50 protein-coding genes, 1 tRNA gene and 1 riboswitch (2 of these 52 only partly in view) are annotated in these 57,671 nt (G+C 49.2%); of the genes, 15 read left to right on the forward strand and 36 right to left on the reverse strand.

What is annotated here, in order from left to right; translation table 11 throughout:
- The 7 genes from ACFQ0N_RS08385 to ACFQ0N_RS08415 form a co-directional block, all read right to left on the reverse strand.
- A protein-coding gene (locus ACFQ0N_RS08385) for an ABC transporter permease (RefSeq protein WP_379324794.1) crosses the window boundary here: on the reverse strand, window positions 1-414 show its start. The gene continues 489 nt to the left of window position 1, outside the view; 414 of the gene's 903 nt are visible here — the first part of the coding sequence; its start codon is at window positions 412-414; the stop codon falls past the left edge of the window.
- Between the two features lie 217 nt (window positions 415-631).
- Window positions 632-2,902 carry a helix-turn-helix domain-containing protein gene (locus ACFQ0N_RS08390; RefSeq protein WP_379324796.1) on the reverse strand — a complete coding sequence of 757 codons (2,271 nt, stop codon included), beginning with the start codon at window positions 2,900-2,902 and terminating at the stop codon, window positions 632-634.
- 603 nt (window positions 2,903-3,505) lie between these two features.
- The gene (locus tag ACFQ0N_RS08395; RefSeq protein ID WP_379324798.1) at window positions 3,506-3,694 is read right to left on the reverse strand and encodes a hypothetical protein; all 189 of its coding nucleotides are present in this window, start codon (window positions 3,692-3,694) and stop codon (window positions 3,506-3,508) included.
- Window positions 3,695-3,916: 222 nt separating this feature from the next.
- A complete protein-coding gene (locus tag ACFQ0N_RS08400) occupies window positions 3,917-4,126 on the reverse strand; it encodes a hypothetical protein (protein WP_379324799.1) in 210 nt (69 codons plus the stop codon).
- A 159-nt stretch (window positions 4,127-4,285) separates the two neighbouring features.
- On the reverse strand, window positions 4,286-6,001 hold the full coding sequence (locus ACFQ0N_RS08405; RefSeq protein WP_379324801.1) for a long-chain-fatty-acid--CoA ligase: 1,716 nt from the start codon (window positions 5,999-6,001) through the stop codon (window positions 4,286-4,288).
- Between the two features lie 11 nt (window positions 6,002-6,012).
- Window positions 6,013-7,797: an acyl-CoA dehydrogenase family protein gene (locus ACFQ0N_RS08410; protein WP_379324803.1), complete on the reverse strand. Its 1,785-nt coding sequence runs from the start codon at window positions 7,795-7,797 to the stop codon at window positions 6,013-6,015.
- Between the two features lie 217 nt (window positions 7,798-8,014).
- On the reverse strand, window positions 8,015-8,839 hold the full coding sequence (locus tag ACFQ0N_RS08415) for a VanW family protein (RefSeq protein WP_379324805.1): 825 nt from the start codon (window positions 8,837-8,839) through the stop codon (window positions 8,015-8,017).
- A gap of 473 nt (window positions 8,840-9,312) precedes the next feature.
- On the opposite strand from ACFQ0N_RS08415, the gene ilvA reads away from it, so the two are divergent.
- From ilvA to ACFQ0N_RS08430, 3 genes are all read left to right on the forward strand, one after another.
- Complete coding sequence (gene ilvA, locus ACFQ0N_RS08420; protein ID WP_379324807.1) at window positions 9,313-10,572, forward strand: threonine ammonia-lyase IlvA; 1,260 nt, start codon at window positions 9,313-9,315, stop codon at window positions 10,570-10,572.
- A 208-nt stretch (window positions 10,573-10,780) separates the two neighbouring features.
- A complete protein-coding gene (locus tag ACFQ0N_RS08425) occupies window positions 10,781-11,971 on the forward strand; it encodes an MFS transporter (protein WP_379324809.1) in 1,191 nt (396 codons plus the stop codon).
- An 18-nt stretch (window positions 11,972-11,989) separates the two neighbouring features.
- Window positions 11,990-12,364: a zinc ribbon domain-containing protein gene (locus ACFQ0N_RS08430; RefSeq protein WP_379324811.1), complete on the forward strand. Its 375-nt coding sequence runs from the start codon at window positions 11,990-11,992 to the stop codon at window positions 12,362-12,364.
- Between the two features lie 45 nt (window positions 12,365-12,409).
- Here the strand turns inward: ACFQ0N_RS08430 and ACFQ0N_RS08435 are convergent, their stop codons facing one another.
- Both ACFQ0N_RS08435 and ACFQ0N_RS08440 read right to left on the reverse strand, forming a co-directional pair.
- Window positions 12,410-13,468, reverse strand: a complete 1,059-nt coding sequence (locus ACFQ0N_RS08435; RefSeq protein ID WP_379324813.1) for an FUSC family protein — start codon at window positions 13,466-13,468, stop codon at window positions 12,410-12,412.
- A 184-nt stretch (window positions 13,469-13,652) separates the two neighbouring features.
- A complete protein-coding gene (locus ACFQ0N_RS08440; RefSeq protein ID WP_379324815.1) occupies window positions 13,653-15,425 on the reverse strand; it encodes an ATP-binding protein in 1,773 nt (590 codons plus the stop codon).
- Between the two features lie 184 nt (window positions 15,426-15,609).
- Between ACFQ0N_RS08440 and mscL the strand changes: the two genes are divergently transcribed.
- Window positions 15,610-16,098 (forward strand): large conductance mechanosensitive channel protein MscL, encoded by a 489-nt coding sequence (gene mscL / locus ACFQ0N_RS08445; protein ID WP_379324817.1) that lies wholly within the window; start codon window positions 15,610-15,612, stop codon window positions 16,096-16,098.
- Between the two features lie 455 nt (window positions 16,099-16,553).
- On the opposite strand, the gene ACFQ0N_RS08450 is transcribed toward mscL, so the two are convergent.
- A complete protein-coding gene (locus tag ACFQ0N_RS08450; RefSeq protein ID WP_379324819.1) occupies window positions 16,554-17,114 on the reverse strand; it encodes a hypothetical protein in 561 nt (186 codons plus the stop codon).
- A 337-nt stretch (window positions 17,115-17,451) separates the two neighbouring features.
- Window positions 17,452-17,526: transfer RNA gene (locus tag ACFQ0N_RS08455), tRNA-Thr, on the reverse strand.
- 1,055 nt (window positions 17,527-18,581) lie between these two features.
- On the opposite strand from ACFQ0N_RS08455, the gene ACFQ0N_RS08460 reads away from it, so the two are divergent.
- From ACFQ0N_RS08460 to ACFQ0N_RS08470, 3 genes are all read left to right on the forward strand, one after another.
- Entirely contained in the window at window positions 18,582-20,021 is a 1,440-nt protein-coding gene (locus tag ACFQ0N_RS08460; protein WP_379324821.1) for an MBOAT family O-acyltransferase, read from the forward strand.
- An 18-nt stretch (window positions 20,022-20,039) separates the two neighbouring features.
- Window positions 20,040-21,551, forward strand: coding sequence for a copper amine oxidase N-terminal domain-containing protein (locus ACFQ0N_RS08465; protein ID WP_379324823.1), 1,512 nt, complete (start codon window positions 20,040-20,042; stop codon window positions 21,549-21,551).
- A 276-nt stretch (window positions 21,552-21,827) separates the two neighbouring features.
- Window positions 21,828-22,046, forward strand: coding sequence for a hypothetical protein (locus ACFQ0N_RS08470; RefSeq protein WP_379324825.1), 219 nt, complete (start codon window positions 21,828-21,830; stop codon window positions 22,044-22,046).
- Between the two features lie 207 nt (window positions 22,047-22,253).
- Here the strand turns inward: ACFQ0N_RS08470 and ACFQ0N_RS08475 are convergent, their stop codons facing one another.
- Entirely contained in the window at window positions 22,254-22,976 is a 723-nt protein-coding gene (locus tag ACFQ0N_RS08475; RefSeq protein WP_379324827.1) for a response regulator transcription factor, read from the reverse strand.
- Window positions 22,977-23,073: 97 nt separating this feature from the next.
- Entirely contained in the window at window positions 23,074-26,898 is a 3,825-nt protein-coding gene (locus ACFQ0N_RS08480; protein WP_379324829.1) for a response regulator, read from the reverse strand.
- A gap of 542 nt (window positions 26,899-27,440) precedes the next feature.
- On the opposite strand from ACFQ0N_RS08480, the gene ACFQ0N_RS08485 reads away from it, so the two are divergent.
- On the forward strand, window positions 27,441-28,325 hold the full coding sequence (locus ACFQ0N_RS08485) for a helix-turn-helix domain-containing protein (RefSeq protein WP_379324831.1): 885 nt from the start codon (window positions 27,441-27,443) through the stop codon (window positions 28,323-28,325).
- Window positions 28,326-28,397: 72 nt separating this feature from the next.
- On the opposite strand, the gene ACFQ0N_RS08490 is transcribed toward ACFQ0N_RS08485, so the two are convergent.
- The 3 genes from ACFQ0N_RS08490 to ACFQ0N_RS08500 are packed head-to-tail and all read right to left on the reverse strand — an operon-like array spanning window position 28,398 to window position 30,207.
- A complete protein-coding gene (locus ACFQ0N_RS08490) occupies window positions 28,398-29,339 on the reverse strand; it encodes a DUF4097 family beta strand repeat-containing protein (protein WP_379324833.1) in 942 nt (313 codons plus the stop codon).
- Window positions 29,336-29,890, reverse strand: a complete 555-nt coding sequence (locus ACFQ0N_RS08495) for an HAAS signaling domain-containing protein (RefSeq protein ID WP_379324835.1) — start codon at window positions 29,888-29,890, stop codon at window positions 29,336-29,338. The genes ACFQ0N_RS08490 and ACFQ0N_RS08495 overlap by 4 nt, the downstream gene beginning before the upstream one ends.
- The gene (locus tag ACFQ0N_RS08500) at window positions 29,887-30,207 is read right to left on the reverse strand and encodes a PadR family transcriptional regulator (RefSeq protein WP_379324837.1); all 321 of its coding nucleotides are present in this window, start codon (window positions 30,205-30,207) and stop codon (window positions 29,887-29,889) included. The genes ACFQ0N_RS08495 and ACFQ0N_RS08500 overlap by 4 nt, the downstream gene beginning before the upstream one ends.
- Window positions 30,208-30,417: 210 nt before the next feature.
- On the opposite strand from ACFQ0N_RS08500, the gene ACFQ0N_RS08505 reads away from it, so the two are divergent.
- Window positions 30,418-31,314 carry an aldose epimerase family protein gene (locus ACFQ0N_RS08505; protein WP_379324839.1) on the forward strand — a complete coding sequence of 299 codons (897 nt, stop codon included), beginning with the start codon at window positions 30,418-30,420 and terminating at the stop codon, window positions 31,312-31,314.
- Here the strand turns inward: ACFQ0N_RS08505 and ACFQ0N_RS08510 are convergent.
- The 6 genes from ACFQ0N_RS08510 to ACFQ0N_RS08535 form a co-directional block, all read right to left on the reverse strand.
- Window positions 31,301-32,710 (reverse strand): transglutaminase domain-containing protein, encoded by a 1,410-nt coding sequence (locus tag ACFQ0N_RS08510; protein WP_379324841.1) that lies wholly within the window; start codon window positions 32,708-32,710, stop codon window positions 31,301-31,303. The genes ACFQ0N_RS08505 and ACFQ0N_RS08510 overlap by 14 nt on opposite strands.
- 142 nt (window positions 32,711-32,852) lie before the next feature.
- A complete protein-coding gene (locus tag ACFQ0N_RS08515; RefSeq protein ID WP_379324843.1) occupies window positions 32,853-33,455 on the reverse strand; it encodes a response regulator transcription factor in 603 nt (200 codons plus the stop codon).
- Window positions 33,456-33,463: 8 nt separating this feature from the next.
- Window positions 33,464-34,594, reverse strand: coding sequence for a sensor histidine kinase (locus ACFQ0N_RS08520; RefSeq protein WP_379324845.1), 1,131 nt, complete (start codon window positions 34,592-34,594; stop codon window positions 33,464-33,466).
- A 7-nt stretch (window positions 34,595-34,601) separates the two neighbouring features.
- The gene (locus ACFQ0N_RS08525; RefSeq protein ID WP_379324847.1) at window positions 34,602-35,354 is read right to left on the reverse strand and encodes an ABC transporter permease; all 753 of its coding nucleotides are present in this window, start codon (window positions 35,352-35,354) and stop codon (window positions 34,602-34,604) included.
- Between the two features lie 18 nt (window positions 35,355-35,372).
- On the reverse strand, window positions 35,373-36,263 hold the full coding sequence (locus ACFQ0N_RS08530) for an ABC transporter ATP-binding protein (RefSeq protein WP_379324849.1): 891 nt from the start codon (window positions 36,261-36,263) through the stop codon (window positions 35,373-35,375).
- Between the two features lie 524 nt (window positions 36,264-36,787).
- Window positions 36,788-37,942 (reverse strand): VanZ family protein, encoded by a 1,155-nt coding sequence (locus ACFQ0N_RS08535; protein ID WP_483874984.1) that lies wholly within the window; start codon window positions 37,940-37,942, stop codon window positions 36,788-36,790.
- 101 nt (window positions 37,943-38,043) lie between these two features.
- Here ACFQ0N_RS08535 and ACFQ0N_RS08540 point away from each other — a divergent pair, with 101 nt between their 5' ends.
- Window positions 38,044-38,388, forward strand: coding sequence for a c-type cytochrome (locus tag ACFQ0N_RS08540; protein ID WP_379324851.1), 345 nt, complete (start codon window positions 38,044-38,046; stop codon window positions 38,386-38,388).
- A 47-nt stretch (window positions 38,389-38,435) separates the two neighbouring features.
- Here the strand turns inward: ACFQ0N_RS08540 and ACFQ0N_RS08545 are convergent, their stop codons facing one another.
- Window positions 38,436-39,347: a DMT family transporter gene (locus tag ACFQ0N_RS08545; protein ID WP_379324853.1), complete on the reverse strand. Its 912-nt coding sequence runs from the start codon at window positions 39,345-39,347 to the stop codon at window positions 38,436-38,438.
- A 191-nt stretch (window positions 39,348-39,538) separates the two neighbouring features.
- Between ACFQ0N_RS08545 and ACFQ0N_RS08550 the strand changes: the two genes are divergently transcribed.
- Window positions 39,539-41,092, forward strand: a complete 1,554-nt coding sequence (locus ACFQ0N_RS08550; protein WP_379324855.1) for an ATP-binding protein — start codon at window positions 39,539-39,541, stop codon at window positions 41,090-41,092.
- Window positions 41,093-41,128: 36 nt separating this feature from the next.
- Here ACFQ0N_RS08550 and ACFQ0N_RS08555 read toward each other — a convergent pair whose 3' ends face one another.
- On the reverse strand, window positions 41,129-41,611 hold the full coding sequence (locus tag ACFQ0N_RS08555; protein WP_379324857.1) for a glutathione peroxidase: 483 nt from the start codon (window positions 41,609-41,611) through the stop codon (window positions 41,129-41,131).
- 238 nt (window positions 41,612-41,849) lie between these two features.
- Window positions 41,850-42,437, reverse strand: coding sequence for a guanylate kinase (locus ACFQ0N_RS08560; protein WP_379324859.1), 588 nt, complete (start codon window positions 42,435-42,437; stop codon window positions 41,850-41,852).
- Window positions 42,438-42,868: 431 nt separating this feature from the next.
- Between ACFQ0N_RS08560 and ACFQ0N_RS08565 the strand changes: the two genes are divergently transcribed.
- From ACFQ0N_RS08565 to ACFQ0N_RS08575, 3 genes are all read left to right on the forward strand, one after another.
- Complete coding sequence (locus ACFQ0N_RS08565) at window positions 42,869-44,134, forward strand: S-layer homology domain-containing protein (RefSeq protein WP_379324861.1); 1,266 nt, start codon at window positions 42,869-42,871, stop codon at window positions 44,132-44,134.
- Between the two features lie 282 nt (window positions 44,135-44,416).
- Window positions 44,417-44,641 carry a PspC domain-containing protein gene (locus ACFQ0N_RS08570; RefSeq protein ID WP_379324863.1) on the forward strand — a complete coding sequence of 75 codons (225 nt, stop codon included), beginning with the start codon at window positions 44,417-44,419 and terminating at the stop codon, window positions 44,639-44,641.
- Window positions 44,642-44,671: 30 nt separating this feature from the next.
- Window positions 44,672-45,376 (forward strand): PspA/IM30 family protein, encoded by a 705-nt coding sequence (locus ACFQ0N_RS08575; RefSeq protein WP_379324865.1) that lies wholly within the window; start codon window positions 44,672-44,674, stop codon window positions 45,374-45,376.
- A gap of 63 nt (window positions 45,377-45,439) precedes the next feature.
- On the opposite strand, the gene ACFQ0N_RS08580 is transcribed toward ACFQ0N_RS08575, so the two are convergent.
- From ACFQ0N_RS08580 to ACFQ0N_RS08625, 10 genes are all read right to left on the reverse strand, one after another.
- The gene (locus ACFQ0N_RS08580; RefSeq protein ID WP_379324867.1) at window positions 45,440-45,859 is read right to left on the reverse strand and encodes a hypothetical protein; all 420 of its coding nucleotides are present in this window, start codon (window positions 45,857-45,859) and stop codon (window positions 45,440-45,442) included.
- Between the two features lie 7 nt (window positions 45,860-45,866).
- Window positions 45,867-46,063, reverse strand: a riboswitch (cyclic di-AMP (ydaO/yuaA leader).
- Between the two features lie 108 nt (window positions 46,064-46,171).
- Window positions 46,172-46,798: an SGNH/GDSL hydrolase family protein gene (locus ACFQ0N_RS08585; RefSeq protein ID WP_379324869.1), complete on the reverse strand. Its 627-nt coding sequence runs from the start codon at window positions 46,796-46,798 to the stop codon at window positions 46,172-46,174.
- A 504-nt stretch (window positions 46,799-47,302) separates the two neighbouring features.
- A complete protein-coding gene (gene ssuE, locus ACFQ0N_RS08590; protein ID WP_379324871.1) occupies window positions 47,303-47,854 on the reverse strand; it encodes an NADPH-dependent FMN reductase in 552 nt (183 codons plus the stop codon).
- A 202-nt stretch (window positions 47,855-48,056) separates the two neighbouring features.
- Entirely contained in the window at window positions 48,057-48,584 is a 528-nt protein-coding gene (locus tag ACFQ0N_RS08595; RefSeq protein ID WP_379324873.1) for a GNAT family N-acetyltransferase, read from the reverse strand.
- A 256-nt stretch (window positions 48,585-48,840) separates the two neighbouring features.
- Window positions 48,841-49,899 (reverse strand): Gfo/Idh/MocA family protein, encoded by a 1,059-nt coding sequence (locus tag ACFQ0N_RS08600; protein ID WP_379324875.1) that lies wholly within the window; start codon window positions 49,897-49,899, stop codon window positions 48,841-48,843.
- A 109-nt stretch (window positions 49,900-50,008) separates the two neighbouring features.
- Complete coding sequence (locus ACFQ0N_RS08605) at window positions 50,009-51,514, reverse strand: serine hydrolase domain-containing protein (protein ID WP_379324877.1); 1,506 nt, start codon at window positions 51,512-51,514, stop codon at window positions 50,009-50,011.
- 418 nt (window positions 51,515-51,932) lie between these two features.
- Window positions 51,933-53,075, reverse strand: coding sequence for a sensor histidine kinase (locus tag ACFQ0N_RS08610; protein WP_379324879.1), 1,143 nt, complete (start codon window positions 53,073-53,075; stop codon window positions 51,933-51,935).
- 22 nt (window positions 53,076-53,097) lie between these two features.
- On the reverse strand, window positions 53,098-53,793 hold the full coding sequence (locus tag ACFQ0N_RS08615; protein WP_379324881.1) for a response regulator transcription factor: 696 nt from the start codon (window positions 53,791-53,793) through the stop codon (window positions 53,098-53,100).
- Between the two features lie 113 nt (window positions 53,794-53,906).
- Window positions 53,907-55,742 carry a transglycosylase domain-containing protein gene (locus ACFQ0N_RS08620; RefSeq protein WP_379324883.1) on the reverse strand — a complete coding sequence of 612 codons (1,836 nt, stop codon included), beginning with the start codon at window positions 55,740-55,742 and terminating at the stop codon, window positions 53,907-53,909.
- The gene (locus ACFQ0N_RS08625) at window positions 55,739-56,194 is read right to left on the reverse strand and encodes a hypothetical protein (RefSeq protein WP_379324885.1); all 456 of its coding nucleotides are present in this window, start codon (window positions 56,192-56,194) and stop codon (window positions 55,739-55,741) included. The genes ACFQ0N_RS08620 and ACFQ0N_RS08625 overlap by 4 nt, the downstream gene beginning before the upstream one ends.
- Before the next feature lie 176 nt (window positions 56,195-56,370).
- Here ACFQ0N_RS08625 and ACFQ0N_RS08630 point away from each other — a divergent pair, with 176 nt between their 5' ends.
- On the forward strand, window positions 56,371-57,579 hold the full coding sequence (locus ACFQ0N_RS08630; protein WP_379324887.1) for a hypothetical protein: 1,209 nt from the start codon (window positions 56,371-56,373) through the stop codon (window positions 57,577-57,579).
- 72 nt (window positions 57,580-57,651) lie between these two features.
- Here ACFQ0N_RS08630 and infC read toward each other — a convergent pair whose 3' ends face one another.
- A protein-coding gene (gene infC / locus ACFQ0N_RS08635; protein WP_379324889.1) for a translation initiation factor IF-3 crosses the window boundary here: on the reverse strand, window positions 57,652-57,671 show its final stretch. Its footprint extends 472 nt past the window's final position; 20 of the gene's 492 nt are visible here — the last part of the coding sequence; its start codon lies off the right edge, out of view — the gene reads right to left on this strand; it ends in the stop codon at window positions 57,652-57,654.

Genomic DNA, 57,671 nt, shown 5'->3' on the forward strand with positions numbered 1-57,671 from the left:
CAAGCCGCTGGAAGGTGAAAGAAAGAGCAAGATCATCCCGACGATGACGACCATCGAAATAAAGTTCGGGGCATACGTAACCGTCTGAATAAAGCGCCGATACTTCTTGCTCGTCAATTGATTAATTAGCAGGGCGAATATTAAAGGTGCCGGGAAACCGATTAATAACGTATAGAGGCTGATGATGACCGTATTTTTTAATACCGTAAAAAAATATGGAGATTCAATAAAGCGCTGGAAATGGGTGAGGCCTGCCCAGTCGCTCCCTGTAATGCCCTTTACCGGGTCAAAATCTTTGAAAGCAATTTGCACCCCGTATATAGGCGCATAATGGAAGATCAGAATAAACGCTACGGCAGGAAGCAAAAAAAGGTACAGCTCATAATTCTTATAAAAGTATCCTGTCTTGTTCATTGCAGCACATTCCTCTCCAGTATACTGGCGCTTGCCGGGCCCGTATTTTGTAAGCGCTTGTAATAGTCCTCATGCTATACCCCCGCTCACTTGCCCGCAATATGTCTTTGCTGCAGAACGATAGGCCAGATATGACCTAGCCGCTAATGTGCAAAATATGAACCCGCCTATGCAGCAAATATCCTGGTTGCTTCACTTGCTGCATAGACGCAGCCGGCTATGGCCGATACATTTTCCGAAAATCTCCCGGCGTTATACCGTTTTTGCTTTTAAATTTGCGGATAAAGCTGGACTGATCGTAATAGCCGATTTTGTAGACGATATTTTGGATCGATTCATCGGAGTGCTTCAGCAAATCTTCTGCCGCCTTCATCCGTTTGCCATTGATATATTCCGTCAGCGTCATCCCTGTCTGCTCTTTAAAATACCGGCTTAAATAAGAGGCGGTCACACCAACCGTCTCCGCCGTTGCCCGCACGGAAACAGCCGGATCGCAATAACGCTGATCCAAATATTGCTCCAGCTTTTGCATAAGACTGCTCTGGTTGCTCCGCTTGCTGCGGATCATCGCGCAGATGCGCTCACACAGTTTGAGCACAGCGTCCTCCAATTCCTCAATCGTATCGAACTTCATCAAGGTCAATACATCCGGATATTCTCCGTCATCGGACAAGTAATTGTCGTTCATATCTACCACGGTTTTGATAACGGTGTTAATGACGTCATAACACAAGCTTCTCGCCACAAAAATCGATAGCTGATGATGATGAATGATATGCGTAATTGCGCGAATCGCCTCGCCTATCGCCTCGATATCCTCGCGCTTGATCGCCGCACCCAGCTGCTCCAGCTCTCTTGTAGGATAATCGCTGAGCGCAAAATCCTTATTGTCAATATCAGCAAAACGAATAACCCGGTTATTGCCGGAAATAAACCGGTACTGCAGCGCTGTCATCGCTTCCAAATACGATTTGCCGACGATCGATAAATCATCGTACAAACTGCCGATGCCTACTGTGACATGAAAATTCCAGCCATCATTAATATTGTTTTTCAGATTAGAGATTTGCCGCTCGACCCGCTCTTTATTTTCCGGCTCCATCGCAAGCAGCAGCACGACAACATTGTAGTCCATGCTTTCCTTGGCGTAGCCCTCGACATCTCCCGGTAATTGCTCCTCCAAAAATGAAACCATGCGCTCATGTTTAAAATTCAATATTTTTTCCGTCATATGCAAATAGAAGACGGCGACCATAAAGCTTGATTTTGTAAAGACGAGATCTACATTTTTTCCGAGCGAATTAAACTCTGCCATATTGTAAATTTGCCCTTTAATCAGCTTGAACAGCAAATAGTCTTTTAGCGCATGTCTGCTGCTCATCACCTGATTGGCCAAATTCGTATTATCGTCGGAGATGCTGTCAATGACCTGTCGGACAATTTCGATTTCGTTAATGTTGCCTGCCCGCTTGCCCCACTTATTTTCGGCAAAATCTTTCAGCTGCTTAATCGGATTGTAGTGCTTGATCGAAAAATAAAACGTGGCTCCGCTGCCGATCAAGAGCACAGTCAGCAGTCCGGCCATCGATTTCCAGCGCATCTCGGAAACGGTCTTCATCAGTTCCTTCGTTGGAATCAAGGTGACATAGGTCCAGTGAACAACGTCTGATTGCACGCTTGAAAATAAAAACGGTTCGCCATTGATCGTTATGGGCTCCGAAGTTTCTGCCATACCTGCAGCATAAAAGCGCTGTAATTGCTCCGTATAGATGGAGTCATCCGGTTGCAAAGAAGTGATGACATTGCCGTCTTGGTCAAACACAATGCTATTGCCTTCATACTTGCCGAACACTTCGTCAATAAAGCTTCTAATGACCGTTTCCTTCACCTGAAACAGCAACGTTCCGTAAGGCGTAGATTCATGCACCGGGATCGGCACAATAAGCGTCATTAACCGTTCCGCCTTGGCCCGGTTGTCCATTTCCATAACGACGACATCCTCCGTAGGGCGCATCGTCGGCATCGCCGCCGTTTGCAGCACCTCTTGAAAGTCATCGGCAGACCAATGTTTATATTTATACTTGGACTCCAAAAACCTCTCCACCACATAGGTGCTTGATGGCGAGTAAATAAATTGATCCCCTCGTGTATACAAAAACAGGTCATGAATAAATCCGGTCGTACTCATATAATTTTTCAGCGCCGTTACGCCGCGGATCTTTTCATAGGCGCTTTCTTTGAGCTTGTACGGCGTCAAATCCGGGTTGGCGGAAATTTGAAAAGCGATATTTTCAAGCTCTTTAAAACGCGTATCGATCATATTTTTCACTTGGGTCAGCATGTTGCGGTTCGTCTCGATCGTTTCGGCGGCAATATAGCCTGAAAACGTATTGAACACAAATGCCCCGATCGTAACTAACGGGATGATAAGCACAAAAATATAGGACACAAAGTATTTCCAAAACAGCCTGGAACGACTAAACAGCATAGGCATCCCCCAATCTGATCGCACAAATGTCGCAGGCAGCCTTGCAGCGAGGTTATAAAAATGCAAAAGGAACGTTGCTTAATGTGAAGCGAAAGCAGCGTCCCTTTCATACTTGCATTGTTCCATTATGCGGCCAGGAAGCCGGATGACTACCGCCGGCCGCTATTCAATAGCGGAAACTATTCATCGGAATCAAACCTCCGCAGACTTCATCGTTTGACTCATTGTAGTACGCGCCTCTTTTTTTGAATGATCAGCTTCCTCAAATGTAAGCGCTGTTATCCATTATTGTAGAGAGGCGCATTTTGCCCGGCAACATGTCTTTCCTCCGCTGCATATGCCATAAATGATCTCACTGCCTGTTGTCCTTTAAGTATGGCGCTTCTTGCTGCTGCAGCACAATAGGCCAAATGTGACCTCGACTATGCGAGAAATGAACTTATCGCTCATGAGTTCCAGCGGCGGCGTTTTTCTGGAGCGAAGTACCATTAGGCACTGTTGTTGCACAAAATACAACATTTGAGCCATTTTTCAAAAAAAGAGGACTCTCCCGAGCTACCGATTGCGTACAATCGATAACTGGCGGGACAGTCCCCTCCATATCTAACCTACAGATGAGCGCATCTTGCCCATCTCATGCTCGACCAAGGATGTAAGCTCCTCCTCATATCCGCCCGTAATCCGGTACTTGCGCACATACTCCCGGACGAACTTTCGCGGATCTTTAGGTTGAAAAATTCTTGTTAGTTCCCGCAAACTTTCTTTGACTTCATTATGGCTTCTTTTCGCCATGAAATCCCCTCCCCATTAACGGTTAGTGGTCCTAACAATCCATCTACGAAATGCGAACGGATGTTGATTCCGACGCTGGGTACCCATTTCTTTTGGAAATTGCCGGATAATTCAGACGCCTCGATGTCAAAAAAGGGACAGAGTATTTGCATTTGTCGTTCAATTATAACATTTCTGAACAAAAGATAAAAGCGAACAAGATCTTTCGTTTTAAAAAACAGCTTAAAGTTCATCCTTCTGTATAGATTCTGAACGACGAGCCGCCGGATTGGCAGCCTTGCTCTTGCAGTCAGATGTCGCTTCCAGCTCTGCCTTTTGAGCCATTTCCTCAGCGCCACTGCTGCGATAAATACGCAAGTAAGCCACTACGCAGGCAACGGCTACGATAATACCAAAGACGATTACAAGCGTTGTTACCCACGGACTTACCATATCATCATTCTCCCCCTTTTCCAGCCAACTTCCAGTTATAGGTTAAGTATAGGGGATTCAGAGAACGCTTTCAATCGTAATAAGGGGCTGCTACAAAATTGTAACAATGTAACATTTTTGTTACTCTGGCTAACAGCCCTTCGCCTGAAGGTCCTAATCCTAATTTCCCGCTTCGTCTTCCTCAAGCAGCTTGCGTCTTAGCACTTTGCCGATAAGCGACATCGGCAATTGATCGCGAAAAGCATATTGATGGGGCACTTTGTAGGCCGCAAGCCGTTCCCGGCACCATAAATCGAGCTGCGCCGCCGAAACCGTTACGCCATCCTTTAATACAATGTAAGCTTTAACCGTCTCTCCGCGGTATTGATCCTTTACACCGACGACAGCCGCTGTTTTTACAGCCGGATGCTCATAAAGCACTTCTTCGACTTCACGCGGATAAATGTTGAAGCCGCCGGCGATTATAACATCTTTTTTACGGTCAACGATACTGAAGTAGCCGTCTTCATCCATTTTGCCCAAATCTCCGGTATATAACCATCCATTTTGCAGCGCTGCCGCCGTTTCTTCCGGACGGTTCCAATAGCCTGCCATCACTTGCGGACCGCGTATGATCAGTTCCCCAACCTCGCCAGGGGGCAGTTCTTCGCCAGTGGCTTCATCGACAATTTTGGCATCCGTTCCCGGCAGCGGCAGACCGATTGTCCCGATTTTTCGTTTTCCCCACAATGGATTCGCATGCGTTACCGGGGAGGATTCGGTCAATCCATAGCCTTCGATCAGCTTTCCACCCGTAAGCGCCTCGAATTGCTCCTGCACTTCAAGCGGCAATGGGGCCGCACCGCTGACACAAGCCTCAATCGACGTTAAATTGTAACGATGGAGCTCCTTATAATTGTTTACAGCCACATACATGGTAGGCGCTCCCGGAAAGACAGTCGGATGCAGGCGGTCGATTGTTTCCATTACCTTCTCGATTTCAAATTTGGGCAATAAAATTAGCGTGCCTGCACGCAGTACAGACAAATTCATTAATACCGTTAATCCAAATACATGGAAGATTGGCAGCGCGGCCAAAAAAAGCTCCTGGCCATCCCGCAAACGATAGCACCAGCTTGCGGTCTGTCTGGCGTTGGCCGCCAGGTTGCGATGTGTCAGCATGACGCCCTTGGCCAGTCCCGTCGTTCCTCCGGTATATTGCAGCAGCGCAATTGCAGCCGCCGGGTCAAGTGAAATCCTGTTCGGAGCTGCCGGCGCTTTGGCTAACAAACGCTTATAAGATACGACACCGCCTGTTCTGTATGGAATAGGCGCGGGGCGGGTTTTGGTCTGCCTCCGTTGTTTAAGGGGATAAAGTATATTTTTCGGAAAAGGAAGGGCGTCCTGAATAGACGTAATCAATATATGGCGCAGAGCCGGAATCGGCCCTTGCTGCGGCTCATTGCCGCGCACCTTGGCTAATCGCGGATATAAGGCGTCTAACGTAATGATCGCCGCCGCGCCGCTGTCTTTAAGCTGATGCTCCAGCTCGCGTTCAACATACAATGGATTGGTCATCACGACGATGGCGCCGGCCATTAATGCTCCGAAATATGTGATGACCATTTGCGGACAATTGGGCAGCATAATCGCGACCCGCTCTCCTTCTTGAATGCCCAAGCCTTGCAGAGCAGCAGCCATTCGATTGGCATCCGCCAGCAGCTTGCGATAGGTCAATTTTTTACCGAAAAAGGTTAGAGCGATATGCTCAGGATATTTGGCCGCCGCCTGACGCAACAGATCAGGTACCGTTTCATCCGGTATTTCTATATCAGGTGAAACCTCCTCCGGATAAAAGCGATGCCACGGCTTGCCGCTTCCAAAACGCTCCTCCATCTCTTCGCCTCCTAAGTGACATATTGACCGTTGCGAATGACAGATGCCGCAATGTTTCGTTTCAGGTGAATAATGTTAGGCAGCGGCGCCCGCAGCAGCCTTTTCAATATCATTAGCTGCACCTGCAGCTCTTCTCCCGTTTCGAGGGACGCAAGCACCCGCTTCGCCTTCCCCTCCAGTTCTTCCATCGCTTCATATACCCAGACGACGGTCATATCAACTGCGGTTTGCAGCCCCTTCGTCTCAGTTTCGCTGTCAGCCGCGCGGCGCATTCTTTTGATTGTTCTGAGCGCTGCGCTTTCCATCGCATAGACCGCTATAATCATGTCCGACAGCATCGCCAGCATCTCTTGCTCCTGCTCCAATGACAAACCGTATTTCTGCACAGCAAGCCCGCCCACAGCAAGGAAAACCTTTTTTGCCTGCCGAATCCGGAACAGCTCGCCATCAAGCGGCTTCGCGAATGGCGGTGGCGGCTCCGGCTGTGCCAGCTCGGATTGCAGCTGACGAGCTTTGCGCAGCAGCGGCAGCTCGCCCTTCAGCGCTTTTTTCATCAGCATGCCTGGAACCAGGATTCGATTAATTTCATTTGTCCCTTCCGATATGCGGCTCAATCGGGCCGCCCGGTACAGGTGTTCTACTTCATAAGTGCGGCTGTAGCCGCGGCCGCCATATATTTGCACCGCTTCATCGACGATTTTGGCCAGCGCCTCCGAGGCGAATACTTTGTTAAGCGAGCACTCTAATGCATACTCATCCCATAGCTTGAAGGCCGCTGCAGCATCCGTCCCTACATCCTGCGCCGCTTGATCAAGCTCTCCGGCCATTCGGTACAGCATGCTTTCTGTGACGTAGGCAGCCGTGTTCATCTCGGCCAGCTTGCAGGCAATAAGCGGGAAAGCGGCGAGCATCCGGCCAAACTGCTTGCGATGGATAGCATATTGAGCAGCGAGACCGATCGCGAGTTTTTGCCTGCCCAGACAGCCTGCCGCTTGATGAAAGCGCCCATAGTTCAATATATTAAAAGCGACGTGATGTCCTTTGCCTACAGTACCCAATACGTTGCAGACCGGTACTGCTGCCGAATCCAGTGTTACCGGGCATATCGATGCGCCCTCCATCCCCATCGTCCGCTCTTCCGCTCCGATGTGCAGCCCGGGCGAACAGCGATCGACGAGAAAGGCGGTAAAGTCGTCGCCGTCGACCTTGGCAAAAATAATAAACAGCTCTGCAATCCCTGCATTAGTGACATATAATTTTGTACCGTGCAGCATGTAAAATTGCTTATCCGGAGACAGCCTTGCCGTCGTTTTGATGCTGAGCGCATCTGAGCCTGCCCGCTGCTCGGTCAAGCCGTAGGCAGCAATTTTTTTGCCGCTGCACAAGTCGGCCAGATAGCGGTTTTTCTGATCTTCTGTACCAAAAAAAGCAATCGCTGCAATTCCCAAATGAATATGAGCATCGAGTGACAAGCTAAAATAATCAGCCTCGGCAAAAGTCTCGGAAAGTTGTACCGCTTGCCCTGTATATTGGCCAACTCCGCCCTCTCTGCCCGTTATAGCGCATTCGAGCAGCTGCAGTTCTCCCGCTCTGCGCATCCAGCGCTTCATCTGTTCATAATCCGGCGCCTCGACTTGCAGCACATGTGGCCGAATTTCTTTGCGTATAAAGCTCTGAGCAGCTATGAGAGCCGCCTCCGCCTGCTCTGCCAGCGCTAGCTCTTCCGGAATCGCCACTCCATCCGGGTCGCAATCGTCTATTACAAAGCGGCCGCTCTGTTTATGACGCTGTGCCATGCAAGTCAGCTCCCTTCCTTCTTGTCTCAACCGCGCATTTGCAAACATTGACGTAGATTATCGTATTGCATTATATGTCGCTGCGTAAGCGATCATGCCGTAAGCCGCAGGCAGCAAAAAGAAGCGGCCAAGTAGTTATCCGCTTTCCTACTTGTCCGCTTCCTATGGAATAAATTTTATTTCTGCAAAACCGATCATTCTCAAGTCCGGATCAACCTTAAGCGCCTTCTCCGTCCGCCTTATTACTATCGGACAATAGGGGAGCATACATCATAAGCGCATTATTCTCGGCAACAAATTCCTCGCCCACGATTTCTTCTTCAGCATTGCGCACAATGCGATAAATGATATTGTGACGCATATACCCTCCCCAATAAAGCTGGCTGAAGCGGTGCTCCTTCTCCACAATTTCATAGCTGTACATAGGCTTGGCCGCAGATCGCCACTCGCCATACAGCTGATGATCATGCACCTTCACTTTCAATTGAAAGTTCACCTTCGTATCGTTGCGAATCATTAAATCCAAATAATTATAGGCGCATGTCGCCCCGCTTCCAAAAGGCTGCGTACGATTGGCGTCAGGAAAGACATCATAACTGTGCCGATGCCGCTCTGCGATCGTCAGAGGCGTATGCAGGGTCATCCAATAGATCAGGTTGGAAAGCTGACAAAGTCCGCCGCCTGTTCCTGGTTTAAAGCCTCCATAAAAGAGCACCATCCCCGGCAAATAGCCCTTGCGGCGCGTCGGCTTACCGATCAGCTTCCAATAAGACATTGTTTCTCCCGGTTTGATCACGATACCGTCCAGGCAGGCTGCCGCCAGCTGCAAATTCGTTTCCTTATTGTGCTGGAGCCACATATCAACATCCTTCAGCTTACGGAGAGTCGGCGTGTTATGGCTAAAAACAGAGAAAGGCAGCTCCTCTTCCTTAAACTCAGCGGCAAACTTTAATCCCCCAAACAACCAGTACACCCATCTTTTCCAGGTGTAAAATATTTTGCCGGCCACCAATCTCAGCCTGGATCGCTGCCGCGGCTTCATGAAACCCCTCCTGACATTAGGATGTATCTTCCACATTACCTCAATAATAACCAGCTCGTAAATAGCATCATAAGCTAAAAATTTCTTAAAGCTTCCAATAGATAACGATTGACATTTGTCTTTTACAGCGGTATAACAAGATTATTCAATACCTTTAAATTCATTGATGGGAACAGGCGAGTTTGTACAGGCATCCCCCAGAGAGTCGATCACTGCTGAAATTCGACGTTTGCCGGCAAATCCATCGTATCCTCCCTGAGAAGCTATGCCGAACCAGATCGGGATGATCGGCTTTAAGCATAGACGGTATCCGCCGTTACACGGAGCGCGTATGTTGGTACGCGGCTAAGTGCTATTTGTCGTCTATTGCAGACGATAATGGAATCAGGGTGGTAACGCGAGTTCTATCTCGTCCCTTATGGGGACGGGATTTTTTGTATTTTCCATATTTTTGAAAGGCGGTAGTTCACCTTATGGAACAATTAAGATCAATGGTCAGTATGACGGAAATTGCCCAAGCGCAGATGCATATTAAAGAAGCGGCTGTCCGTACTCCCCTCCAGCATAATCGGGTATTATCTGCCAGATACGGCTGCACCGTGTTATTAAAACGCGAGGACCTGCAAACCGTGCGTTCCTTCAAGCTGCGGGGCGCCTATCATCTTATGAAGTCATTGCCCGAGGAGCGGCTGGCCCGCGGTGTCGTTTGCGCCAGCGCAGGCAATCACGCGCAAGGTGTCGCTTATTCTTGCCAAGCGCTGGGCATCCCGGGCAAAATCTATATGCCCAGCACGACTCCCAGACAAAAAGTCTCGCAAGTATCCTTTTTTGGCGGTTCCTCAGTCGAAGTTATTCTGACAGGGGATACGTTTGACGACGCTTATGCCAAGGCTGTCGAAGCATGTGAACGCGACGGCATGGCTTTCATCCATCCGTTCGACGATCCGAAAATTATTGCCGGCAACGGAACAATCGGCAAAGAAATTATGGAGGGCATGGAGGTCGTGCCCGACTATGTCTTTGTTACTGTAGGCGGCGGCGGTCTGGCCGCAGGGGTAGGCGCCTATGTCAAAGCTGTCTCCCCGGCCACAAAAATGATTGGCGTCGAGCCGGAAGGCGCCCCATCCTTAAAAAGGGCCATCGAGAAGGGCGATGTCGTGACACTCGATTCGATCGACAAGTTCGTCGATGGCGCGGCAGTCAAACGCGTAGGAGAGCTGACATTCGCCATGTGCCGCGAGCTGCTTGACGATATTATACTTGTGCCTGAAGGCAAAGCTTGTACAGCCATGCTTGATTTGTACAATGAGAATGCGATAGTCGCTGAACCGGCCGGAGCGCTGCCAATTGCGGCGCTGGACTTCTATCGCGACCAGATCGCCGGGAAAACCGTTGTCTGTGTTGTGAGCGGCGGCAATAATGATGTCGACCGTATGCAAGAAATAAAAGAACGCTCGCTGGTCTATGAAGGACTGAAGCATTATTTTATGGTCAACTTCCCGCAGCGGGCCGGCGCACTGCGCGAGTTTCTTGATGAGGTGCTCGGGCCCAATGATGATATTGCCCGTTTCGAGTATACCAAGAAGCACAATAAGGACAACGGCCCGGCCTTAGTGGGGATCGAGCTGAAATATCGCGAGGATTATGAGCCGCTGGTAGAAAGAATGCACAAAAAGGGCTATCAGTTCATTGAGCTCAACAAAGACCCCCTGCTGTTCAACCTGCTGATTTAAATTGCGTGCCCGCCGGCTTGCGGCTTTAGGCTCTGAGCCGGCCCTTATGCTCGAATCCTTTGCTTTTTCCAGGCAAGACACGTATATTATAGTTCACCAGGGACAAACCAAAGATAGAGCTTTCTATGCATATTTTCCAAATATTAATGAAACTCTGGCTATGTTCAATCGTTTATAGATTAAATAGCCCTTGTAAAGGAGGTCTTCTGTGGCTGCTCATTCAAAGCGTCTTGCCGGCACAGAGGTAGCGTTATTTTCGGTCATCCTGTTTCTCGTCGAATTTGTTCGCGGCGCAGTGCTGATCAGCTTCCTTCCCATTTTCGGACAGAAAACGCTCGGTCTTAATTTTGATGTCATTGGCGTCGCTATTACAGCACATTATTTGATCGATACTGTGCTAAAAATGCTGATCGGTTACTTGCTCGATCGCTTCTCGATCCGTTTTATCGTACATATGGGGCTGTTCATTTCCTTGATCGGCCTGGTGCTGCTGCAGTTTTCCTATCAGCCGTGGATTTTCATTATTGCCGCCGCGCTGTATGGGGTAGGCGTATCGCCGATCTGGATTGTTTGTCTAACAAAGGTGAGCGAGGAAAACCGGGCAACACAAATGGGCTTTCTCTATACGATCTGGCTCGTCGGCCTCGGCTCCGGTCCGATTATTTGCAACATCATTATGGATTACAGCAGCAGCGTCACATATTATGCCCTGCTCATCCTCTCTTTGCTGGCGTGGATACTCGCATTATTTATTAGCAACCGCCAGGAAAGAACCGTCTCGACGATTCCTTTTCGGGAGCAGCTCGTCATTCTGCGCAGCCGTCTCAAACATATGAAGCTTCTGCTGCCCGGCATGATTTTGCAAACCGCGGGGGCCGGCATGCTTATTCCGATCTTGCCAAGCTTTGCCCAGAACCGTCTGGGAATGACAGGAGCGCAATACTCCCTGCTGCTGCTTGCAGGCGGGGCTTTCACAGCTGCCGGCCTTATCCCCTTTGGACGGCTGTCCGATAAACTGGGCGGCAAAAAGTGGTTTCTCGTAATCGGGTTTATTTTAATCGCCGCCGGCCTATACGGGCTTGCGCTTGAACCGCCGCTGTGGCAATGCTTACTGCTCGCCGCTATACTTGGCGCATCCTATGCTTCGTTGCTGCCAGCCTGGAACGCTCTGCTCGCCACCTATGTTCCTCCTCAGCAATCCGGCCTCGGATGGGGTATTTTCTCTACGGTCGAAGGGATTGGCGGCATGATCGGCCCTGTCATTGGCGGTTTTATCGCCTCTGCTCAAGGAGAATCCACCGTCGTCTGGTACAGTGCTATTTTGTTCGGAGTTATCGGATTTTTCTATATTTGGTTTCCGTTCCGTTCATTCGCCGAACCGGATAACCGGGCCAAATGATGCAAGGGGGGACGCTGATTGCTGCTTGCAGAAATGAATACTGGCACGGCTGAAGCAGCGCTGCCCGCCTGGGCTGGCACAACGGCGACAATTGTCGTCCTTCTGGTCGCCGTGGCGCTTATCGCTGGAATGATCTTCATCATCCGCCAGATGACAGACTATAGCGACAATGTAGACGAGCCCGACAAATACAAGGCGCTGCGCGATTTTGTTTCCGCGCTGTTCGGCAAAAAAGCCGCGCAGCAAGCAGAGGCAGATAGCGCCGAGGCGCAATCTGCGGCCGCGGCAGATCCGGACAAGCGCGACTCCTTCTGCGAGCCTTGCCCCGCATGCGGCGTAACCGTAACAGAGCAGCATATTTTTTGCCCGTCTTGCGGTCTCAGGCTCCAATGAGCAAAAAAAGGTCGCCCCTTGTCACTTCTCAAGGGGCGACCTTTTTTATTGCTGAGCACCGGACTGTACCGCCTTCTGTTCCTCGGCCTCATCACGCTGCAGCACTTGCTCAGCCAGCCGCTCCAGACGGTGCAGATGGTACTCATATTCAAAAATAGCCGAGGCAACGAAGACGAGGCGCTTGCGTTCTTCTGGATCTTCATTAAAATAATCGCTCAGCTGCTTAGCAAACGCCTTTTCCCGCTCCGCTTCAGGCTCAAGGGCTACGCGATGCTTAAGCTTTCCATCGATTTTCAGCAATATTTGCTCATGAAACTTCGTTAATGCTTCAATTTGGCGATCGAACCGCTGCGCCCATTTGCCTGACTCCGGCGCGGCAAAGTAATGCTCCTCCACCACCTCAAGCAGATCTGTCCCTTGCTGCAATGTTTTGATCAGCTGTTTGGACAATATGAGCTGACGCGCTTTTTCGCGCTTCTGGTTGTTCAGCCAGGAGCGCTCTTCCTCGAACAGCTTATACCGCTCCTCGAGCTTGTGCAAGGTTTGATAGAGCTTCTCCTTTTCCTTGCGGTGGACATCTTCCTTCAGCTCGTCCGAAATCGACATGCGCAGCAGCAATGACAGCTCGCTGTACGCTTCCTTTACCTGCTCCGCAAATTGCTTGCGCGGCCGGGGAGGAAACACAAGTATATTAACGGCAAATGCCGCTCCCATGCCTGTCAACACCATTAAAAAACGCTCCAGGGCAAACAGCCAGCCTTCACCAGTCGCCTCCATCACAGCTACAACTGTAACCAGCGTCAAGCCAATTGTACTTTCCATTCGCAAGCGGATACTAATTAAAATAACGATAATACATACCATTCCGACAGCAATTGCCGAATTTCCAAACAGACGCACTGCTGTTAAAGCGACGACAGCTCCCAACACATTCGTTTGCAACTGATCGCTTATATGCTGCCATGACCGGGAAATCGAGGGCTGAATCGTAAAAATTGCCGCAACCGCAGCGATAATCGGCGAAGCAAAGCCGAACAATCCGCTTAAATATACGGCTAATGCTACTGCAAGCCCTGTCTTGAATACACGAGCGCCAATCGTCATCTTTCTTTAACTCCTTCTCCACCCTCCGCAAACGAACGTGCGGCCGGGCGGATTGCTCCTGATGTTTCTGGCTGCGAAATAAACCTGCTCTAAGCCTAAATAATTCCCTGCTATAGTATCGCTTATTCCGCATCCTTACGCTATTATAGCGCATCAAGAGCATAACGCACCACTGAACTGGCCTCTATGATTTCAACTGTTTGGCGAACTCTGCATCAGCTTCCCCCAATTGCGGGCTATTATAAGGCAGTATGATGTCAAATGTCGTTCCGTTCCCCAGAGCGCTGTCAACCGTGATGCGCCCATTATGATTGTCCACGATCTTGTAACTGACCATCAGGCCCAGACCGGTGCCTTTGTCTTTGGTCGTATAGAAGGGTTGCCCCATCTTCGCCAGCTGCTCATCGGAAATGCCAGGCCCGCCGTCTTGAATCCGGACAATAATCTCTTCCTCTTCCCGCATGCATATAATTCGAATTAAGCCGCCATCACTCATTGCTTCTATAGCATTTTTAAGGACATTAATAAATACCTGCTTTAACTGATTTTCAACCCCGTGTACCCATAGCGGTTCGTCACCACATGAAATATCCAGCTCAATACTATGAAGGATCGCCTGGGCCTCCAGCAAGGTCACTGTATCGCGCATCACGAGCCTTACATCATTGCAGGTTAAATCGTACACTTGCGGCTTCGATAGCATCAGCATTTCACTTACAATCGATTCAATGCGGTTAAGCTCGGATTTCATAATATCAAAATAGTTCTTACTATTGTGCCGGCCTGAAGCGAGCAACTGCAAAAAGCCTTTCAAAGAAGTGAGCGGATTGCGAATTTCATGCGCGATGCCTGCCGCCAGCTGCCCGGCTACATAGAGCTTCTCCGAATTAATTAGCAGCTCCTCATTCTTTTTTCGCTCCGATATGTCACGAATGATGACCTGATAAGCTAACGTCCCAGGCAACCTGACCCTTGCGGGAACGACCTCCGTGTAGAAAGCTCTCCCTTTGACCGTAAACCACTCCAGCTCTACAGGGGCAGGTGCCAGCTCCCGCTCCGTCTCTCTGAGCATTTTTTTCATCACATGATGGAAATTGGGCTGTAAATAGAGATAGATGGAGCGGCCGAGAAAATCATCCTTGCTCTCCGCTTCGAACATCGCAAACCCTGACCGGTTCACATATTCCCAGCGTCCGTCGCGAATAATAGCTATCATATCGATTGAGTTTTCCACCAGCAGCTTATATCGCTCATTCATCGTGCTATAACGTTGATCGACGAAACGGGCAAGCCAGCTGAAGCCGAAAATGATAGCGGTAGCAATGCCTAGTACAATAACTAACAGCCCCATATACTCTCTTAAACGATCCGCCGTCAAGACGACATCATAAGCGACTACAAGGCTATCAACATTCAGCATCTGCACAACCATGCTAGTTATTCCTAAAATAATGCCTGCTAGCAAGTTGAATCTTTGTTTTTTGGTAAAAATATAGAATGAAACAAATGTGCCTGAAAAACTGATTAGACTGGCAGTTATGTTAAGCTCGCGATCTATTATAAACTCTTGAACACTGCCGCCTAATAAACAAATGAATCCGACACTCGCTATGGCAGCCATCATCAAGACGGTACTGCCAATTATCTGGAACAAATGCATACTCTCGGAGCGCAGCAAGCGAAAGGCCAGGTAAACGGTTATGATCGTCACGACAAGCTTGAACACCGATGTCCAGTCCATAATAATCATATTATCCGTAGCCAACTCAATAATAAACTGAGCGACCCATAAGCCTAAGCCGTATACTGCAGCTCCATTCAGCATCCAATACTGGCGAAAAGCTCTGGCCTGTTTCTGATGCCCGATCATATGAAATACTGTAAAAGATGCCAGCATATTGATAGCAAGAGCCAGCAATAGAAAAATCCAGTTATCTGATAGGATAAGTTCACTCATGAATTGCTTCCTCGATTACCTGATGTAATAGGCTACAGAGGTAAAATTCGACATTTTCCCAGATAATCCTTTTTTCTGAAATAGGAATTAAAACCTATTTATGTTCTATTTCAAAGGCACTATATACCACGTGAATCCTTGCGTTATAATAGAGCGTACAAGATTACGAGAGGAGTATTACAGCATGATGAAAATTTTGAAGGAGTTCAAGGAGTTCGCCGTCAAAGGCAATGTGCTCGACCTTGCCGTCGGTGTCATTATCGGCGCTGCCTTTGGCAAAATCGTCACCTCCGTTGTGAACGACATCATTATGCCGCCGATTGGCAAACTGATGGGCAATGTAAACTTTGTGGACTTATTTATTACGCTCGATAAAGGACAACTAGCTGAAGATCCGAAGACACTTGCCGACGCTACCGCGAACGGCGCAGTCGTTATCGCATATGGCAACTTTATTAATGTCATTATTGACTTTATAATTGTAGCCTTCTGCATCTTCATGATCGTCAAAGGTGCTAATGCGTTGCGCCGATCGAAGCCGGAAGAGCCTGCAGCGCCTACCGAAAAAGAATGCCCCTTCTGCCTGTCGCAAATTCCACTTCAAGCGACTCGCTGCGGACATTGTACTTCGCATTTGACGGAGCCGGGCGCCGAGCAGGCCGCGCGGGTTTAAACGAACAGCGCTAAATAAATCGCCAAGTCAGGCGACAGACAGACGATCCCTTATTTCGCCGAAATACAGGCGATTGGATGGGGGGCGCGGACGCGATCCTTTATTTTGTCGAAAAACGTCGATTTAGAAGTTTCGCGGACAGAGAATCCGTTATTTGCGGATTTTGTCTGATTTTCGCGGCGATTTGGGGCCAATAGCGGAACCACGGTCTGCGGATCGGCCTTTTTGCCACGTTTGTTCACGGATAACGGAACGACGGTCCGGCAAAGTGGCGAAATTGATTCAATAATTACAACAGCCTCCACTCTGTATATATTCAGAGCAAGGAGGCCGTTTTTTATTTACCTCTTATCACTTTTTAAGGTAAAATCAAAAGACGCGGGCTCGATTTTTTTCGAAAACCCGCGTCATTATTGGCGTTGTATAGTGCTGATGAAGCGAAGCGTGGCACTTTTTCAATCTATACAATCCGCATAATACCGCATGAACGCTTCCAGATCGAAAGGGACTTCCTCTTCATCCCGCTCTTCAATATAAGGCCGACCTCTATCATCCGCTGAGTTGATATGCTGCTTCTTGGTTCGGGGAGGGACAGTAAGGTCAAGACTTTCCTGATTGGCGAACCGTTCCATCTCCTCCCATGTAATGCCGAATGGAAATCCCCAACCTGTATACCCCGCTATGTAAGCGTATGTCTCATCGGATTCTGTATCAACCATTCGCTCCTCATTTTGGAGACGCAGCAGCCTCTTCTCTTTACGTGCCTGCTTGTCTTTTACCAAAGCTTCGGCACTTGCTCTTGCCGTTTGAACCACTTCATCGGACAACGGCACACCCAACATTCTCAGTTCCGCAATCGCAGTCCCCGTGTCAACCCCGTAGTGCTTTCTGTAACCACGGATGTACTGTTTGCCATTATATTTTTTGAGCCAACTCACCGCCGATTGCAGCCGGCCTTGCCGGTTCATTCGCTTGGCCCGTGGCGTGTTTGGCTTCTTCTTTTTCTTTCTTCCCAACGGCATGCCTCCCACTAATAGCATCATCCACGTGCTAGGTACTATGGCCAAACTTTTCTTCTAACACCGGAGTTCAGGGGGCTAAAGCGGAAGCCACAGACCTTATTTCGCCAATTACCTTCCTTTTTGAAATCTGGACGGAAGTGAGCGATCTTATTTAGACGTTTTCTTGCGAAATCGGGCTCCTGATCATCAAATAGCAGCGCACAGTTCCGTTACAATTTCAAATCGGTCGAATTTTCGAAAATAGCGGCCGTGATATCCGTTAGATTAGGCCACACATATCAAAAAACGCGGGTCCGATTTCTCGAAAACCCGCGTCATTATTGGCATTATATGGTGCTGGTGAAGGGAATTGAACCCCCGGCCTACGCATTACGAGTGCGTTGCTCTACCCCTGAGCTACACCAGCAAACAAAATAACAGTTTTTTGACGACTATATTAATATATCGCAAAAGCTTTCCCCACGTCAAGCACTATCCTGAAAGTCGTCCAATGTTGGTGCTATCTTCATTCCTCTGATGCTCCCGCGAGGGCGACGAAGGAGGCTGTCGATTTTATGTGGACAACGATTTTTTGTTCGCAGAAGCGGGCAACTGTGAGTCATGCGGACATAGGATCCGTTATTTTGTCGGAACCCGACTAGTTCGGAGGTTTCGCGGACAGACGATCCGTTATTTATGGATTTCGTCAGGTTTTTACGGCGTTTTAAGGCGATTAACGGATCTACGGTCCGCGAGCCAGCCGTTTTAGCTATGTGTTCACAGATAACGAAACTACGGTCCGCGTGCAGCCCACTACGACCGCGATGACAGATGTTCACCTCCGAAGGCGTCTAAACTAACTGGATTTTATGCAGGTAAATTCAGGAAAATCTTAATAACGGACAAACTAGCTGCAAAAACTGCAGTTAAAATCGATGGTTTTAACCCGATATCGCTTTTTTGCCCGAACTAGATGGACTTTTTGCATTTAGTTTTCGTTTTTGGCCCTCTAAAGCAGCAACTAGCTGTATAAAATCCCTTTAGTCGTCTTTTTCGTCTTTGTAGCCTCTGTCGCCTTTGTCGCCTTTGTCGTCTTTGTCGTCTTTGTCCCTAAAAATTGGGGCACTGCCAGGCACACGGTTCGCTTTGCCATTGCGCCTAAGCCATCACACGCAACGGAACATGTATCATTGAACTTAAGAAAACGTTAAGATTAAAAATAGGGCCGCATTAAGTTTTTCGTACTATCGTGTAGGAAGACGACGAGTTTTAGGGGTACTTCATTTTTGTCTATTTTGTGTCTTTTCCAAAATTCATTAAACCTTACGCATATTTGCGCCGTCAACTTCTTTAGCTGCATGAATTACCTCAAATTCATATTTTTTAGCAAAGAAATTCGACGAATCCATGCGAAATATGGTATAAGTGAATGTACTGGTTATCGAATTTCGTCAATTGAAGTTAAGGAGTGTTAGGCCGCATATGCTGTTTAACTCGTACATTTTTATCTTTGCCTTTTTACCTGTCACTGTGCTGATCTACTTTGTACTTAACCGCATGCGTCTCTCTTATGCCGCCAAGGTGTGGCTGGCGCTTGCCTCCCTCTTCTTCTACGGATGGTGGGACGTTAAGTATGTACCGCTTATTCTCGGTTCGATCGCCTTCAACTACTTGATCGGACGTCTTCTTATGCGCAGAAGCGCGGAGGACAATGACGATACGGATGGACAAGCTACTTATTTGAACGAGAAAGCTGTCGGCAAGCGTCGATTATTGCTGACTTTTGGCATTGTCGGCAATGTCGGGCTGCTCATTTATTACAAGTACGCCGACTTTTTCATTACGAACATCAATGATCTGACAGGTACAACATTCTCATTGTTAAAGCTTGTTTTACCGCTCGGGATCAGCTTTTTCACCTTTACCCAAATCGCCTTCCTGGTAGATGCCTTCAAACGTAAGGCAAGAGAGGCGAACATTGTAAACTACGTTCTGTTTGTTACCTTTTATCCGCATTTGATTGCCGGGCCAATTTTGCACCATAGTGAAATGATGCCGCAATTTGACCGGCTGCGCAGTAAAATATGGAACTGGACGAACGCCTCGCGCGGTATTTATGTATTCTGCCTGGGCCTGTTCAAAAAAGTAGTCATCGCCGACTCTTTCGCCGGATATGCGAATGACGGCTTCACCAATGCAACGAAATTTGTCGATTCCTGGATCGCTTCCTTATCTTATACGTTCCAGTTGTATTTTGACTTTAGCGGCTATACCGATATGGCGATCGGCGCGGCGCTGCTCTTTAACATTCGCCTGCCGCAAAACTTCAATTCGCCATACAAAGCGCTTAACATTCAGGATTTCTGGCGGCGCTGGCATATGACGCTCAGCCGCTTTTTGCGCGACTATATTTATATCCCTCTGGGCGGTAACCGCAAGGGAGAAGCCCGCATGCTCGCCAACCAGATGGTGGTCTTTATTGTCGGCGGCTTGTGGCACGGCGCAGGCTGGACATTCCTGATCTGGGGCTTCATGCACGGCGTAGGCACCGTTATCCATAAACTATGGACCAAGCTGGGCATACGCATGCCCAAATGGGTTGCATGGTTCATTACCTTTATCTTTATTAACGTGACATGGGTCTTTTTCCGTGCAACGAACTATGATCAGGCCGAGCGCATCCTGAAAGGCATGTTCGGCATGTCCGGCCTTATGCCGCAGATGGCTTCGCTTAAGCTGCTCTTGCCTGCGGTATTAATGATTATCGTTTTTTTCCCGATCGCAGTCTTTGCACGCAATTCATCGGAACGAATGAACGCTCTGAAGCCAAATTGGAAAACAGGCGTAGCCATTGCCTTCCTGTTTATCGTATCACTGCTGTATTTTAATCGCATTAGTGAATTCCTATACTTCAACTTCTAGAAAGGCGGCGAAATGTCCATGAAAGCTCAAGATTCAACACTCAAGCCCAAAACTTCGCCGCGGCGTCGTGCGGCTTCCAATAAACAAGCAAGCAAACAAATGATAACAGGCTTCACGGCCGGCGCCATTTTGTTTGCGTCACTCGCAATATTGACCATGTTTGTTGTCGATCCTTTGCAGTTCTATCACAAAGCAACCTGGTACAAACCGGTCTTTTCCAATGAACAACGCTATCAAAATCCAGGGCTTGCCAAGAACTACGATTACGATACGATCATTCTCGGCAGCTCCATGACCGAGAACTTTATTCCTTCAGTCGTAAATAAAGATCTGGGCGGCAAGTCGATTAAATTGTCGATCCGCGGCTCCTATGCCGAGGAGCAAAATGATATCGCCAAGGTTGCGTTTCGCACCGGAAAAGTAAAGCAGGTGCTATGGGGCATCGACTACTTTGCCCTTAAACCAGCAAACCTTGATGCACAGGGTCCATATCCGCATTATTTGTATGACGAGAATCGCTGGAACGACTATAAATACTGGTTCAATGTCACGCCTTACCAGGAGCTTGCCAAAGGCCTCTTCAAGCGTTTTACGGCTACCGAGAACGGCAAGCGTATGATGGAGCTGGAATACCTATACAATTGGAACTACTATGTTCTCTATGGCAAAAAATATGTAATGAATTTCTACAAAAAAGCGTTAACCAACGAAATTAGAACAGGGATGAACGAAGAACCGCTTGAGGTCGTGCAAGAAAACTTCACCAAGTATGTTGAATCGCTAATAAAAGAGCACCCTGAGGCCGAATTCAAAATTTACTATCCGCCTTACTCCATTCTTCGGCAGGCGGTGTGGCGCGATTTGAACGTACAGCGCTATGAGCAGCAGTTGACGATGAAGCAATGGATGTTTGACCGCCTGAAGCAGTATCCGAATGTAAAAATATATGATTTTCAGTCCGAGGATGAATGGACCTTCAATTTGGACCTGTTCAAAGACTTGTCCCACCACAATATGAATGTGAACACTTGGATTTCCAATGCGATCGGTCGCAACGATGCTAAATATTTGGTCACCGAGGATACTGTCCAGCAGTTCATCGACCGGCTGCGCTCGCAGGTCGAGGACGTAGCCGCAACAGAGGAAGGCGATCTGCTGCGCGTACAGGTGAGAAAGGCGCCCGATTTGGAGCAGACGATGACCTTTACGCAGAAGGATTTGCGCGGGCCGGATCAAACGCTCTTCATCCCTTCCAAGGAGGCTGCCGCCGCGTTGGAGGCTGAGCTGGTATGGGATCAGGCAACGAAGACGATGACGGTAACCCGAGGCGATCATAAAATTGCGATGACAGTAGACGCTCCCGAAGCGACAGTCAATGGCCAGAAGGTCGCCCTGCCTCATCCTGTCGAGCTGATGGGCGGTAAGACAATCGTACCATTTGCCTTTATGGCAGAAGCCTTAGGCTGGGAAGTTACAATTGACACGCCGAATGAAATGACGCGCAATATAACGATCAAATCGGCACCATAATTCAACAAAAGGCTGTTCCAAAGTTAGCCCGCATACGCGGCATAACATGGAGCAGCCTTTTTCTCATGTCTTGGCCCTTCTGACAGTCCCACATAGTATGAAGTAAGCCTGAATCGCCCATAATAGCATTGTAGAATCATTGGAGATAATTGGAATTTCCAGCCAAAAACGTTAGAAAAGTGTTAGCAAACCAAACAATCGCCTGACTCCGGCTTTATAAGAGACTAAAGGATTTCGACTATAATAGACATAATTCATGATCGGAGGTGATTGGCGATGACAAAAGTCATTACCTTTAAAAATCGTACCGTCCCCGTCCACTATCCTTCCGAGCAGACCACCTATTTGGAAATGCTTCAGAACAAACTTCGGGAGATGGAATACAACTTTGATTTCCGGAAAAAGTGGAAACGTATCGCATCGGTAGAAATGGTGCGCGATGTGGCCATTTTGCAATATAACGACGGCACGAAGCTTTACATGGATGTCAGCTAACATAGAATGCACAGATAAGAAGAAACGGCTGATGCCGTCCTTGGTGCGAGGCAAGTTTCTTCCCCTGAAATTTTATAGAATTTATCGAGTGAAACTTATAAATTCTATAAAATCAAGAAACAAGCCACCTGCCGACAATGGAATCATTGTCAGCAAGCGGCTATTTTTATTGCCTGCAGCTACGGCTCGAGGCTTGCTATTTATTGCTTACGCCTCCTGAACATATTTGTATCCAACGCCCCAGACCGTTCTAATGTATCGGGGCTCTTTAGGATTCGGCTCCACCTTTCGACGCAAATTGACAATATGAACGTCAATCGCCCGATCAGTGACAAAGGAATCAAACCCGCGGATTGCATTGATCAGGTCTTCGCGGCTGAATACTTTCCCCGGCTGTGCGAGAAATAGCTTCATTAGTTCAAATTCAGAGAATGTAGTTTCCACCAATACACCCCGTACAAGCAGCAGCCGCCGCTCAGTGTCGAGTCGGATTGGCGCTTCTTCTGCAGCAGTCTTCTGATCGGTAAACGGCATTTCAGACAACGTATTGCTTGCAGAGGTGCCCACTAGCTTGGAACGACGGATAAGGGCTTCTATCCGTGCACTGAGCTCATGCATGCTGAATGGCTTGCATAAATAATCATCTGCCCCTGCCCGCAACGCTTGTACACGTTCAGACACTTCCGTCTTCATGGATACGACCATAACCGGTACACATGAATGCTGCCGTATTATCCGGCATAATTCCGTTCCATCCCAATCTGGGAGCATGAGATCAAGCAGTACCAGATCCGGATCGAAGCTCTCCAGCTGCCTCAATCCCGCTTCACCATTCCCCGCTTGCTTCACCGCGTAGCCTTCTTCCGACAAATACAGTGTCAGCATGTCGCTCATCATGACATCATCTTCAATGACAAGCACCTTATTCATGGATTTCACCTCGGGGGACTGAAGAATGCGTTAGAATGCCTTTACTACAAATATACAATAGTGAAGATGACCCAACAATAGATTTGTTAGAAAAATGTTAGGACAAACTGTCGAAAACATCATTTCCTAATTTTTTTAGCAGCGGGTTCAGTTCTTCACCAATTGTCCGAACTGCTGCCTGGATCTCCGCTTCGCTGACGGTGCCCTCCGGCAGCTTGAGCAGACTTTCCAGCCGGTCCGCTTTCTCGGTTAACCCCGCGGCCGACAAGTTGCCCGCTACCCCCTTCAATGTATGCGCCATTCTTCTGGCTTGAGCGTGGCTTCCGGCCGCCAGCATCGCCAGCAGCCGTTCCTCAAAACCACAATAATCACGGACGAACAGCTCCAGCATATGGCGCAATATATGCCGCTTCCCGTTTACACGCTCCAACGCCTCCGCCACATTCAGCCCTGCGATAACAGGCAGCGCCGGCACCACTTTAACAGCTTCCGTCCCGGCTGGCTCAAGCCTTGATTCTCCGCCGCGGCGAATCCATTTGTCAATCACCTGATGCATCTTTTCCGCATCGATCGGCTTCGTCAACACATCATTCATCCCAAGCTGAATATACCGCTCGTGATCCTGCCGGATCACATTTGCTGTCAAGGCAATGATCGGCAAGCGGTCGAACCGCGGCTCTGAACGAATAATTCGCGCCACTTCATCGCCATCCATGTCCGGCATATGAATGTCCATCAGGATCAAATCCCAATTCCCTTCATCCAGCAGCCGCAGCGTATCCTCGCCCGTTTCGGCAACCTCGACGACAAAGCCCCATTCCCGCAACAGCTCGACCGCCACCAGCTGATTGATGGCATTGTCTTCAGTCAGCAAAATCGTTCCTTTGGACGGGCATTTTTGCTCTAATGCAGCTGCGCTTTCCACAGCGCCTGCCAGCCGCTCTGAAGGACGTCTGCTGAGCACGACAGACAATGCCTGTCTTAAGGCCAGCTTCCCTACCGGCTTCACCAAAATTGCTTCCGGCCGGTCATCTTGCGGTAGCTTGAGCAGTTCTTCCCGGCCAAAAGCAGTCGTCAGCGCGATGGTCATCACACCGCAGCGTCTGGTCACCTCACGAAAGGACTGCCAGGTCTCGCTGCCGTACATATCAGGCATTTCAAAGTCGAGCAGAACGACATCCGGCAATCCCCCGATACCGGCCCGCACCAGCCGTTCTTGCGCGGAGCGCCATGACGAGAAGAGGATGGGCAGCAGCCCCATATCCTCCAAATACGAGTTCCAATGCAGCTGCGAGAGCGGGTAATCCTCCACTACCCAGGCCGCGTAGTTTCCCGTCTGCAGCAGGTGCGGGCTTCCCTTGGGCATTGCTCCTGCGATGGCAAACCTCAGTGTAAAATAGAAGCGGCTGCCTGCCCCTTGCTTGCTTTCCACGCCAATCGCGCCGCCCATCATTTCGACCAAGCTTTTGGCAATAACAAGACCGAGTCCGGTTCCGCCGTATTTGCGGCTTGTCGCGCTTCCAGCCTGCGTGAAAGGTTCGAACAGCTTGGCCAGCTGCTCATCTGAAATTCCGATGCCCGTATCCTCAACCTCAAAGCAAATGGCTGCATATTCTGCCTGCTTCTCTACAAGCGACAGCCGCAGACGCACATGCCCATGGCTTGTAAACTTGATCGCATTGACGCAAAGATTCAACAGCACCTGCTCAAGCCGCAGCGCATCGCCGATCAAGCCGCCTGGGAGCTCATCCGGTATTTCAATCAGAAACTCGAATTGCTCCTTGCCGCCCACAAACATACTTAGCAGATCCGCGAGCTTTTGAATCAGCTGCTCGGGCTTGAATGTAACCTCGCTCAGCTCAATCTTGCCGGCTTCCGCTTTGGCGAAATCGAGAATGTCATTGATAATATGCAGCAAGGCGTCCGATGAAGCATGCATTTTGTCCAAGTAGTCCCGCTGCAGCTCCGATAGCGAGGTTTTTTGCAGCAAACGAATCAGTCCGATAATACCGGCAAGCGGCGTGCGAATTTCATGGCTCATGCGGGCAAGAAAATCGCTGGTTGCCTGACTGGCCTCCTCGGCTTCCCGCGTGGCGGCTTCCAGTTCACTCTGGACGCGCTTCTGCTCGGTTATGTCACGAGCGATACAGGAGATAAACATTTCCCCCGAACCTTCATCCCGGTGAGCAACCAAAATTTTGGACACGTGCACGCCGCGGCCGTCCTTCGTATACAGACAAGTTTCGCTTTCCATAAATCCGTGCAATGAGACCTCGCCTATATTCTCAAGCAGGGCAGCCATCAAGCGGGTTTGTTCAATTGCGGCAATATGGGGCTCTACACGGGTCAGCCCCAGCAGCTCATGTCCGGCTGTATTCATGTAGAGCAACCGCCCGCGATCGTCGAAGATCGCAATTAAATCTTTGGCCGCTTCCAGAACTCTCAGCTGCTGATTTTGCGCCTTCTCCGCTTCCTTCAGACCTGTAATGTCTCTTGCAATCCCTACCAGCCCAATATAGTGCCCGTCCCGATTGCGTATTCCGTTCGAGCTCAGGACAACAGGAAAGGCTGTCCCGTCCTTGCGGACAAACTTCCACTCCCGCTCATAGGATACCCCGTGCTCCTCCTGCAGCTTCGTTAGCAGGTCCAGCCCCGGTGAAATCCCCCTCCCTAATCTCGCGCTCAATTCCGATGCTTCCTGCTGCAGGTCCGCTTCATCGATAAAAGTGAGCGCTGTAGCAGTGCCAAGCACCTCCTCGGCGCGGTACCCCAGCATTTTTTCCGCAGCCTTGCTGAAGTATGTGACCCGATATTGATCATCCAGCATAATAAAGGCGTATTCATTCTGGTTAATAATCGCTTCCATCCGTTCAAAGCTTTCGCGCAAGCGCGCGCTCATCGTATTAACAGAATAAGACAGCTGCGCCAGCTCATCCTGCCCCGCCTCCGGAACAGGCTCCACGTCGAAGCGCCCTGCCGATGCCGCCTCTGTTACATACAGCACTCGTTTGACCCGCTTCAACAGCTGGTTGGTTAAGAGAAGCAAAAATAAAGTGATGACCGCCTCCGCCAAAGCGATCGTTAAAATCGTGCGCCCCAGCAAAGAGGCGAGCGGCGCCTCGAATTCGTTAAGCGGCACCTTCATCGCAATTTTCCACGGCGTCCCGTTGACAGCCGCAAAAAAGACCATGGCCCGCTCGCCCTGTGACTGGAGCTTTACATAGCCCTCATCCCGCTCAAGCAGATAGGGAGCTGCCTCGGCATAAGGCAGATCCTTGGCAAACAAGGTGCGCTCCATCGCAATTTGCGGATCCGGATAATCTACGATCATCCCTTGCTGATTAAACAGCATGACATGGTCGTCTTTCGTTGCCGGGAAGTCCAGAAACTTTTGCGATAATCCTTCCATACGCAGCGCGGCATTGACGATCCCGACAATTTGCCGGTCCGCGGCGTATACCGGGACTTGTATGACAAATAAATATTTTCCGTCGCGCAGGAATGGGTTCGATACAGTGGATTGGCCCGCCATTGCCTTGCCGAACCATGGCTCATTGCGCAGCTGGATCCGTCTGCCGTCACTCAGCTGCAAAATGCCGTCTTCCCCGACAAAGCCGATCGAGACAAAGTCCGGCTGGGTCTGCAAAACTTCCTCGCGAAAATAATTGTTCCGTTCCTCCGCGGATCCCGAGCGCACACGGCTCGTTCGGCTCATGACCTCCACCTCGGCAAGTCGCGTCGCAATCCAGGAAGATAAGCTTGAAGCATAGATATGTACTTTGGCGCATGCTTGCTCGTGCAATCCTTCCATAACCGTACTCTTGGCAGCTGTATAGTTACCAATCCCGACAATCGTAAGCGGGATGGCTGTAATCAAGAATACGAGCACGATAATTTTTGTCCGAAGCGATCGATTATTCATGCCCTCATCCTCCCGGCATCAGACTGCAACCCTTTCTATTATACGATGCCGGAAGAAAGGCTTCATAGGTCGTCAGTTGCACATGAACGGAAAAATTACGGCTTCATAACACGTTGAATGTAGTAATGTTTGGCACAATACCCTTTGCAGATCGCAGGTTTCGTACAGTTAACCCACTTGCACACTGTAGGAGGACCCGGCTGGCGCACTTTCGTAACAAGAGGGTCTCCATGCCGTAACCAGCGCTGATGATGCATCGAGCAGTACTGTCTTGCTTTCACGGGCCGTCCACAATTTTCCACGATGCAAATTTTCAATTAAATCCCCCTCAGCCCCAATAAAGTGTCCAGAATATTATGGGTCATAGCAAGCTTTCACAAAACTCGCAAAAAACCTGATTTTTCTCACACTTCCCGTTGTTAGGAGACAAATTCGCATTTTTTGTGCGCCGGATGCAGCCGAGTTTAAAAATTTAACCAGTTGAATTTACTGTCTCGAGATGATTATACTTTGTCTATCTACAGCTAGAGCAGACAGAAGAGGTGAAGAGCAGATTGACCGCATTCGAGACGATCTTTCAAACCTTTAACGAACCGATGGCTATTATTGCAGGGGAGGGGATGCAAGCAAAGATTGCGAAAGCCAATGAAGCTTTTCTGACGCTTTCCGGTTTTACAGAAGCCGAACTGGGCAAGCTGCCCTTATCCAGCTTGATGATCAGCACCGACGGTTCTCCCTATGGCAGCAACTCCAGCCCCCATTATCTCCTGCATGCCAAAAAAAACCATTCTATTCGCATTAAACTAACGCGTCGCATCATCGAATACAATAATCAGCCAGCAGTATTGTTCATTGCCCAGGATATTAGCGGGGCGCTATGGATCCATTCCATTATTGAAGCCGGAAAGGCTCTAATATGGGGATTCGTCGCCAAAGATCTCCTCATTGAACGCGCCGTGTTTACCGCCCCGATCTCTACCCTTGATCCGGACATAGCAATTAGACAGCATATTATTTCCCTAATTCATGAAGATGATCAAGAGCGCCTGATGAATGAGATCATCCAAGCCGCTAGCAACAAGCGTGCAGCACAAATAAAATTACGCTCCAAGCGGGTTGCCTCCATGGTCGATTTACAGCTCACCGTTGTGTTCTCGCCCTTCTATAATGGAGATGGCAGCCTTAAACAGTTCGGCTTTGTCGTTACTGGCCTTCAGCCCTATAATGAGCCTTCTGACCCCTCGACCAAGCTTAAAATCGCGATGGCTCGCCACAATATCTCCACGCAGCAATTAGCAGAACTAACGGGTATTTCGATGCAGACCATCTCCAAGCTGCGCAATGGGAAGATTATTAAACCGATGCGTCTGACCGCCGAGCTGATTGCCAGCGAGCTGCATTTGAAGCCGGAAGATATTTGGGGCTGACATACAGGGACAAACAGCGAAAAGGAGATATCCATGCGCCTTCCAGCCGCGTGGACATCTCCTTTTTTCTCTTTATCTTTTGCCGACCGACAAGCTTCCGGAGCCTGTATCGACAGACACTTTAATTTCGCCATTGCCGAATTTAAGTTCTCCGCCTTTGCGCCCGGTTTTGCTAAAACCATTGTCCCAATCAGAAGATAGGTCACCTGAGCCGGTATCGAACTCAATCGCAGCTGATTGCGGTTCTTCGTCTGTCTCGATAGAAACATCGCCGCTGCCTGTTTTTAAGTTTAGCGGATGCAGCAACCGCTCCATTCCGATATCGATGCCGCCGCTGCTCGTTCCAACCGTCATCGGGCCATCGACATCGTTAAGCTGCACTTCGCCGCTGCCGGTAGTAACAGTTCCTTTATTAATTTTCGCCTGATCGAGACGAATATTTCCTGAACTTGTCTTTAGCACCACTTCTTCGCCTTCCAGCTCATGAACAGTAATATTGCCTGAGCCAGTTGCAAGTTCTGCAGTGCCTTTAATTTGCTCTGCGGTCACATTGCCCGAACTGATATCGATATTCAGCTTTTCCCCGCTCCAGCCGCTGATCTTCGCATTGCCGCTCCCGGCATCTAACGCCAATTCCTCATACTGCTGCTCAGGCAGCTCAACCTTCAGCTCCACATCCAAAATATTGATGCCGATACTAAATCCGGTATCTTGCCGCGATTTGATCGTCAGCACATCGCCTGTTGTCTCAACCTCTAACTTGATGCGGTCAATAAACTTCCCGCTTGCTTTCCCTTTCAATTCCGCTTTAATCTGGTCGCCGTCGCCCCGCACAACAGTTACGTCCGTACTTCCCGTCTCCAGCCGGACCTTCTTGATCCCGGCAGCCGGGACGCTCTCCTCCTTCAATACGTCAACGGTCTTGAGCGAAAAGCCGTCTTGACCCAATGTCACTCCCGCACCGATCAATCCGATTACAATTAAAATTGCTGCAACAATCAGCCAGTTTCTCATGATTTTCTCCCTTTCATAACTCTTGTGTTAAAACGTAAATATCTCAGTGTCAGCTTGAATACGCCCTGCGTCAGCTTATAGGTTCCTGCCCCGAAAAGTATAGCGAAGCCAAGAATACCGATCGAAAGAAAAGAAGCTTGCATCAGCGTCAAGTTTTCACCGAAAACACCTTCAAACATGACCGCGAGGGGAGCGAGAGCCAGTGCTAGCGTGGCTCCCCACAAGCCTATAAGCACACCCAATAGACCAACATAAGGCCCGAGGACAAAGATTAAATTAAAAAATCCCATCCCTACAGTGGCCATCACCGCTCTAGAAATGCTGACAACGCCGCCGCTCTTTTCCGCTTCAACTACACGGTAGTCAAGCAGCAGCTCCTTGGCAATCACGCGCGGGTCGCCCAACTCAGCGGCTGCCTCCTCCGCAGTGCCGCCATGCTCAGCCGTCATCCGAAAATGCTCTTCATAATCCAACATCATATCCCGTCGCTGCTGCTCCGGGACCGGAGCGAGCAAATCCCATAGCTGCCCTAAATATTGCTCCTTTGTCATCTCTCCACACCTTCTTTAACCAGTTCATCAACTGCATGAGAAAATATACGCCACTCACTGATAAGCTCCATCAAATGCGAGTGGCCTTGCGGCGTCAGTTTGTAATACTTCCGCGGCGGACCTTCAGAGGACTCCTGCAAGTAAGTCGAAAAATAGCCTTCTTGCGTCAGTCTGCTCAAAATCGGGTATACGCTGCCGACGGCCACCTCAAATTTGTTTGAAATGGCTACCGCCAATTCATAGCCGTAACGGTCATGCCAGGCCGTAAGCGCCAATACGCAAAGCTCTAGCACACCTTTCTTAAACTGGACATTCACTGGCAAGCCCCCTATCTCTTATTGCACAGTATTCATCATTATAGAATAGTTGGGCAAAAAAATAATTCCTTTCAGCTATATTATATCGTCTGCTATTCAATAATGCAATATAGTTAAATGTGCAATCTCTCGCTTCTGTCCCGCGCTGCCCTTATGGTATGCTACAATCATGAGCATAATGTATTATAAACGCAGGAGGACAATTAACTTATGGGCAAATTTACTGTACAGCAGCATGAAGATACATATCCGCTATTTACTTTAACTGAAGAAGCCACCGATTCCGCCGTTACGATTTGTCCGGAACGCGGCGCTATTGCGATCAGGTGCCGGCTGAATGGGCAAGAGCTGTTTTATTTCGATCGCGACACATTTATCAAACCGGACGAAAATATCCGCGGCGGCAATCCTATCCTGTTTCCCATTTGCGGACAATTAACCGATGGCCGCTATGAATGGGAAGGCGTCACCTACAAGATGCGCAATCATGGCGTTGTGCGCAACCGGCCATGGGAGGTCGTTTCCGCCTCCGAAACCGATGCCGCTGAACTAACCGTTCGTTTTCGCAGCAATGAAGATACGCGGCAGGAATTTCCTTTCGATTTCGAGCTGTTGTTCACCTATTCTCTGCGCAATGGAGAGCTGCATCTGCAGCAAACCTATCGCAATCTTTCGGCAAGCGGCATGCCGATGTACGCAGGATTCCATCCTTACTTCAGCACGAGCTCCAAAAAAATCGTCTACGGGACCGACGCCACCCGCTATCGGGATTACAATGATCATACGATCAAAGAAATTAACGGCCCCATTGATTTGAATGGCGTCAAAGAATCGTATATTTTGCTCGATGCAACCAGACCGGATGTCACGATACCGGGTCCGGACGGGCAAGGAACGATTCGCATCACTTACAGCGAACAATTTAAATATATTGTCCTGTGGCAGCTGGACGAGCGCCCGTTCATCTGCGTCGAGCCCTGGATGGCACTGCCTTATGAGCTAAACCGCAAGGAAGAACTGCCTCTTTTGGAAGCCGGCCAGACGATGGAAGCTCAGTTCAGTATCGGGTATACAGCAGTCGAGCAGGATAGAGTCAACGATAATTAAAGCTGATCGTAATGACGCCGTCGCTGCCGAATGAATAAACAAATTTATCTACATGGGAATAGCCGAAAATGAACTCGCGCAGCCCCGTTATGTCCGCATTGTCCGAGTACGTCCTTTTTAAGGTCACAAGCTTCAATCTTGTCTCGATCGCTTCCGACAGACGGGCTTCAAATTCCGCTTTGCTGCGCACTACCAGGCCGTTCACGTTATAGTAATTATGCTTGGTTGCGCTGGCTTGCGGCAAATCGTCCTCCCAGCTATGATCCTTGCGCAGCTGACTGTCTGAAACATTGAAATAGCCGTAATCGATGCGGCCCGCAACATCAGGCGCCGGATCGTCCCATGTGACATCCAGATTATAGTATTCACCGTCAAGCTTCACCTTGTTCCAGGCATGCAGCTCTCCCTTGGCAAGCCCGGTAACGACATGAGCTTCAATGCCCGCCATATTAAGCAGCAGCTTGGCAGCATTGGCATAACCTTGGCAAACAGCGATACCCTTCAGCAATGCGCCATAAATTTCATAGGAAGCTTCAGGAACAGTATTATTGCTATAGTTGTCGTAATCATAAGCAATGTTCAGCACCAGATAATCATGAATCGCCAATTCCTTCTCATAATCACTCATTCCCGGCTTAATAAGCCGGCTGATGATTTCTTGAGCCTTGGCATACACTTGCTTGGTGCGTTCGTTCTTAATGACAAATGAACGCCCCTGTTCTACTGCCCGCAGCAGCTCTGCCTCATTATTTACAACGGATGCGCCAAACTGCTGATATACCCGGTTCAGCATGACGGCGGCTTCTTCAACCGTCGTCGTCTGCTGCGGCATAAACCATGTGCGGTCCTCCTGCCTGCTCCCTGTTATAATATTGCTGGCCGCCAGTATCCCTACAGCCTCTTCCGACCAGGAGGCAATTTTTTGGCCGTCGGCAAATTGCGGTATGCCGCTCGTCTGCAGCCGGTCGTTCAGCTGTGCTTTCAGCAATGTATTATATAGCAGGACGGCAATTTGCTCGCGTGTAATCCATGCGTCAGGCGAAAAGGTAGTACGGCTCGTTCCGCTGACGATGCCCAGCTCATAGGCCTGCACAACATAGTAGCTGCGCGTATCGCTAAACGGATTTTTTTTCGGCTCCGGCAAGGCTTGTCCAGTCAGCCGCTCGTACAGCAATACGGCCATCTCAGCATATTGCACCCGCGTTATTTTGGTGCGGTATTTCCCGTCCACCCAGGAAGGGACAAGACGTGCTTCCAGCGCCTCCTTAATCTCGTTCAAAGCCCATTTGCTTGGGGCAGAACTGCTGGCCGCAGCGGCGTTTAAATTTACAGGCGCTGTTGTCAGCATAAAAGATGCAGCCACAAGCATGCCTGCAAGATAACGTTTACTATTCATCTCAACCGTGATCCTCCTGCACATAGAGGGAACCCAACTGCAATTTCCACCCTCCATAAGCGATTAGCAAATTTTTAAGAAAGACAGCTTCTGCTAAATTATAGCATATTTCCTCCCCAAAATTTACCTGAGGAAAAATCTCTTAATCGAGCCAGCCGTTTTTCCTGGCAATGCCGATCGCTTCAATGCGCGTCTTCGCCTCCAGCTTCTGGATCGCTTCAGACAAATAATTGCGGACAGTGCCTGCAGTAAGATGCAGCTGGCTTGCGATATCGCCTGCAGGCAATCCTTCTGCTGCCAGCTTCAATACCTCCCGTTCACGGTCGGTCAACGGATTTTCCGCTTCCCAGAAGCTCAAAGCGAGCTCAGGGCTAACCGCTCTCCCGCCGGCATACACCTGACGCAAGGCGGCGGCCAGTTCGCTTACCGGAGAATCCTTCAGCAGAAACCCTTTCGCGCCCGCCCGCATGGCCCTTTGAAAATAACCGGAACGCGAGAATGTCGTCAAAATAACAACCTTGCACGCCGATTTTCCCGCCTGCAGACGCTCTGCGACATCGAGCCCGCTAAGATGCGGCATCTCGATATCCAAAAGACAAATATCAGGGGCGAGCTCCTTGATCAGTTCGATGGCCCGCTCTCCATTTTCCGCCTCTCCAATAACTTCGATATCCTGTTCCAAATCAAGCAAAGCACTCAGCGCGCCTCGCAGCATTGCCTGATCCTCCGCGATTACAATTTTCATGCTGTTTGTTATCTCCCCTCATCCGTTACAATCCCTTTAGCTATGCGCGGCACTGTAAATACAAGACGAGTACCTCCCGCTTCTTGCGATTCATAGCGCATCGAGCCCTCCACCAGCTTCAGGCGTTTACTGATCCCTGCAAGACCAGTGCCGTTTCCTGTGTCTTCCGATGTGCCGATACCGTTATCTTCTACAATGAGCTTTAGTTCTCCCGGGCTATCGGCACGCTCAACGATGCATGTAGTCGCCCGGCTATGCTTGACGACATTGGTGACCGCCTCTCGGAGGCACATGCCGACAATATTATCAATTACCGGAGAGGGTGCGGCAGTCTCCAATGGCCCTTTTAACTCCAGCACGATGCCGGCCGCTGACAAGATTTTTTTGGCCTGAATGACTTCCTCCTGGATCGTGACCAAGTTCATTCCCGATACCAGCTCGCGCACTTGGCTTAACGCAGCCCGAGAAGCAGTCTGAACGTCCCGCACTTCCTTGACGGCCCGCTCCGGGTTGAGCGGTATGAGCCGTTCGGTAAGCTCGCTTTTTAAAGTGATTAGCGACAGCGTATGCCCCAGCGTATCATGCAAATCTCGCGAAATCCGCTGGCGCTCCTCAACCTTGGACAGGCGGGCAATCTCCTCATTGGCGAGCGTCAGCTTGGCACGCAGCTCCTTGGAGCGTATCCCTGCTCTCATCGCAAGCGGCATTGCAAGCATGACGAGAAGGGCAGGCAATAGCTGCAATAGCTGAGCCTGGTCCAGATAAATCTGATTATATAAAATAACGGAAACGAACAGCAGCAGCATCGCACCGAGCGCAAGTGCCATTTTCCTTACGGATGGCAGCGTTCCAATGACCGGCGAAGGATAGAAGGCCATGTACAAAAAATTGCCGTGGTAACGAACGCTAAAAAAGGAAACCAGCACAAGCTGCACCAAGATGAGCACAAACCGAAATTTGCGGCTTGCAAAGCTGACGATATAAGCTGCAACGAATAGCACAAGAATGAAAAAATCCAATACCATTCCTGCAATCGGCTGCTCCAGTATGGAGGAAATCGGGAAAATCAAATACAAGAGCCAAATAACGGCAAATATTATGGGCGGCCTTTCGCGCTGCTGTCCTTGCTTTACTCCCATGAAAACATTACACCGCTTCCTGCTTTCGCATAATATATGTCGATATTACCATAAAGATCAGGACATACACAGCAAGAACGGCAACATTGCCCCACTCTACGCCACTGTTGCCGACAATGCTCCACGCCCCTTGACCCAAACGGTACGTCGGCAATATGCGGGCAATCGTCTGCATGATGTCAGGCATCGTTGAGATCGGCATCCACAGGCCGCCGGCAATGGACAGCCCCATAAATGTCAAATTCCCGATAACCTGAACCACATCGACATTGCGCATCGTTCCGAGCAAAGCGCCCAAAGCCATAAAAGAAAAGGAACCCAGCCAAATCCACAAGCCGCACCCGATCCATTGCGCAGCCGAAATGCGAACCCCTTCAACCATAGCCCCGAGCGCAAACATAAAAAGAATGATAAATAAGTTCAGCAAGCCTTGCCCGGCAATTTTAGCCGCAATTTGCGCCCAGCCGGGAAGCGGCGTGATGCGCATCATTTTCGTCCAGCCGTGGGAGCGTTCGCGGGAAAATCTGACTGCCAGCGAGGTCACGCTGGCCCCGATAACGCCATACGCCGTCATCGACATCAAGTAATAGGCTCTCCATTCCACCCCGCCTACCTGTGTGTTCCCTCCTATTGTATTCGTAAAAATGAAGTAAAACATAGCGGGCATAATGATCGTAAATATGACAAATCTTCTGTTCCGTATCGTACGCAAAATTTCCGCCTTCAACTGCGCCGCTGTAGCTCTCATCACTTGGTTCATCTCTTTATCCCTCCAAAATTATTGCTGAATGAGCGTTTGGAACGCTTCTTCCAGGCCGCCCGCGGCAATTTCAATCTCTTTCATTTGGATACGCTGCTGAATAAGCTCGCAGATTAAACGGTCTGTATCGGAACTAAACAGCTTAATGCGCTGGCCGTTCCATTCGATCCGGGATATTCCAGTCATTCCCTGCAGCTGCTTTTCCAAAGCATCCTTATCGCCGTGGGGCGTAAAGGAGATTTGCCGTCCGGTCGCCTTGGCCTTAATCTCGTTTGGCGTACCGTCTGCAATTAGCCGGCCCCGGTCAATTACGATAATCCGATCCGCAACGCTATCCGCTTCTTCCAAGTAATGCGTCGTTAAAATAATCGTCCGGCCTTTGGCTGCCATGTCCCTTACTGCAGTCCAAAACAGATGACGGCTTGTGACATCCATCCCAACAGTAGGCTCATCTAGAAATAAAATCTCCGGATCACCCGCAAGCGCAATCGCAAAGCCCAGCCTCCGCTGCTGTCCGCCGGAGAGGGAAGTCGCTATTTTGTTTTTTTCCTCTGTCAAATTTGCCGCCTGCAACAAATAATCGAGCGGGAGCGGATTTTCATAATAGCTGCGAAACAGCTGCAGAATCTCGCCGACCTTCAGACTGTCGATTACGCTCACCTCTTGCAGCATCGCCCCGATGCGGTCACGCACACGCAGATCGCCAGGATGGCCGCCCAGCAGCTTTACTTCTCCCGCCGTTGGCTGCAGCAGACCGAGAATCATCGATATGGTCGTAGATTTCCCGGCGCCATTCGATCCGAGCAGCGCCACAACACTGCCCTTTTCTATCGAAAACGATAACTGATCAACCGCTTTATTTTTATTGAACACCTTGCTTACATTGGTTAACTTAATGACTTCCGCCACCTTGGCCACTCCTTTTATCTAACAATTATGATCTACTTCAATCATAGTGATTCGCTGTACCTCCGGGTACACATAAATAACATCTCATCGAGATGACGAATGTCATCTGTTTGACAACAAATGGGGTAAGAGCTATAATATATAATTGTTAGTTGTGTAACCCCTTATTTTCCTCTGAATTTGGTAAGGATACACCCTCCCATCCAACCACAGAATTTTCCTTTATTTTATTCGGCTGCTGAAGGAACACGGATTCATGCTGGCACGGCCAAGGAGCCGTAAGGACGATTGAGAGGTTAGGGCTTTCGTTGTTTTCGTGCATTATTTTCATTACAGTTAGGTAATGAACCAGGAAGACATAAGCGGTTACGCTATTTATAAAGATGCAGATTTGCGTCAAGAAGAAGCATCCGGCTTCTTCACGATAAAAATACGAGCTACGTACAGTCTGTAACTAAATCTGTATCGGCTTGTATTTCACACAAAAGACCCCCGTTTCATTATGAAACGGGGGTCGTCCAATATTAGCGCTCCTCCTCGGGCTCATCTGCCTTCGGCATCTGCTCCTCTATGCGCTCATCGCTTGCCGGTACAAGATCTTCAAAAGCGATGACGTTGCTCGTACCGCTAACTTTTTCATAAAAAAGCCGCTTTCTGCGCAGCACTTGAATTACAACATGGATGGCAAATGCAAGCATTAGGAGCCCCGCACACATCAGCATCATCGCGCCCACAAGCGGAATCCGGTCCAGCAGCTCTTGAGCGATCATGAGGGGTAAAAACAACCCCAAATAAAGAAGCGAATAACGGATAGCAAGCTCTTTGAAGGTTGCTCTTCCCTGCTCGCCCGCAACTCGAATGCGCACCACCTTTTTCCCAATCGTCTGGCCGCTTCTCGTTACATATGGGAAGAGAATAAAATACAGCAGCACTAATCCAAGAAAAGCGACAGACGTATCAAGACGCAGCACTACTGCGGCGATACTCAACAGGAACCAATCGATGGCCCATGCCAAACCGCGGCGAATATAGCTGACCCGCTTGGCAGCCAGATCGATATGCTTGTCCAATTGCGCCGCATTAGGCAGCATTCGCGTTATATAAGGCGTAATGATGTAGCCTGCCATTCCGCCGGAAGTATTGAGCAATAAATCATCCACATCAAAAACCCGGTAAGGGCAGTTATAGATGCCATATAGCCCCGACAGCTGCGTTAATTCAAAGAACAGCGAGCCGCAGAACGACAGTAGCAGTGTCACCTTCCATGAACGCCGAAAGTAATAACGCAGATAAACCCCAAACGGTATAAACAGCAGGAAGTTAAATGCCGCCTGCAAAAACCCTCTTTCCGTAATGACGCCCATATAGGTGCTTGGATTGTTCCACTGCAAGCTCGTTTCCTTCAAAAAGTCCGTCACGAATTGGAACGGAACCAACTGCATAAAACGAACATCGGCAGAAAGGCGGCTGCACGTATCCGTTGTCTCCGGCAATGGCAAAATAACAAGATAATATGCCGTCATCACATAAAGCAGCAGCGAATAAAGCACCAATGAGCGAAAAAGATTTACATAGCCATATTTCCGATAATGGAAGATTAAAAATGGCAGCCAGATGATCAATGCAGCGATCGGAAACGTGATGAATGCCCATTTGATCGGAAATAAATAAGAATACACGATTCTCCCTCCTTTTCACATAGTGTGGCTTCCCATGAATGATACATGCATGACTGCGCAGCGGCAAGGGGATACTACACAAAAACTGGAGGTGATCACAAATGCGGATTAAAATGCTCTTGCTTGTGGCGGCAGTCATCGCTTTATTAGCCCTTGCGGCTTGCGCCGGCAAGAAAACAGACACCACCCAACAACCGCCAGCTGCCGGTAATACCGGAGCACAAATAAATGCTGAAGCTATCTATAAACAAAATTGTATCGGATGCCATGCTGCCGATCTTTCCGGGGGAGTCGGGCCGAATTTGCAAAAGGTCGGCAGTCGTCTTACAGCTGAGCAAATTGGGGTGAAAATTACAGACGGCGGCAGCGGCATGCCTGCCTTCAAGCAGTCGCTGGACGCAGACCAAATCAACGCTTTAACGCAGTGGCTGGCTGACCACAAATAGCAGCAAATGGAGACGAGATGGCTCATCCGCCTTATCGTCTCCACCCTTTACATTTCAAATTTACGAGGCTTGGATGAACTCTCCATACTAATCCATATTAAGCCAGCGGCCATACAGCAAGCGCCAATCATTTGCCACGCTGTCACACGCTCATCAAACAGCAAGTAGCCGGCAGCGACAGCTGCAGCCGGCACGACATAGCGAAAGAAGTTCGCTCTTGCAGCGCCCACCTGAAACATTGATGCATTCCATAACACGAAGGCAATTACAGTACATACCAGCACATTAAAAGCAACCGCTGCATAGCTCCCCGCACTTAATGTCCCCCACGAAACTTTGCCCCAAGTTCCGAGCGTTAACGGGAACATAAACAATGCTCCGAACATAATTGTCCATGTACTTACCCGCAGGGCGGAATATTGCTTCATCAATGGCATGCTTGCCGCATTAAACAAGGCGCCGAGAATGCTTACGCCAAAGGCCAGCAAATTGCCCAGCATATGGTCGGACGATAAGTCAAAGCCTTCACTGCCTCCTGCAATAACGAGACTTACACCGGCAATTGCCGCCGCTCCGCCGGCGATAAGTCTTGAGGAAATAGCCTCCCGCATAAAGAGCGGCGTGAACAAGGCTGCAAAAATGGGCCATGGCGCTACATTTAATAGCGATGCATTAGCCAATGTTGTGTATTTGATGGAATACATTACAATAATCTCTAAAGCGGTAATGCCGATTAAACCGATCGCAGCCAGTTGGATGGCCGCTTTAAACGAAATACCGATCGTTCCCTCTTTAAGCTTGAGCAATACTAGGAAAAACGGGATCGCGAGACTGAACCGAAGAAAAGTAAACAATATGGGATCGAACGTTTCCATTGCTAATCGTGAGACGCCAAAATTGGAGCCCCAAATTGCTGCCGCTAAAATAAGCCCCGCGTAATTGAGCCATTGTTTGCTCATTTGTCTACATACCCCTGTCTGCTGCACATTGAATAATACAAACTGGCAACATCATATCACGAAATATCGCTCCATAGATATACAAAAAAATATTTCAATTTATTTGCTAGTAAACTGATTATGATGTGTAATTTTTATCGGATTTATATGCTATAATTTACCGCATAGAACGTACAGGGAGATGTCAGTGGATGGATATCTTACTCACCGATCAGGAAAACAACCCTTTCCAGCAATTTTTCGAGCATACCTCTGAATTAATGGTTATTGCCGATCTCAAGCACCGTGTGCTTAGAAGCAACTCTGCCTTTAACCGATTTCAGAATTGCTTAGGGGTAGTTACGCATGATTCAATAATCGCTCACCTCCATCCCGATGATTGGCCGCAATTTTCCGGTCAGTGGAACAATTTCATCCGGTATGATGCCAAGTCGGCCTTCACCCTCCGTTATTGTTCCTTAGACAATCAAGAATTCGCAGTACAATGGCGCGCGACCAAGCATCATATGAGGGCCTATCTTGTCGGAACCGTTCAAACAAACCAGAAAGAAACGCCTCAAGTAAGCGCAGCTGCTGCCCGGCATGAATGGACAACTGCGTCTGCATACGACCAACGCTCTTATCAGTTCCGCCTAAAGCCTGCTGTCCGCTTGGAATACAATCAGCACCAGACGTTTGAAGAAAGGCTGTTTGCATCCAATCAGCGGTTTTCAGTAGCTTTTCATAACGCACCTACGATCAACTTCATTATTACACTAAAGGATCATTGCATCGTCGAGGCTAACTGCCATTTTTTAGCCTTGCTGCCGGCAGAACAGCGCGATGCTTACCGCATTCCACTCGATGATCTCAATTTATGGCCAGACCCGCAGCATTTTTGCGATATCAAAAATATAGCCGCGCTTTCCGGCTCGGTGCAGAATCAGGAGATCCGCTTTTGCATGCCAAGCGGCAAGCTTGGTACCGGCCTGCTTTCCGGGGAGCTTGTGACGTTCGATACTGAGCCGTGCATGCTCTTTATTATGAACGATATTACGGAAGCCAAAGAGGCCAGCGAACAGATCGCTTTGCTGGACAAGTACCATCTGCTTGGTTCGATGGCGGCCAGCATCGCTCATGAAGTGCGCAACCCTTTAACTACGGTAAAAGGCTTTTTGCAATTGTTTCTGCGCAAAGAAGAATTGACGGAATATCAAAGCCGCTATAGCTTGATGATTAACGAGCTTGAGCGGGCCAATTCGATTATTACCGAATATCTGTCGCTCGCCAGCAATAAGTCCGTCGATAACCGGAACCATAATTTAAATGATATTATTGGCTATTTATGCCCGCTGCTGGAAGCCGATGCCCTTGAAAACGGAGTTAATCTGGAGGTGCAGCTGGGCACGATCCCGCCGATGCAGCTCAATGAAAAGGAAATCCGTCAATTGCTGCTCAATTTGTCGCGCAATGCAATTGAGGCAATGAGCGGCAAAGAAGGCAATCTGCTTTCAATTCAAACCTGTCAGGAGGACGATCAGATCATTTTGGTCGTTCGCGATCAAGGACCTGGAATCGACAGCAGGATTCTCGGCAATATTTTTACGCCCTTCTTCACGACAAAGGCGCAAGGCACCGGTCTCGGTCTAGCCGTATGCCTCAGCATCGCAGAACGCCACCATGCTACGATCAATGTCGATTCTGGCAGCGAAGGCACAGAGTTTCGCATTGCCTTCAACATCAATAAGAGCGCCTCCAATTATTGACGGATGCGCCCTTATGACGTAGCTAGAGCTGCGGTCCTAACGCTGCTCCAACAATTTTTTAATGGCAGACTCGAACTTCACAGGCCTCGTTGTTGGCGAATATCGCTTCACTGGCCGGCCGTTTCGGTCAATGAGAAATTTCGTGAAATTCCACTTGATCGTGGAGCCGAACAACCCTGTCGTTTCTCGCTTCAAATATGTAAACAATGGATCTGCCGCCGGCCCATTCACATCAATTTTTGCAAATAACGGAAAGCTGACCCCAAAATTAAGCGTGCAAGCCTGCTCCACATCTTGATTGCTGCCTGGCTCCTGATGGCGAAATTGATTGCAAGGAAACCCCAACACTGCCAGCCCCCGCTCGCTATATCGGTCGTGCAGCTGCTGCAGCTCTCGCAGCTGTGGGGCAAAGCCGCATTGCGTGGCTGTATTGACGATCAACAGCACCTTGCCGCGGTAATCCTCCATCCTCTTCTCTTCACCCTGAATCGTTCGCACAGAAAAGTTATAAATATCCATCGCGGGAAGCCTCCTAGCCTCAAGTTACCTTTCCTTCAAGATTACACATAATCAGCCTGCGGATCAATCTGATGAAAAGAAGTTACGAAGAAACGGCTGACGCTGTCCTTGGCGCGAGGCAAGTTTCTTCCCCTGAAATTTTATAGAATTTGCCGAGTGAAACTTATAAATTCTATAAAATCGAAAAAGCCCGCACCTTTGTAAAGGGCGGGCCTTCATTCCATCCGACATCTCATCATTAATCTCTCTCCACTAAGTTACGCTGCAAATAAGCTTCCAACGTATTGGTAATGTCAAACACAGTGTGTGCCAGATCATAATTCTCAAAAGCATGCTCACACGCTGACTGATAGGCCATCGCAGCTGCATAATGACTTAGATGATCTTGAATAAGTTCCTGGCTGAGCCCCTGTCTCTCTTCCCTTTCAGCTACCGTTGCCCGGTCAGCATAAATAAAGATCCGAATAACATGATGTCCGTACAGCTGCTTTAATATTTCCGCTCCTTCCGGATTAACAATTAAGTAAATACAGCCATCCTGCTGAAAGCTGTGCTCAATATCATCCCTGCGCAAGCCGTACCGGCAGTTGTGCAGCGCGACACTTTCGATAAATTCATCACGTCCTTCCATTTCCGCATACTGCTCCGCAGAAATAAAATGATAATCTTGACCGTCAATTTCTCCTGAACGAGGTTTACGGGTAGCATACGAGACTACCTTAGGTATGCCGAAGGTTGTACCGACACTATCCGCCACTGTCTTCCGACCGGAACCGTCAGGCCCAGTAAATACAAAAATTAACTCGCGATCTTGAAGTTCTCCCATCGATCAACCTCCTCCAAGCACTCCGGCTCTGGCTGCCGCCAATGCCAGCGAAATGCGAGAATTACCTCTATTATATTCAAATTGTCGCAATTTAGTCAATATTCTGATAATTTTTCCGCTTTAGCCGCTGCTCATTTTATCAACATCCCAAAAATTCAATATGTCATAAGACTCAAATTTTAATTCTTACTTTTTTGAGCGGTTTATGCCCTTTTTTTCATAATATTAACGCTTTCCGCAAAATAGGCAAATCGATCGATTCCTTATAGATACCTTTTCCTTTTTTATCCTCCAAAGCACGTGTCCTAAGACTCAAATCAGACAAGACTTCCAACCTCTTTTGACAATAGTCGTTCCGTCCGTTCACAAGCCGACAAAAATATGGTTATCTAGACAGTGGTGTGTCATTAATCAATATATAGGGGGAAGTTATGAAGCGACTGATGTACTACTCCGCAATTGTCACAATACTGTTTACCAGTATCAGTACAGCCATCGGGACAAAGGCCTCTGATGCGGCGGCTCAAACGGCTGCGGTGAAAACCTTTTCAGATGTAAAGAAAGGACATTGGGCCGAGAAAGATATTAACCGGATGGTTGAACGTGGTATTTTGAACGGATATCCCGATGGGACCTTTCGCCCTAGTGCGCCCGTCAAGGTTGATGAATTTATTAAAATGCTTATTCTCTCCTATACCGAGCTGCATCAAAACGGAGAACGCAGCTGGAATGTCCAGTTTATCAATTCACTAAGTGTAGAAAATCAGACGATTTTAAAGCAGGATTACCGTTATTTTGACTTTAAATCCAGCACGACCGGTTACTGGGCCAAGCCTTACATCGATGTAGCCAATGATTTGCATTTCCTGAGCAAAAACCGGTATAGCGATTTCCAAACAGATATGACGCGTGAAAATGTTGCTGAAGTGCTCTACTATACTTTGCTGGAAACGGAAATTTTGGAGGATTCTCAGTTCAGCAGCACGCTCGCCGCTTCCTACGGGGATCTGATGAGCGCTAGCGACCGCGAACAGAAATTTATCGCCGAGGCATTAGTAAAAGGAATTATGCAGGGCTATCCGAACGGTTATTTCGGAGTCGGCGATTATGTAACCCGCTCGGAGGCACTTGTTATTCTTAACCGTCTGACGGACAAATCGCAGCGGATCTCCATCCAACCGAAGGAAGACCAGCTGCAGCGCGCAGTCGCTATTCCGGGCGGCGGACAAAAGATTATCAGCTTCCCCGACAAACGGATGTGGGACGCTTACGATTCCTTGGCCAAAGCCGGAAAGCTGCGCGGCTCCAACCACGATCTGTTTGAGACCACGCTTCGTCTGTTCAAGGATCAAGATGAGCTGGAGCGCGTACAAGCTGCGCAGAAGGGCAATGGAAGCGCCACGGAAGAAGCCTCCATTTGGCTTGACCCGCATTACAACACTTATGGGATAACGATCCGTTTGCGCGAAGGTACGCTTGCCCGCAATCAGGAAGTCATTCAATCCTTTACGAACGATTTGTTCGGCCCGGACGCCCTTGCTTTCCGCAAATGGTTTGAAGCGGTCTGCACAGAAGTTGCTGCAGGCACGCCTGTCAGCTCAAAGAAAACGACGGTTGGCAACGACACCGTCAACATTTTGGTCGATAGCGACAATAAAACGATCATGTTCTCGATCGCCAAAAAGAAAAACGATTAAGCAAGAAGAAACGGCTGAGCCGTCCTTAGTGCGAGGCAAGTTTCTTCCCTTAGCAATATAAGAAAGCCATCTCGGCAGCCAAACGCTGCTTTCGAGATGGCTTTTTCATTTTTTTACGGCGGAGGTCGTACTGCATCCCCGCCTCAAGGCTAGCGCCGAAAACCGTCGCAAGGCCGTTTTGCCAGATCGCTTGCTCCGCTACAATAAAGACATAAGCAGCACAGCATAACTTCATAAACAATTTATTATAATAGATAGATATTTTTAAAAGGAGCGATCGACATGAACAAACTTTACCGTTCACGTACAGACCACAAATTATCAGGGCTTTGCGGCGGTCTCGCAAAATATTTCGGAATTGACGCTACATTAATCCGGCTCGCCCTGGTTATCGCCGCATTTTTCAGCGTAGGCAGCGTCGTCATCATCTACTTCCTGGCTGCCCTAATTGTGCCAAAAGAGCCTACCTTCTATGATATGCACCACGAAGGCCCTTACCATTACTAATTCAACAAACTTTACTTAGGAGATGATATCATGAGCGTTTTTGCACGAATGGTTAATTTGACGAAGGCTGCTGCCCACGAGTTATTGGAGAAGCTAGAAGATCCTGTAATGATGATGAATCAGTATGTTCGCAATATGCAGGATGAAATTGAGCAATTGCAAAATGAAAAGGTGAAGCAGGAAGCAACTGCACGCGGTCTGAAGACACAACTGGAAGAAAGCACGCGGCTTGCCAATATGTATGAGGAAAAAGCGCTCGAGGCATTGGCTAACAATCGTGAAGCCGAAGCCCGCGAAGCACTGAGCACAAAGCTTCACTACGCTGAAAAGTCGGTCAGCTACCAGGAATGGCATTCCGCCGCGGTGAGCCGTTCGGCAGAGCTTGCTCATCGCCTTGAAGAAGCGAAGGTAGAGCTGGAAGCATTGCAGAAGAAACGCACTGAATTAACCGCCCGCGTCAAGCAGGCGGCGGTACAATCGCGGCAGACAATGCCAAGCTTCAGCATGGGCGCCAATCTCGACGGCGGATCAGCAGCCCGCGGCTTCCAGCGCATTGAAGAAAAAATTATGCAGTGGGAAGCGCATCTCGAGCTGGCCGGCCAAGCTCCGTTCACGCCGCCATACGGCAGCGGCTACGGCGCACAAGCTGGAACTGCGGCAACAGCCGATCCGGCAAAATCGGCGCTGATTGATGAGCAGCTCGAACAGCTGCGCAAGAAGCTGCCTGCCGAATAAGTCCATAATGAAAAATCCGTCTCCCGAGTAGCGGCTGCTACTGTGAGACGGATTTTTTTGCTGCTAATGTGCCTCTCTCGCTTTCACATCGGCTAGCAGACAGGACAGATCCCGGCCATGGGAACGAATAACGTCATTGGCGCCTAGCCCTTTATAGACATGGCGCGGCTGAATGCTGTCCGTCACGATATAAATCGGCTTGTTCGTCCATCCCCGGCAAATTTGCAAATAACGGCAGCATAGCGTCAAGCTTTTTTCAAACAGGTACACACTATCGATCCGCATATCCGGCACCAGCCAGGTCTTCTCTTCATTCGTATTCACCATTACAATGCTCGCTACGCCAATTTCTTCCATTCGTTCATACTCTGAACGATTGTTCACAATGACAGAAAACGAAACACCTTGTCTTTTTAGCTGCTTAATAAACTTTTCCCCTGATGTATTCGGTGCCGATATCAGCAACGATTCATCATTTTCCATTCTTCACTCAACCTCTCCCAGTACGCTTACGAGGTTAGCTGACGGATTCGGACGCGAGAGTCGCCCTACCTGATCCTGAGCTGTTGCACTAGCGCATCCATCTCTGGCCAGGATTCACCCCCATGTGAAGCAGCCTGCATTACTAACTGCTTCTCACTTATCGGTTCCCCCGTTTCCCTTGCGGAAACTCAGCGTTGTCATTCTAATTCATTATCCGTATCGTACCGCCTAAAAGAGCAATTGTAAAGAGGCTTTTCTCACAATAAAAAAGGCTGCACAGGACATCATGCCCTGCGCAGCCACACTGTTCAATTATTTCGCTTGCACTGCCTTCAGCCAGGCATCCGCAATAAGCATATGGCCGGCCGGAGAAGGATGAACGCCATCTCCCGCCCAATATTCGGAAGCGGCACGAGTCGAAGCTTGCGCAAACAGGCCGTCCAGAGGAATGAGCATCGCGCCATACTCGCGCGCCAGCTCACGCACGACATTGATTTTCGGATCGAGGTCCTCGCGCCACTGCTTGCGATCTGCCGGATGCGGCAGGACGAACGGTTCTATCATAATGATGCGCGCATCCAGCTTTTCCTTCGTGCGCTCAATAATATCGCGGTAGCCCGCTTCATATTGCTCTACGCTCATCGGATTGTTGCTGTCATAGCGGCGCCATGTGTCGTTAATGCCGATATAAATCGATACCCATGTCGGCTTAAGATCGATGCAGTCCTCCTGCCAGCGCTGCTGCAGATCGGTTACCCGATTGCCGCTAATGCCGCGGTTATAAAACTTCACTTGCTTGTCCGGGTACATATATGAAAACCAAGAGGCGGCAAAAAAAGCGTAGCCGCTTCCCAGATTATCGCCATTTTCACGATTTCTCCCACAGTCTGTAATGCTGTCTCCTTGGAACAAAACGATATCATTGGTTTGTAAAAGCATCCTTTTTTTGCCCCTTCCCTCAACTCAGCAATTATTTTCCAGTTAAGAAGAAACGGCTGAGCCATCCTTGGCGCGAGGCAAGCTTCTTCCCCTGAAATTTTATAGAATTTATTTGGTGAAACTTGTAAACTCTATAAAGTCAAGTTTACCACGATACCAGGCAAAGGGAAACGCATTTTTTTACCACAGAAGAATTTATAAAATTTTGGCTGGTGTCGCCTAATCTAACGGATGCCACAGCCGCTATTTGCGAAAATTCGACCGATTTGAAATTGTAACGGAACTGTGAGCCCCTATTTGATGATGATGAGCCCGATTTCATAAGAAAACGTCGAATTAAGATCGCTCACTTCCGTCAGATTTCAAAAAGGAAGGTAATTGGCGAAATAAGGTCCGTGGCTTCCGTTAGATGAAATCGCTTTGCAGGCACCCTCCTTCAGAGCTTTTGCCCCCTGAACTCCGGTGTTAGAAGAAAAAAACTTGGCGATAGTACCAAGGACGCCTTCAGGCGTTTTTTTGCTGAATGAATAACGATGCAGTCTGCAAAAACGTCTCAATCACCCCCGCCAGCCGATCGGTCAGCTCTTCGCTCAAAATGAACCCGCCATTATCTGTGCGGGCTATTTGCGAATCTACAGCGAATACCCCTGTTGAAATATGTTTTGCGTAGAGCGCGGACAGCACCGGCTTCATCGCATAATCAATCGCCAGCAAATGCGCAATTGTGCCGCCGATGAAGAGCGGCAGCACCGCTTTGCCTTCCAGGCCCTTTTGCGGCAGCAAATCCAAAAACGCCTTCAGCACGCCTGTATATGAAGCTTTATAAACCGGACTGGCAATAACGACAGCGTCAGCCTCGGCAATGATCCGGTTTGCTTCTATAATAGCAGGGCTGTCCCAACGGGCAAACATGACATCCTCCGCAGGCAGATCCGTCACTCGCAGCTCGGTCACGTCCCAGCCGGCCCCGGCGATCGCTTTGCTTGCAAATTCAACAATACCATTCAAGCGCGAGCCTTCGGTCGGGCTTCCCGTTACAATAACGATATTCGGCATCTCTCTTTCACTCCGTCTCTATTTTAATAATGATGGCATAAAAACAGGAAAAGCCACCCGCCTCACTCCAAAAATAGAAGAAGGGGGAAGCTTTAGTTGAGTACAGTATAGCTTTCGAATCCCGACCTGTCAAATCGGCAATCGCTCTGTTTTTGGCCAAAAAATCGGGACCAAAACGCCGCTGGGCCGCTCTGGCTGGTTTTTACAATTTCTTAATCATATGAATATCTTCCGGTTCTTTCGCAAACAGCTCTTCATCTACTTCAGGTGTCAATTCCGCCCCAAAGCTGGAATAGAATTTGACAGCCGATTCCGTCTCTGTCGATGAAATATATAAATACTTCGCTCCTCTCACGACTGCTTCTTCACTTAGAGCTGTAATGATTCTCCGGCCGATTCCTTGCCGCCGGTATTCTCTTGTCACATACATCAGATCAACTTGTAATTGATCGTTGTTTTCCCCTCTGAACTGATGGGCAAGCACACCGAAGCCAACAAGCGTCTCTCCAGCGAATGCCCCTACAGCCATGCCGCCGCTGCGCAGCTCCTCTTCATATCGCGCAATAATTTCGCTATACTGCCCTTCTTCCCAGTTCGGGCATTCATGTCCGGCCTTGAACTCGTTAAGCTGACCATCCGCGCAAGTATAAATATATTCAATGATTTCTGAACGGTCGATCTCCCATATTTTGCTGGCATCCTCCAGCTTCATCGATTTAATGTCAATCATCGCTTCTCTTCCCTTCCATCCCATCTTCACTATAAGAGACGAATCCTCTGTTGAAAAGTTCCATCTTACTTCAAATGCAAGACTTATTCTTTCGGGGTCATCCCGTAACGCTTCTTAAATAGCAACGCATCCAATATATTCTTTGTTGATGCCAGCCAGCGATTGCCCCCTAGAGGGCTTCGGGCGGACAGTAAATAAAGGGCTAGCCCTTGTCATCACGTTCTTGCCAGTGACAGTCAGGCTAGCCTTTGTGTGTTTACAATTGAATTTCCTTGCCTTCAGCTGCCGAGCGGTAAATCGCATCTATCGCTTCGGAAGTAATGATCACGTCATCGATGTTTACGCGCTTTTTCACATTGCTTGCAGCCGATTCCAAAAAGTCGTCGATCTCATCGTAGAACATATTCGAGCTGCTGAACGATGGCGTCGTTTCCAGCAGGGAGCCTGCCTTAGAGGAATAAATTTTGAAGCCGCCGCCGTACTCCAGCTTAATTCCGGCTTTATCGCCGAGAAACTCGATAAACATCGCTTTCTCACCGATATTTTGCGCCCAGGCGCCGTTGAGACTAATTGTAGGTCCTGATGTACGCAGCATTCCAGTAACGAAATCCTCGACATCATAAGTTCCTTCATATCTCGGCGGTCCCGCCCACATATCGACATAGGTATAGTTTTTCATATCTTTGGCCAGCTCGCCGTGAATCGCTCCGGAGACGGTCTTCAGCTCCGTCTGACCAAGGCTGTAGAAGATCAGGTCAAGAAAATGGACGCCCCAGTCAATCAGCACGCCGCCGCCTGCCTTGGCTTTCGTCGTGAACGGCCCGCCAAGCCCGGGAATCGAGCGATGCGCCCTGAACGAGCAGTACACATGGTACACGCGCCCAAGCTCGCCGTCTGCGATCATCCGTTTAATGTGGTTAACAGCCGTATTGTAGCGGTTTACCAGGCCGATATTTAAAATCCGGTTGTTGCGGTCGGCAGCCGCCTTCATTTCACGCACTTGCTCGATGTTCAGCGCCGCAGGCTTTTCACAAATGACATGCTTGCCGGCATTCAAGCAAGCAATCGCGATCGGAGCATGCGTGTCATTCGGCGTACAGATCGATACAGCCTCGACTTCCTCATCCTCCAGAACCGTCCTGTAGTCAGCCACCGCATGCGGCACGCCGAATTTCTCCGCCATCTCCTCTGCACGCTTCAGCATCGGATCGACCAGATATTTAATTTCCGCCTTGTCATTATCATGATAATGCTGGATATGCTGTGTTTGAGCAATCATGCCACAGCCAATTACGGCTACTTTGATTTTCCGCATCCCGTATCCCTCCACAATAATTAAACGTTCCTATCCAGTATACCAAATGATCGCCCAGGCTTGGTTTATCAATTTCCGCCCGATGTTTACACGAAAAGAAGAGGTGATATCAACTTCTGCTGCTGCCGTTCTCTCCCAAATGGCGAACCATACTTAGACCAGCTGCAATCACCCTGCCTGCACCTAAAACTAGCAGCGCAATCGCAACGGCCAAAAGAAGATGACCTTCACCAGGCATAAAGCTCATCACAACTTTCCAAGGCGCTTGGGCCGCATAGGGAACACGCAGCAGAATGGCAGTGCCGGCGCCGATATGAATAATAATAAAAAGAAGGTCGCGGAGCATCTGCTTGCGGCCTGTGCCTGTGCTTCCTCTTGCCATCATTCTGTACAATCGGTACAGCGACCAGCAAATCCACAAGCAAACCGCGATGAGCACCCCATACATCACTTTGAGCATTACCGGCGCCAGAGGGTCGTCCAACTGCCCAGGATCGATCATAATGCCTTCATTTAAATAATAATACAGCTCAAAAGCCAAATCGCCATAGTGATTGCCCAGCAGCGTTGTCCCCAAGGCGTCGTTGGTATTCATTAAAAGGATAACGCCCCATCCCGATGCGGTCGAGAGATACAGGTCTGCATGAAAATTTTCCGTATCCCCGGTATGCGAAATCGTCGATTGCCCTGTAAACCAGCCCATGCCATAAGAGGTAACATCAATGCCTGTATGCATCGTCCGCATGCCTTGGGCAGACAACAGCTCACGCTCCTGATACTTCCCCTCATTGGTTTGAGCAATCGCATAATGCGCCATATCTTCCGCTGAGGCCATCAAATAGCCGGCAGACAGATTGGTGTGCAGATAGGCCGGATGCGTCTCCCGCAGCTTGCCAAATACCGGCTGATAGCCTGCAGCGAGCCCTGCGCCAACCGCCTGCGCATGGTCTGTAAAGCTGTTGTTCATCTGCAGCGGCAGCAAAATATTTTCCTGCACGTACTGCTCGTAGCTCTGCTTGGATACGACTTCAACGATTCGTCCCAGCAATAAATAGTTGGCATTCGAATAATGGAAGGCTGTTCCAGGATCGCTAACGGTTCGCCAGTGATGCTTCTCCAGCATCTCATCAAGCGATTCCCAGCCGGGCTGAAGAAAACTTCTCCCCTCCGCTGTAGAAAATCCGCTCGTCTGGTGCAGCAGCTGGCGCACTGTAATTGCCGCCTCAGAAAACCAGGGCAAATAATGCTGAACCGGATCATCTAACTGAATCTTACCCTGTTCGACTAATTGCATCATGGCCAGCGCCGTAAATGATTTGCTTAATGATCCGATAATAAAGGGCGTCTGCGGCGTCACCTTCCGGCCGCTCTTGTCAGCAACTCCATATCCCTTCAAATACACGATCCGGTCGCCCTTGATGATGCCCAGCGCCAGCCCTGGAATATTGTACTGCTGCATACTCTTTTCGACTGTTTCATCAATCATTTGTTCATCCAGCGCAGCTGCGGCTGCCGCCTGAGCGCCTGCAGTCTTTCCGCTCCCCAAGCAGCCAACAATGATACTTAATAGGACTAACCACTGAATGATGAACCGCTGTCTCCTCTTTTTCTTCAAAATACAACTGCACTCCTCACTCAAAAAGCTTTAAATAGGACAATACAATGGCAGTGACTTTATTCGGCGATATATCTATATTTGGCCCGATTACAGCAAAAGGTTCATTTCACAATCAAAAAAACGGAGCCTCCCTTGCAACGGGGATACTCCGCTTTCTTTCAGCCTATATGGCTCACAACGAAAATTGGAACTGCCGATACAGCAAAGATTGCCGTAAAAATTGTCGCCCATAGAATGGCATACCGTCCGCTTATCGTTTTCTTGCTAATGAAATAGAGCACCAGACAAAGAAACAACGCACTCCCAACAAAAAATACGATTTGCATACTGTACGCCCCCGTTCTAATTGGATACTGCTAATGTAACAGGGTTTGCTTAAGCGCCGAGTTGTCAAATACTTCTCTTAAGCGGAATATCAAGCTTCCGCAGAAGCCTCTGCTGAAGCTTTTTCCTCGCTTCCAGCCATAGGAAACCGAGTAATAAATTCTGTCTGGCGCTTATTGCTTGTCACGATAATTGTACCTTTGTGCATCTCAACAATCGTCTTCATTATCGCCAGCCCCAGGCCGCTGCCGCCCGTCTCCTTCGAACGCGATTTATCGACCCGGTGGAAGCGCTCGAACAATAACGGGATGTCGTCAGGCGGAATCATCGGTCCGTAATTGCGGAAAATAATAATGATCTCCTCGCCCTCCGATGTAATCTCGATGTCCAGTTTTTTTCCTTCCTTGGCATAGCGGATTGCATTCGTGAACAAATTTTCAAAGGCGCGCACCAGCTCATCGGGATCGGCATTCATATAGTAATGGTCTCTAGCCGAAACAATCGTATAGGCCATATCTGCCTGCTCCAACGACGGGACGAATTCATCGGCCAATTGGCGAATAAAGTCTACGACATCCATGCGTTCGAGCGTGAGCGGCAGCTCCCCTGACGTTACCCGCGTATACTCGAATAGATCATCAATCAGCTTTTTGAGGCTTAATGACTTGTTGTACACAATATTGGTGTAATGCCGGTACTCCACTTCATCGCGGCAACGGTCATTTTCCATATACTCAAGAAAGCCGATGATTGAGGTGAGCGGTGTTCGCAAATCGTGGGATACACCCGTAATGAGATCGTTTTTGGCTTTGACAGCCAGCCGTTCTTCGTCCAATGATTGCTTCAGCCGCGTAGCCATGCGGTTAATATTGTCCGCGACAACGCCAAGCTCGTCCGACGATTTAACCGGAATCCGGTACGTAAGCTTGCCGTCGGCAATTTCGCGCAATCCATACGTAATTTCCTCGAAGTAATTCATAATATTTCGGGATAACAGAAAAAAGAACAGCAAAAATAGAAACACGCCGGTAATGCTCATCACCGGGATCGAACCAATATTGGTTATCACCCAACGCAGCATCTTCGTTAAAAAAAAGGAGGAGGACGGATTCATGGAAATCAGCAGCGAGGCCGTATAATACCCTGCCAACAGCACGAATGCCAATGCCGCCAAGCTGGCCAGGAATGCCAGCAAAACTTTCCATAAGAAAGTGCGTGCAAGTCGTCTTTTCAAAATATAGGCCACGTCCTATCTGTCATTTGTCAATCTTGTAGCCAACCCCCCACACCGTTTTGATAAAGCGGGGATTGCGCGGATCAATCTCTATTTTTTCACGTATTTTACGGATATGGACCATTACTGTATTGTTCGATTCCATAAAATCGTCTTTCCATATTTTTTCGTATATTTGCTCCATGCTCATGACTATGCCTCGGTTGCGCGCAAGCAGCAGCAATATGGCAAATTCCCTGGGGGTCAGCTTCACCGGCTGCTCGCTGACTGTCACCTCATGGGTCGATACATTAATGACCAGATCGTCGATTTCGACAATTTCCTCATCATTATCCACCGGGGCTACATATTTGCGGTATCTGCGAAGCTGCGATTTAATCCGGGCAATCAGCTCAAGCGGGCTGAACGGCTTCGTTACATAATCATCCGCGCCGATGCTGAGGCCCATTATTTTATCTACTTCCTGCCCTTTAGCGGACAAAAATATAATCGGCATTTGCTTCTTTTCGCGAATTTTCATACAAGCCTCAATGCCATCCATTTTGGGCATCATTATATCCATCACAATCAGATCAACCGACTCTTTATTCAAGCAGGCCAGCGCCTCTTCTCCATTATTGGCAGTATGCAGCGTGTAACCTTCATTTTGCAAGTAAATGGTCATTAATTGAATAATTTCCGGCTCGTCGTCAACGAGCAAAATAGCTTCCCGGCTCATGCAACTGACTTCCTTTCTATATAAAAAAAGTGATATGAAATGACTGGAGCGTAAATTCACTGTAACTATAGCATAGCATTTGTTAGCATTGTTTTATACTGTGTTTGCATGAACTATTGCAGGAGCGCAGCAAAAACCCGCGCCGCCGAGCCGCTCGATGCCGTCAAATAATGATCGCGGTCCGTCTGATCCAGGCCAAGCCAGACTGCGGCGGTCTGATCCGCTGTGTAGCCGGCGAACCATAAATCGCGATTTGCTTTTTTCGGCACACCCTTGATGGCCGCTTGCGTCGTCCCCGTCTTGCCGGCAACCGCGCGCCCGTTAATCTTCGCCTGCTTCCCTGTCCCGCGTTCGACCACATCGCGCAGCATCGCTGTCATGGCCGCGGATGTCGCCTTCGTCATAACCTGCTTCCCCTGGGCTGCATACTTGTAAATCGTTCGTCCGCCAGCGTCTTTAATACTGCGGATCGCATGCGCCTCGTGCAGCTTGCCGCCTGCTGCGAATGCACTGTATGCCTGCGCCATAGCCAGGGGCGAGACTCCCTTATACATCCCGCCAAGCGCCAAAGAAAGATTGCGGTCCTCGTCTGCAAACGAAATGCCAAGTCCCCCGGCAAACTTCATCGCCGTCGGCAAACCGATCTGATCCAGCAGCCAGACTGCCGGAGCGTTAATCGATTGCCGCACCGCTTCAGACATCGTGACCGAACCGCGATAAACGCCGCTGCCGTTTTGCGGCTGATAGCCGTTATAGGCAGCAAGCTTATCCTGCAGGAAGGTGCCCGGGCGATACTTGCCCGATTCGAGCGCCGGCCCGTAGACGATAAGCGGTTTAAAGGCGGAACCAGGCTGCCTTGTTATTTGAAAAGCGCGGTTAAACTGCCCGGCTTTGTAATGGCGGCCGCCGACAAGCGCGGTAATTTCGCCGGAACGATGCTCAATGACAGCCGCCCCACCCTGCACCGCTCCTTTTTTATCCGCTGCCGGGAAGTTGTGGTTGTCAGCAAATACCGCTTCCGCATGCTGCTGCAGGTCCGGGTTCAGCCCGGTTTCAATTGTATATCCCCCTGTCATTAGCTCATCCTGAGAAAGGCCCGTGCGCTCCATCGCTTCCGAAAGCACATATGCGGTATAGGCTGCGAAGCGATCGCCGCCCTGTGTCCGCTTGACTTCTTTAGGCGGTACATAGTTGGCCGCCTCCGCCTCAAGCCGCTGCTGCTCTGTAATCAAGCCCTGCTCTTGCATAAGGGCAAGCACAACCTTGCGCCGCTCCTTGCTTTTTGCATAATCGTCCACCGGATTAAAGCGGTTGGGCGCCTTCGGGATGCCCGCCAAAGTCGCAATTTGCCAGAGCTGCAGCTGATGAAGATCATCAATGCCAAAATAGCGGCTTGCCGCCGCCTTAATTCCTACCTGCTGTCTTCCAAAATAAATATGGTTCAAATAATGAACGAGCACCTGCTCCTTGGACAGCTGCTTCTCTAGCGCGGTAGCGATAGCAATTTCCGTCATTTTGCGGTTCAGGCTTTTTTCATTCGATAAATACAGCGTCCGTGCCAATTGCTGTGTAATGGTGCTGCCGCCTTCATATAGGCCTCCGCCAAGCAAATTGTTGCGCAATGAACGGGCAATGCCGATCCAGTCCAGCCCGCCATGCGCATAAAAGCGCCTATCCTCCGTTGCAACAAATGCATCGAGCAGCAGCTTCGGCATTTCCGACAGCTTTGCCTCCTCGCGAAAGCCATGTTGCGGATCGACCAATACCGCTGCGAGCTGTCCATTGCGATCTACAATGATGCTGTTGCTGCCGGTATGCAGCGCGGCTCCTCCAGCTGATACAATATGCCTGCCAACCAGATTCAGCGCGACGATCAGCACAAGCGCTCCCAGCGCAGCGGCTGCAGCAAGGTCAAATAACCGGTAGTAAGCTGTTCTATTCACCTTCATTGGTGCTCATTCCGTTCCGAAATATAAGTATAACCGCCGCGCAGACTGTTGCTCAAATGCAGCAGCCTAACTCGCTTTCGCTTTCTTGCGGGAATATAGCGCCGCTCGAAAATCGGCTCCTCCCCCTCCGGCTCCCTCCCTGCTCCCCTGGTCTGCATTCTATTGGCTTGCTGCAGGAGCAGCTGTACAATATCCGCTTCAATCTTGCTGGAACGAAAATAAAAAAGCGCGGCAAACATCGTCCCGCCTATCAATAGTGCAAGCGGCAGCTTGCCGATATGATTAATAAACCAGCTGGCCAGCTGGGCAAAAGTCCCTTTGTGCTGGAGGCTGTTCGCATATACATAAGAGAAAAGCTTATACAGCACATACATGGCCATCCCGCTCAGGAGCGCGCTTGCGGCAAATGCGTACATAAATTTGAGCCGTATCTTTCTAAATATATCGGCCATCAGACATCCCCTCCTGAATACGAGTATAGAAAGAAGTTCTTAACGGCTATGCTGCTCATTTCTTAAGCTTTTCTTAATTGGATTGTCAATCGCTTTCAAAAAAATCGGATGTACAATCGCTTTAGTCGTGTCGGATGAAGTATAATGGGAATTATAAACGGTTGGAGGTATAGCCTTTGAATACAACTAGTGGAAATGAATTGTTAAAAAACGGGATGGGTATGATCAATAAAGGCGCTTTCGGCGCAGCTGCTTTTTACTTTTTTGGGGCGGTCAAAACAAACCCGGGTCAACTGGAAGCATGGATGAATCTGTTCGTATCTCTGCAGCAATTAGACAGACAAGCTGATTTGCAAATATTGATGGCGCGTTATGCACAGTTGGGGCTGCCATTCGCCCCGCCATTTGCTACTGCGGCCGCTACGGTATACCGCAACAATCCGATCGCTCTGCGCGACTGGCTGGAGACGACAAAATCCAACGGGATGACTGGCGAGGAGAGCAATGAGATTTATACGAAATTGAAGGCGAATGTCGATATGGCATGCCAACAAATTAACGAGCAGCTAAGCAGCGAACAGCTGGAGGAAAAGGGGATCCTGCCTCTGCTCCGCATCGCCGCCTGGAAGACGCCGCTGGAATTATGGGCCGATCAGCCTGGCGACGGCGTTATCGACCGCATTGAGGAAGCCATCAATACGCTGGAGTATGCGCAGGCACTTGAGGCGATACAGGCGCTGGCAATGTTCCCGCTGCCAAAAACGGAAACGATCCTGCGCAAATATTGCCGCGATGAGAAAAGATCGACCAAATTGCAGACGCATGCCCTTATTACTTTGCGCCGGGCAGGCATCGCCGGCAATATTAAAGTGAATAAACTGGGCAAAGAGTGGACGATTGATCTGGAAAAGCCGGAAACGCCGCTCGAGGACAAGCTGCCTGCCGCCTTCGAACCGATTATGAACTGGACCACAGCATGGTTGGGCAAGGAAAACGGCGTACTTGATGAGTTCTCGTTCGCCAAATTGGCAGGGGATCCTTCCAAAATCAATGCCCCTGCTATTATGGAAAAGATTGGCGATAAGCCGCTGCCAAAAATCGTCCTCATGTCGGCCGGCTTCATTCTTAAAGAGGCTTACCTGCATTACTATCCGGATATTCCGTACACCGGCTATCAAATCGAGGAGTGGGGCAACGCGCTGCTGTCGCTTACCCAGGCCTATACGAAGCATGCTGATATCGAGTGGGAATATAGCAAGGCTCCGGCCCTGAGCGGCACTGCGGTTCGCCGTAAAGAGTGGCTCATGGATGCAATCCCTGAGCTGAAGGATGTCGTGAAGGGACAAGCGGGCTCCGACAATCCGGAAGGGGACGGCGAGGAGTAATTCAAACAGCGAAAAAAGCTGCAAGAAAAGCTGCGTCCGATCATAATCGGTTTGCAGCCTTCTGCAGCTTTTTCAATGCGGACAGAGCTTGA

This window comes from Paenibacillus sp. GCM10027626, from assembly GCF_042676285.1.
Classification (GTDB): domain Bacteria; phylum Bacillota; class Bacilli; order Paenibacillales; family Paenibacillaceae; genus Paenibacillus_Z.

Coding starts and splice junctions, on each gene's coding strand:
- ACFQ0N_RS08405 (WP_379324801.1), bottom strand. CDS start 6,001: ATGGAGGAGCGTTTTGGAAGCGGCAAGCCGTGGCATCGCTTTTATCCG.
- ACFQ0N_RS08390 (WP_379324796.1), bottom strand. CDS start 2,902: ATGCTGTTTAGTCGTTCCAGGCTGTTTTGGAAATACTTTGTGTCCTAT.
- ACFQ0N_RS08600 (WP_379324875.1), bottom strand. CDS start 49,899: ATGCGGAAAATCAAAGTAGCCGTAATTGGCTGTGGCATGATTGCTCAA.
- ACFQ0N_RS08465 (WP_379324823.1), top strand. CDS start 20,040: ATGAAAGCTCAAGATTCAACACTCAAGCCCAAAACTTCGCCGCGGCGT.
- ACFQ0N_RS08515 (WP_379324843.1), bottom strand. CDS start 33,455: ATGAAAATTGTAATCGCGGAGGATCAGGCAATGCTGCGAGGCGCGCTG.
- ACFQ0N_RS08560 (WP_379324859.1), bottom strand. CDS start 42,437: ATGGGAGAACTTCAAGATCGCGAGTTAATTTTTGTATTTACTGGGCCT.
- ACFQ0N_RS08490 (WP_379324833.1), bottom strand. CDS start 29,339: ATGAGAAACTGGCTGATTGTTGCAGCAATTTTAATTGTAATCGGATTG.
- ACFQ0N_RS08435 (WP_379324813.1), bottom strand. CDS start 13,468: ATGACGATTGGCGCTCGTGTATTCAAGACAGGGCTTGCAGTAGCATTA.
- ACFQ0N_RS08400 (WP_379324799.1), bottom strand. CDS start 4,126: ATGGTAAGTCCGTGGGTAACAACGCTTGTAATCGTCTTTGGTATTATC.
- ACFQ0N_RS08495 (WP_379324835.1), bottom strand. CDS start 29,890: ATGACAAAGGAGCAATATTTAGGGCAGCTATGGGATTTGCTCGCTCCG.
- ACFQ0N_RS08580 (WP_379324867.1), bottom strand. CDS start 45,859: ATGGAAAATGATGAATCGTTGCTGATATCGGCACCGAATACATCAGGG.
- mscL (WP_379324817.1), top strand. CDS start 15,610: ATGATGAAAATTTTGAAGGAGTTCAAGGAGTTCGCCGTCAAAGGCAAT.
- ACFQ0N_RS08475 (WP_379324827.1), bottom strand. CDS start 22,976: ATGAATAAGGTGCTTGTCATTGAAGATGATGTCATGATGAGCGACATG.
- ACFQ0N_RS08595 (WP_379324873.1), bottom strand. CDS start 48,584: ATGATTGACATTAAATCGATGAAGCTGGAGGATGCCAGCAAAATATGG.
- ACFQ0N_RS08525 (WP_379324847.1), bottom strand. CDS start 35,354: ATGAACCAAGTGATGAGAGCTACAGCGGCGCAGTTGAAGGCGGAAATT.
- ACFQ0N_RS08410 (WP_379324803.1), bottom strand. CDS start 7,797: ATGGCACAGCGTCATAAACAGAGCGGCCGCTTTGTAATAGACGATTGC.
- ilvA (WP_379324807.1), top strand. CDS start 9,313: ATGGAACAATTAAGATCAATGGTCAGTATGACGGAAATTGCCCAAGCG.
- ACFQ0N_RS08505 (WP_379324839.1), top strand. CDS start 30,418: ATGGGCAAATTTACTGTACAGCAGCATGAAGATACATATCCGCTATTT.
- ACFQ0N_RS08460 (WP_379324821.1), top strand. CDS start 18,582: ATGCTGTTTAACTCGTACATTTTTATCTTTGCCTTTTTACCTGTCACT.
- ACFQ0N_RS08545 (WP_379324853.1), bottom strand. CDS start 39,347: ATGAGCAAACAATGGCTCAATTACGCGGGGCTTATTTTAGCGGCAGCA.
- ACFQ0N_RS08520 (WP_379324845.1), bottom strand. CDS start 34,594: ATGGGAGTAAAGCAAGGACAGCAGCGCGAAAGGCCGCCCATAATATTT.
- ACFQ0N_RS08510 (WP_379324841.1), bottom strand. CDS start 32,710: ATGAATAGTAAACGTTATCTTGCAGGCATGCTTGTGGCTGCATCTTTT.
- ACFQ0N_RS08620 (WP_379324883.1), bottom strand. CDS start 55,742: ATGAAGGTGAATAGAACAGCTTACTACCGGTTATTTGACCTTGCTGCA.
- ACFQ0N_RS08395 (WP_379324798.1), bottom strand. CDS start 3,694: ATGGCGAAAAGAAGCCATAATGAAGTCAAAGAAAGTTTGCGGGAACTA.
- ACFQ0N_RS08625 (WP_379324885.1), bottom strand. CDS start 56,194: ATGGCCGATATATTTAGAAAGATACGGCTCAAATTTATGTACGCATTT.
- ACFQ0N_RS08440 (WP_379324815.1), bottom strand. CDS start 15,425: ATGAGTGAACTTATCCTATCAGATAACTGGATTTTTCTATTGCTGGCT.
- ACFQ0N_RS08555 (WP_379324857.1), bottom strand. CDS start 41,611: ATGGATATTTATAACTTTTCTGTGCGAACGATTCAGGGTGAAGAGAAG.
- ACFQ0N_RS08570 (WP_379324863.1), top strand. CDS start 44,417: ATGAACAAACTTTACCGTTCACGTACAGACCACAAATTATCAGGGCTT.
- ACFQ0N_RS08480 (WP_379324829.1), bottom strand. CDS start 26,898: ATGAATAATCGATCGCTTCGGACAAAAATTATCGTGCTCGTATTCTTG.
- ACFQ0N_RS08550 (WP_379324855.1), top strand. CDS start 39,539: ATGGATATCTTACTCACCGATCAGGAAAACAACCCTTTCCAGCAATTT.
- ACFQ0N_RS08415 (WP_379324805.1), bottom strand. CDS start 8,839: ATGAAGCCGCGGCAGCGATCCAGGCTGAGATTGGTGGCCGGCAAAATA.
- ACFQ0N_RS08540 (WP_379324851.1), top strand. CDS start 38,044: ATGCGGATTAAAATGCTCTTGCTTGTGGCGGCAGTCATCGCTTTATTA.
- ACFQ0N_RS08565 (WP_379324861.1), top strand. CDS start 42,869: ATGAAGCGACTGATGTACTACTCCGCAATTGTCACAATACTGTTTACC.
- ssuE (WP_379324871.1), bottom strand. CDS start 47,854: ATGCCGAATATCGTTATTGTAACGGGAAGCCCGACCGAAGGCTCGCGC.
- ACFQ0N_RS08585 (WP_379324869.1), bottom strand. CDS start 46,798: ATGCTTTTACAAACCAATGATATCGTTTTGTTCCAAGGAGACAGCATT.
- ACFQ0N_RS08615 (WP_379324881.1), bottom strand. CDS start 53,793: ATGAGCCGGGAAGCTATTTTGCTCGTTGACGACGAGCCGGAAATTATT.
- ACFQ0N_RS08575 (WP_379324865.1), top strand. CDS start 44,672: ATGAGCGTTTTTGCACGAATGGTTAATTTGACGAAGGCTGCTGCCCAC.
- ACFQ0N_RS08470 (WP_379324825.1), top strand. CDS start 21,828: ATGACAAAAGTCATTACCTTTAAAAATCGTACCGTCCCCGTCCACTAT.